This is a genomic window from Paenarthrobacter sp. NCHU4564, from assembly GCF_052156435.1.
GTDB lineage: Bacteria > Actinomycetota > Actinomycetes > Actinomycetales > Micrococcaceae > Arthrobacter.
In genome coordinates, this window is the sequence record NZ_JBQLIS010000001.1 from 343,990 (window position 1) to 399,303 (window position 55,314).

General features: G+C 64.5%; 57 protein-coding genes, 7 tRNA genes and 1 riboswitch (1 of these 65 only partly in view). Of the genes, 26 read left to right on the top strand and 38 right to left on the bottom strand.

All coding sequences use genetic code 11. The features are described 5' to 3' along the window. Window positions 1-15: 15 nt before the first annotated feature. From trpA to hisI, 7 genes are all read right to left on the bottom strand, one after another. Complete coding sequence (trpA, locus tag ACSVIE_RS01540) at window positions 16-828, bottom strand: tryptophan synthase subunit alpha (RefSeq protein ID WP_442422815.1); 813 nt, start codon at window positions 826-828, stop codon at window positions 16-18. Further along, a complete protein-coding gene (gene trpB / locus ACSVIE_RS01545) occupies window positions 828-2,204 on the bottom strand; it encodes a tryptophan synthase subunit beta (RefSeq protein WP_442422816.1) in 1,377 nt (458 codons plus the stop codon). Before trpB ends, trpA begins: the two co-directional genes overlap by 1 nt. A gap of 116 nt (window positions 2,205-2,320) precedes the next feature. After that, window positions 2,321-3,139 carry an indole-3-glycerol phosphate synthase TrpC gene (gene trpC / locus ACSVIE_RS01550; RefSeq protein WP_442422817.1) on the bottom strand — a complete coding sequence of 273 codons (819 nt, stop codon included), beginning with the start codon at window positions 3,137-3,139 and terminating at the stop codon, window positions 2,321-2,323. A 2-nt stretch (window positions 3,140-3,141) separates the two neighbouring features. Next, window positions 3,142-3,414 (bottom strand): HGxxPAAW family protein, encoded by a 273-nt coding sequence (locus ACSVIE_RS01555; RefSeq protein ID WP_426007179.1) that lies wholly within the window; start codon window positions 3,412-3,414, stop codon window positions 3,142-3,144. A 131-nt stretch (window positions 3,415-3,545) separates the two neighbouring features. After that, a complete protein-coding gene (locus tag ACSVIE_RS01560) occupies window positions 3,546-4,148 on the bottom strand; it encodes a Trp biosynthesis-associated membrane protein (protein WP_426007178.1) in 603 nt (200 codons plus the stop codon). Further along, on the bottom strand, window positions 4,148-5,728 hold the full coding sequence (locus ACSVIE_RS01565; protein WP_442422818.1) for an anthranilate synthase component I: 1,581 nt from the start codon (window positions 5,726-5,728) through the stop codon (window positions 4,148-4,150). Before ACSVIE_RS01565 ends, ACSVIE_RS01560 begins: the two co-directional genes overlap by 1 nt. 38 nt (window positions 5,729-5,766) lie before the next feature. Further along, on the bottom strand, window positions 5,767-6,204 hold the full coding sequence (gene hisI / locus ACSVIE_RS01570; RefSeq protein WP_442422819.1) for a phosphoribosyl-AMP cyclohydrolase: 438 nt from the start codon (window positions 6,202-6,204) through the stop codon (window positions 5,767-5,769). Between the two features lie 89 nt (window positions 6,205-6,293). Here hisI and ACSVIE_RS01575 point away from each other — a divergent pair, with 89 nt between their 5' ends. Beyond that, complete coding sequence (locus ACSVIE_RS01575; protein ID WP_442422902.1) at window positions 6,294-6,938, top strand: TIGR03085 family metal-binding protein; 645 nt, start codon at window positions 6,294-6,296, stop codon at window positions 6,936-6,938. Window positions 6,939-7,001: 63 nt separating this feature from the next. Here the strand turns inward: ACSVIE_RS01575 and hisF are convergent, their stop codons facing one another. The 16 genes from hisF to ACSVIE_RS01655 all read right to left on the bottom strand — a co-directional run bounded on the left by hisF (window position 7,002) and on the right by ACSVIE_RS01655 (window position 19,090). Beyond that, a complete protein-coding gene (hisF, locus tag ACSVIE_RS01580) occupies window positions 7,002-7,778 on the bottom strand; it encodes an imidazole glycerol phosphate synthase subunit HisF (RefSeq protein ID WP_426007173.1) in 777 nt (258 codons plus the stop codon). Window positions 7,779-7,820: 42 nt separating this feature from the next. Continuing rightward, the gene (gene hisG / locus ACSVIE_RS01585; RefSeq protein ID WP_426007172.1) at window positions 7,821-8,681 is read right to left on the bottom strand and encodes an ATP phosphoribosyltransferase; all 861 of its coding nucleotides are present in this window, start codon (window positions 8,679-8,681) and stop codon (window positions 7,821-7,823) included. A 125-nt stretch (window positions 8,682-8,806) separates the two neighbouring features. Further along, the gene (locus ACSVIE_RS01590; protein ID WP_018778638.1) at window positions 8,807-9,070 is read right to left on the bottom strand and encodes a phosphoribosyl-ATP diphosphatase; all 264 of its coding nucleotides are present in this window, start codon (window positions 9,068-9,070) and stop codon (window positions 8,807-8,809) included. A 109-nt stretch (window positions 9,071-9,179) separates the two neighbouring features. After that, complete coding sequence (gene ribH / locus ACSVIE_RS01595; protein ID WP_426007170.1) at window positions 9,180-9,665, bottom strand: 6,7-dimethyl-8-ribityllumazine synthase; 486 nt, start codon at window positions 9,663-9,665, stop codon at window positions 9,180-9,182. Window positions 9,666-9,685: 20 nt separating this feature from the next. Next, window positions 9,686-10,387 (bottom strand): GTP cyclohydrolase II, encoded by a 702-nt coding sequence (ribA, locus tag ACSVIE_RS01600; RefSeq protein ID WP_426007168.1) that lies wholly within the window; start codon window positions 10,385-10,387, stop codon window positions 9,686-9,688. Continuing rightward, window positions 10,384-11,079 (bottom strand): 3,4-dihydroxy-2-butanone-4-phosphate synthase, encoded by a 696-nt coding sequence (gene ribB, locus ACSVIE_RS01605; protein WP_426007166.1) that lies wholly within the window; start codon window positions 11,077-11,079, stop codon window positions 10,384-10,386. Before ribB ends, ribA begins: the two co-directional genes overlap by 4 nt. Further along, on the bottom strand, window positions 11,076-11,732 hold the full coding sequence (locus tag ACSVIE_RS01610) for a riboflavin synthase (protein ID WP_442422820.1): 657 nt from the start codon (window positions 11,730-11,732) through the stop codon (window positions 11,076-11,078). The genes ribB and ACSVIE_RS01610 overlap by 4 nt, the downstream gene beginning before the upstream one ends. Next, window positions 11,732-12,808, bottom strand: coding sequence for a bifunctional diaminohydroxyphosphoribosylaminopyrimidine deaminase/5-amino-6-(5-phosphoribosylamino)uracil reductase RibD (gene ribD, locus ACSVIE_RS01615; RefSeq protein ID WP_442422903.1), 1,077 nt, complete (start codon window positions 12,806-12,808; stop codon window positions 11,732-11,734). Before ribD ends, ACSVIE_RS01610 begins: the two co-directional genes overlap by 1 nt. Before the next feature lie 50 nt (window positions 12,809-12,858). Continuing rightward, window positions 12,859-13,551, bottom strand: coding sequence for a nicotinamide riboside transporter PnuC (pnuC, locus tag ACSVIE_RS01620; RefSeq protein WP_426007162.1), 693 nt, complete (start codon window positions 13,549-13,551; stop codon window positions 12,859-12,861). 88 nt (window positions 13,552-13,639) lie between these two features. Then, a riboswitch (FMN riboswitch) is annotated at window positions 13,640-13,790 on the bottom strand. 91 nt (window positions 13,791-13,881) lie between these two features. Next, window positions 13,882-14,565 (bottom strand): ribulose-phosphate 3-epimerase, encoded by a 684-nt coding sequence (gene rpe / locus ACSVIE_RS01625; RefSeq protein WP_442422821.1) that lies wholly within the window; start codon window positions 14,563-14,565, stop codon window positions 13,882-13,884. A gap of 63 nt (window positions 14,566-14,628) precedes the next feature. After that, entirely contained in the window at window positions 14,629-16,182 is a 1,554-nt protein-coding gene (locus ACSVIE_RS01630; RefSeq protein WP_442422822.1) for an RsmB/NOP family class I SAM-dependent RNA methyltransferase, read from the bottom strand. Then, on the bottom strand, window positions 16,179-17,099 hold the full coding sequence (gene fmt / locus ACSVIE_RS01635) for a methionyl-tRNA formyltransferase (protein WP_442422823.1): 921 nt from the start codon (window positions 17,097-17,099) through the stop codon (window positions 16,179-16,181). Before fmt ends, ACSVIE_RS01630 begins: the two co-directional genes overlap by 4 nt. Next, the gene (gene def / locus ACSVIE_RS01640) at window positions 17,096-17,668 is read right to left on the bottom strand and encodes a peptide deformylase (protein WP_442422824.1); all 573 of its coding nucleotides are present in this window, start codon (window positions 17,666-17,668) and stop codon (window positions 17,096-17,098) included. Before def ends, fmt begins: the two co-directional genes overlap by 4 nt. 50 nt (window positions 17,669-17,718) lie before the next feature. Then, window positions 17,719-18,621, bottom strand: a complete 903-nt coding sequence (locus ACSVIE_RS01645; RefSeq protein ID WP_426007152.1) for a cytochrome — start codon at window positions 18,619-18,621, stop codon at window positions 17,719-17,721. A gap of 48 nt (window positions 18,622-18,669) precedes the next feature. Continuing rightward, window positions 18,670-18,822, bottom strand: coding sequence for a hypothetical protein (locus ACSVIE_RS01650; RefSeq protein ID WP_442422825.1), 153 nt, complete (start codon window positions 18,820-18,822; stop codon window positions 18,670-18,672). A 196-nt stretch (window positions 18,823-19,018) separates the two neighbouring features. Beyond that, window positions 19,019-19,090 (bottom strand) — tRNA-Val (locus tag ACSVIE_RS01655). 259 nt (window positions 19,091-19,349) lie between these two features. On the opposite strand from ACSVIE_RS01655, the gene ACSVIE_RS01660 reads away from it, so the two are divergent. The 9 genes from ACSVIE_RS01660 to ACSVIE_RS01700 all read left to right on the top strand — a co-directional run bounded on the left by ACSVIE_RS01660 (window position 19,350) and on the right by ACSVIE_RS01700 (window position 23,317). Beyond that, window positions 19,350-19,422 (top strand) — tRNA-Gly (locus tag ACSVIE_RS01660). A gap of 46 nt (window positions 19,423-19,468) precedes the next feature. Continuing rightward, window positions 19,469-19,539: transfer RNA gene (locus ACSVIE_RS01665), tRNA-Cys, on the top strand. A 38-nt stretch (window positions 19,540-19,577) separates the two neighbouring features. Beyond that, window positions 19,578-19,652, top strand: a tRNA-Val gene (locus ACSVIE_RS01670). A gap of 56 nt (window positions 19,653-19,708) precedes the next feature. Continuing rightward, window positions 19,709-19,781, top strand: a tRNA-Gly gene (locus tag ACSVIE_RS01675). 18 nt (window positions 19,782-19,799) lie between these two features. Further along, window positions 19,800-19,874, top strand: a tRNA-Val gene (locus tag ACSVIE_RS01680). A gap of 56 nt (window positions 19,875-19,930) precedes the next feature. Next, a tRNA-Gly gene (locus ACSVIE_RS01685) sits at window positions 19,931-20,006 on the top strand. Window positions 20,007-20,190: 184 nt separating this feature from the next. Continuing rightward, on the top strand, window positions 20,191-21,645 hold the full coding sequence (locus tag ACSVIE_RS01690; RefSeq protein WP_426007148.1) for an amino acid permease: 1,455 nt from the start codon (window positions 20,191-20,193) through the stop codon (window positions 21,643-21,645). Window positions 21,646-21,729: 84 nt separating this feature from the next. Beyond that, entirely contained in the window at window positions 21,730-21,963 is a 234-nt protein-coding gene (locus ACSVIE_RS01695; protein ID WP_426007146.1) for an antitoxin, read from the top strand. Window positions 21,964-22,093: 130 nt separating this feature from the next. Continuing rightward, window positions 22,094-23,317, top strand: coding sequence for a benzoate/H(+) symporter BenE family transporter (locus tag ACSVIE_RS01700; RefSeq protein WP_426007144.1), 1,224 nt, complete (start codon window positions 22,094-22,096; stop codon window positions 23,315-23,317). A gap of 15 nt (window positions 23,318-23,332) precedes the next feature. On the opposite strand, the gene zapE is transcribed toward ACSVIE_RS01700, so the two are convergent. Beyond that, complete coding sequence (zapE, locus tag ACSVIE_RS01705; protein ID WP_426007142.1) at window positions 23,333-24,370, bottom strand: cell division protein ZapE; 1,038 nt, start codon at window positions 24,368-24,370, stop codon at window positions 23,333-23,335. 209 nt (window positions 24,371-24,579) lie between these two features. On the opposite strand from zapE, the gene ACSVIE_RS01710 reads away from it, so the two are divergent. From ACSVIE_RS01710 to ybaK, 3 genes are read left to right on the top strand one after another with little or no spacing between them, the layout of a single operon-like run. Then, window positions 24,580-25,506: a sulfurtransferase gene (locus ACSVIE_RS01710; RefSeq protein WP_426007140.1), complete on the top strand. Its 927-nt coding sequence runs from the start codon at window positions 24,580-24,582 to the stop codon at window positions 25,504-25,506. Window positions 25,507-25,542: 36 nt separating this feature from the next. After that, window positions 25,543-26,010: a SufE family protein gene (locus ACSVIE_RS01715; protein WP_426007138.1), complete on the top strand. Its 468-nt coding sequence runs from the start codon at window positions 25,543-25,545 to the stop codon at window positions 26,008-26,010. A gap of 48 nt (window positions 26,011-26,058) precedes the next feature. Continuing rightward, the gene (ybaK, locus tag ACSVIE_RS01720) at window positions 26,059-26,556 is read left to right on the top strand and encodes a Cys-tRNA(Pro) deacylase (RefSeq protein ID WP_426007136.1); all 498 of its coding nucleotides are present in this window, start codon (window positions 26,059-26,061) and stop codon (window positions 26,554-26,556) included. Window positions 26,557-26,559: 3 nt separating this feature from the next. On the opposite strand, the gene ACSVIE_RS01725 is transcribed toward ybaK, so the two are convergent. Continuing rightward, complete coding sequence (locus ACSVIE_RS01725; protein WP_442422826.1) at window positions 26,560-27,819, bottom strand: alpha/beta hydrolase family protein; 1,260 nt, start codon at window positions 27,817-27,819, stop codon at window positions 26,560-26,562. Window positions 27,820-27,941: 122 nt separating this feature from the next. Here ACSVIE_RS01725 and ACSVIE_RS01730 point away from each other — a divergent pair, with 122 nt between their 5' ends. The 9 genes from ACSVIE_RS01730 (at window position 27,942) to ACSVIE_RS01770 (ending at window position 38,004) form a co-directional block, all read left to right on the top strand. After that, a complete protein-coding gene (locus ACSVIE_RS01730; protein WP_426007132.1) occupies window positions 27,942-28,433 on the top strand; it encodes a hypothetical protein in 492 nt (163 codons plus the stop codon). A gap of 14 nt (window positions 28,434-28,447) precedes the next feature. After that, window positions 28,448-28,888 carry a peptide-methionine (R)-S-oxide reductase MsrB gene (msrB, locus tag ACSVIE_RS01735; protein WP_442422827.1) on the top strand — a complete coding sequence of 147 codons (441 nt, stop codon included), beginning with the start codon at window positions 28,448-28,450 and terminating at the stop codon, window positions 28,886-28,888. 182 nt (window positions 28,889-29,070) lie between these two features. After that, a complete protein-coding gene (locus ACSVIE_RS01740; RefSeq protein ID WP_442422828.1) occupies window positions 29,071-30,438 on the top strand; it encodes a DUF6421 family protein in 1,368 nt (455 codons plus the stop codon). Continuing rightward, window positions 30,438-31,166, top strand: a complete 729-nt coding sequence (locus ACSVIE_RS01745; protein ID WP_442422829.1) for an SDR family oxidoreductase — start codon at window positions 30,438-30,440, stop codon at window positions 31,164-31,166. The genes ACSVIE_RS01740 and ACSVIE_RS01745 overlap by 1 nt, the downstream gene beginning before the upstream one ends. Before the next feature lie 22 nt (window positions 31,167-31,188). Further along, window positions 31,189-32,289, top strand: a complete 1,101-nt coding sequence (locus ACSVIE_RS01750) for a threonine aldolase family protein (protein WP_442422830.1) — start codon at window positions 31,189-31,191, stop codon at window positions 32,287-32,289. 60 nt (window positions 32,290-32,349) lie between these two features. After that, window positions 32,350-33,012 carry a DUF3000 domain-containing protein gene (locus ACSVIE_RS01755; protein WP_426007122.1) on the top strand — a complete coding sequence of 221 codons (663 nt, stop codon included), beginning with the start codon at window positions 32,350-32,352 and terminating at the stop codon, window positions 33,010-33,012. Window positions 33,013-33,071: 59 nt separating this feature from the next. Continuing rightward, window positions 33,072-34,415, top strand: a complete 1,344-nt coding sequence (locus ACSVIE_RS01760) for an HRDC domain-containing protein (protein WP_442422831.1) — start codon at window positions 33,072-33,074, stop codon at window positions 34,413-34,415. Window positions 34,416-34,597: 182 nt separating this feature from the next. Then, window positions 34,598-35,863 (top strand): thiolase family protein, encoded by a 1,266-nt coding sequence (locus ACSVIE_RS01765; RefSeq protein WP_426007118.1) that lies wholly within the window; start codon window positions 34,598-34,600, stop codon window positions 35,861-35,863. Beyond that, the gene (locus ACSVIE_RS01770) at window positions 35,860-38,004 is read left to right on the top strand and encodes a 3-hydroxyacyl-CoA dehydrogenase NAD-binding domain-containing protein (RefSeq protein ID WP_442422832.1); all 2,145 of its coding nucleotides are present in this window, start codon (window positions 35,860-35,862) and stop codon (window positions 38,002-38,004) included. Before ACSVIE_RS01765 ends, ACSVIE_RS01770 begins: the two co-directional genes overlap by 4 nt. A 76-nt stretch (window positions 38,005-38,080) precedes the next feature. Here the strand turns inward: ACSVIE_RS01770 and ACSVIE_RS01775 are convergent, their stop codons facing one another. From ACSVIE_RS01775 to ACSVIE_RS01810, 8 genes are all read right to left on the bottom strand, one after another. Beyond that, window positions 38,081-39,058, bottom strand: coding sequence for an aldo/keto reductase (locus ACSVIE_RS01775; protein WP_426007114.1), 978 nt, complete (start codon window positions 39,056-39,058; stop codon window positions 38,081-38,083). 59 nt (window positions 39,059-39,117) lie between these two features. Continuing rightward, the gene (locus ACSVIE_RS01780; protein WP_426007112.1) at window positions 39,118-39,336 is read right to left on the bottom strand and encodes a hypothetical protein; all 219 of its coding nucleotides are present in this window, start codon (window positions 39,334-39,336) and stop codon (window positions 39,118-39,120) included. 32 nt (window positions 39,337-39,368) lie between these two features. Continuing rightward, complete coding sequence (locus ACSVIE_RS01785) at window positions 39,369-39,929, bottom strand: hypothetical protein (protein ID WP_442422833.1); 561 nt, start codon at window positions 39,927-39,929, stop codon at window positions 39,369-39,371. Beyond that, window positions 39,926-40,492, bottom strand: a complete 567-nt coding sequence (locus ACSVIE_RS01790; protein ID WP_442422834.1) for a DUF402 domain-containing protein — start codon at window positions 40,490-40,492, stop codon at window positions 39,926-39,928. Before ACSVIE_RS01790 ends, ACSVIE_RS01785 begins: the two co-directional genes overlap by 4 nt. Next, the gene (dxs, locus tag ACSVIE_RS01795) at window positions 40,489-42,462 is read right to left on the bottom strand and encodes a 1-deoxy-D-xylulose-5-phosphate synthase (RefSeq protein ID WP_426007109.1); all 1,974 of its coding nucleotides are present in this window, start codon (window positions 42,460-42,462) and stop codon (window positions 40,489-40,491) included. Before dxs ends, ACSVIE_RS01790 begins: the two co-directional genes overlap by 4 nt. Before the next feature lie 172 nt (window positions 42,463-42,634). Further along, window positions 42,635-45,442, bottom strand: coding sequence for an aconitate hydratase (locus ACSVIE_RS01800; RefSeq protein WP_426007108.1), 2,808 nt, complete (start codon window positions 45,440-45,442; stop codon window positions 42,635-42,637). Window positions 45,443-45,662: 220 nt separating this feature from the next. Further along, window positions 45,663-47,024: a class I SAM-dependent RNA methyltransferase gene (locus tag ACSVIE_RS01805; protein WP_442422835.1), complete on the bottom strand. Its 1,362-nt coding sequence runs from the start codon at window positions 47,022-47,024 to the stop codon at window positions 45,663-45,665. Then, window positions 47,021-48,997: an APC family permease gene (locus ACSVIE_RS01810; protein ID WP_426007106.1), complete on the bottom strand. Its 1,977-nt coding sequence runs from the start codon at window positions 48,995-48,997 to the stop codon at window positions 47,021-47,023. Before ACSVIE_RS01810 ends, ACSVIE_RS01805 begins: the two co-directional genes overlap by 4 nt. 114 nt (window positions 48,998-49,111) lie before the next feature. Between ACSVIE_RS01810 and ACSVIE_RS01815 the strand changes: the two genes are divergently transcribed. Next, window positions 49,112-49,783 (top strand): potassium channel family protein, encoded by a 672-nt coding sequence (locus ACSVIE_RS01815; RefSeq protein ID WP_442422836.1) that lies wholly within the window; start codon window positions 49,112-49,114, stop codon window positions 49,781-49,783. After that, complete coding sequence (locus ACSVIE_RS01820) at window positions 49,783-50,520, top strand: potassium channel family protein (protein ID WP_426007104.1); 738 nt, start codon at window positions 49,783-49,785, stop codon at window positions 50,518-50,520. Before ACSVIE_RS01815 ends, ACSVIE_RS01820 begins: the two co-directional genes overlap by 1 nt. Here ACSVIE_RS01820 and ACSVIE_RS01825 read toward each other — a convergent pair. The 4 genes from ACSVIE_RS01825 to dut form a co-directional block, all read right to left on the bottom strand. Then, a complete protein-coding gene (locus tag ACSVIE_RS01825; RefSeq protein WP_426007102.1) occupies window positions 50,487-51,272 on the bottom strand; it encodes a DUF3159 domain-containing protein in 786 nt (261 codons plus the stop codon). The genes ACSVIE_RS01820 and ACSVIE_RS01825 overlap by 34 nt on opposite strands. Then, window positions 51,269-51,646, bottom strand: a complete 378-nt coding sequence (locus tag ACSVIE_RS01830) for a hypothetical protein (RefSeq protein ID WP_426007101.1) — start codon at window positions 51,644-51,646, stop codon at window positions 51,269-51,271. The genes ACSVIE_RS01825 and ACSVIE_RS01830 overlap by 4 nt, the downstream gene beginning before the upstream one ends. Then, complete coding sequence (locus tag ACSVIE_RS01835) at window positions 51,639-52,406, bottom strand: DUF3710 domain-containing protein (RefSeq protein WP_426007100.1); 768 nt, start codon at window positions 52,404-52,406, stop codon at window positions 51,639-51,641. Before ACSVIE_RS01835 ends, ACSVIE_RS01830 begins: the two co-directional genes overlap by 8 nt. 108 nt (window positions 52,407-52,514) lie before the next feature. Beyond that, on the bottom strand, window positions 52,515-53,039 hold the full coding sequence (gene dut, locus ACSVIE_RS01840) for a dUTP diphosphatase (protein ID WP_426007099.1): 525 nt from the start codon (window positions 53,037-53,039) through the stop codon (window positions 52,515-52,517). Between the two features lie 73 nt (window positions 53,040-53,112). Between dut and ACSVIE_RS01845 the strand changes: the two genes are divergently transcribed. Further along, on the top strand, window positions 53,113-53,610 hold the full coding sequence (locus ACSVIE_RS01845) for a DUF3093 domain-containing protein (RefSeq protein WP_426007098.1): 498 nt from the start codon (window positions 53,113-53,115) through the stop codon (window positions 53,608-53,610). On the opposite strand, the gene ACSVIE_RS01850 is transcribed toward ACSVIE_RS01845, so the two are convergent. Continuing rightward, entirely contained in the window at window positions 53,607-53,906 is a 300-nt protein-coding gene (locus ACSVIE_RS01850) for a DUF4193 domain-containing protein (RefSeq protein ID WP_426007097.1), read from the bottom strand. The two genes, ACSVIE_RS01845 and ACSVIE_RS01850, sit on opposite strands and share 4 nt — an antisense overlap. A gap of 289 nt (window positions 53,907-54,195) precedes the next feature. On the opposite strand from ACSVIE_RS01850, the gene sepH reads away from it, so the two are divergent. Then, a protein-coding gene (sepH, locus tag ACSVIE_RS01855; protein WP_442422837.1) for a septation protein SepH crosses the window boundary here: on the top strand, window positions 54,196-55,314 show its 5' portion. The gene runs 255 nt beyond the window's last position; 1,119 of the gene's 1,374 nt are visible here — the first part of the coding sequence; it begins with the start codon at window positions 54,196-54,198; its stop codon lies beyond the right edge, outside the window.

The following is a 55,314-nucleotide window of genomic DNA, read 5'->3' on the forward strand; positions in this document are numbered from 1 at the left end:
TCGTTGCTTCCTTCTTTAGGCGTCTGCAGCGGCCCGGCCAAGACCGGCGCTGAGGTTCTTGGTGAGTTGCCCGACGGCGTCCACGCCACCGTCGCGCAGTGCCGCGACGAGTGCTGAACCCACAATGACTCCGTCAGCGTACGCAGCGATTTCGCGGACGTGGTCAGGACTGGAAACACCCAGGCCGACACACACGCGCTCGGCGCCGGCAGCGTGGGCGCGGGCCACGACGTCTTCGGCGCTGCTGCTCACGGACTGGCGGGCTCCTGTGACACCCATGATGGATACCCCGTACACAAAGCCACGGCTGGCCTTCACGGTCATGTCCAGCCGTTCAGGCGTGGAGGAGGGAGCCACCAGGAACACGCGGTCAAGTCCGTACTTGTCCGAGGCCTCGAACCATTCCGCGGCCTCGTCCGGGATCAGGTCCGGGGTGATGAGCCCTGCTCCCCCGGCTTCAGCCAGGCGGCGGGAGAAGTCGTCCACGCCCAGCCGCATCACCGGGTTCCAGTACGTCATCACCAGCACGGCAGCGTCAGTGACGGCCGTGATTCCGGCGACGACGTCGAAGACGTCCGCTACGCGGAATCCGTTGGCAATCGCCTCCGTGGTGGCCGCCTGGATCACGGGGCCATCCATGACGGGGTCGGAATACGGGATGCCGATCTCGATCAGGTCGGCACCATTGCGCGCCAGGGCAATGCCGGCGTCGATGCTCGCCTGCACGGTGGGGTAACCCGCGGGGAGGTATCCCACGAGGGCTGCCCGCCCCTCGGCCTTGGCGCGGTCGATGGCGGCTGCGGACTTGCTGGCAAAGTGTTCAGTCATCAGTTCTGGTCCTCATCTACGTCCACGGCGGGCCCGGCAACGCGCTCGGCAGGCCCTTTCGGCTTGCGGGTGGACAGGGTGGTTCCCTTCACGTGGCCTTCCTCGTCCAGCATGTTGAACCAGGCCGCCGCTGTCTCAACGTCCTTGTCTCCACGGCCGGAGAGGTTGACGATGATCGTGACGTCGGCGGGATTGTCCTTGCCTTCGGTGAGGCGTCGGCCCACCTTGATGGCGCCGGCGAGGGCGTGCGAGGACTCGATGGCCGGGATGATTCCCTCGGTACGGCAGAGGAGGCTGAAGGCATCCATGGCTTCGGTGTCCGTGATCGGCTCGTACGTAACGCGTCCGATGTCGGCAAGGTAGGAGTGCTCGGGGCCGACGCTGGGGTAGTCCAGCCCCGCGGAGATCGAGTGCGATTCAATGGTCTGTCCGTCCTCGTCCTGCATGAGGTACGAGCGGGCACCGTGGAGGACGCCGGGGCGGCCCAGGGAGATGGCAGCCGCGTGGCGGCCGGTCTCAAGCCCCTCGCCACCGGCTTCAAATCCATAGATCTTGACCGAAGCGTCGTCCAGGAAGCTGTGGAACAAGCCGATGGCGTTCGAGCCGCCGCCAATGCAGGCGCAGACGGCGTCGGGCAGCTTGCCTGTCTGCTCCAGGATCTGGGCACGGGCTTCCTCCCCGATCACCTCATGGAAGAAGCGGACCATGGCCGGGAACGGGTGCGCACCAGCAGCAGTGCCCAGGAGGTAGTGGGTGGTGTCAACGTTGGATACCCAGTCGCGCAAAGCATCATTGATGGCGTCCTTGAGCGTTTGCGAACCGTTGGTCACCGGCACGACGGTGGCGCCGAGCAGCTGCATCCGTGCAACGTTGAGTGCCTGGCGCCGGCAGTCCTCGGCACCCATGTACACCACGCACTCGAGGCCGAGCAGTGCTGCCGCCGTGGCACTTGCAACGCCGTGCTGGCCTGCACCGGTTTCGGCGATGACGCGGGTCTTGCCCATGCGCTTGGCGAGCAGTGCTTGGCCGAGGACGTTGTTGATCTTGTGCGAACCTGTGTGGTTCAGGTCCTCGCGCTTGAGGAAGATCCGTGCCCCGCCGGCATGCTCCGAGAAACGCTGGGCTTCAGTCAGGAGCGAGGGACGGCCGGAGTAGTTCTTGTTGAGATCCTTCAGCTGTGCCAGGAACTCCGGATCGGCCTTGGCCTTCTCGAACGTGTCCTGGACTTCGTCCAAGGCAGCGATCAGGGACTCGGGCATCCAGCGTCCGCCGTACTTGCCGAAGTAAGGCCCGGTAGCGTTGCGCAGCGAGGCTCCCCCTTGCAGGAATGCATCAGCGGCATTCTCGTTCGAGCTTGCTGTTGGCGCGTCCACCATCAGTCTCACCGTCCTGTTCGAGTTGGTTCAATGTTTAGTTCCACGTGCCACAAGGCAGCCGCAGGCGCACTGCGCCTGGGCTGCCTCGTGACGGTCGCCTTGCTGCAGGTCCTGTCTCAGTTCCTGGCGGCGATTGCGGCAGCTCCGGCTGCCTTGAATTCAGTAATCCGTTCACGCGGCGTGGAGTCGCTGACCAGCGCCTCCCCCACCAGGATGGCGTCGGCGCCGCTGGCTGCGTACTGGAAGACGTCGTCCGCGGTCCGCACGCCGGACTCGGCGACAACGACTGCCCCGGCCGGAATCAAACCGGCCAGCGAACCGAAAACGGAACGGTCGACGTCGAGCGTCTTCAGGTTGCGGACGTTGACACCGATAATCCTGGCGTTCGCGGCCGCAGCGCGCTCAACTTCCTCTTCCGTGTGCGTTTCCACCAGGACGCTCATGCCCAGGTCATGGCTGAGCGCACTGTAGTCCGCAAGCTGCGCATCGGAGAGTGCCGCGACGATCAGGAGGATCAGGTCGGCGCCGTGGGCACGGGCTTCCCATAGCTGGTACTCGTCAACGGTGAAATCCTTGCGGAGCAAGGGAACGTCGACGGCGGCGCGTACGGCATCGAGATCAGCCAGCGAACCGCCGAAACGGCGCTGCTCGGTGAGCACGCTGATGACGGAGGCTCCACCATCGGCGTACTGGGCTGCGAGGGAAGCGGGATCGGCGATCGGTGCCAGGTCTCCCTTTGACGGGCTGCGGCGTTTGATCTCCGCGATGACCTTCAGTTCCCCGCGGTCAGCCGAAGGACCACCCAGGGCAGTCCAGGCATCCCTCGCCGGGGCTGCCCCGGCAACGCGGTCCTTGAGCTCGGCGATGGACACGAGCCGGCGTCGGGAGTCCATCTCCTCCTTGACGCCGACGATGATGTCATCAAGAACGGTCACGGTTAGTGGCCGTTGTTCTGCAGCTTGCTGCCACCCACTCCGTAGCCGGCCTTGCGCATGGCCCAACCGACAATGAGGCCGATCACCATGACCACAGCACCGCCGATGAAGATCGGGGTGTTGGCGATGACGAACGCGATGGAGCAAATCAGCGCGCCAACGAGCATCACAATGACGCAGGTCCAGGCAGCCGGGCTGTTGCCGTGGCCGATGGCGTCGGCGTGGCTGGCCATCTTGGACTCTGCTTGGTTTGCGGACACAGTGGTTTTGCTCATGTGGAATCTCCTCAGGGTGAATACTGCTTACATTCTGCCATTTATTGACAGCGGCCGGGGACAACGCGCTTCTGACCTGCCCTGGGGGCGGCTATGTTGCGAAGCAGGTGTGTCCGGCCCTTCCGGATGGCTTAGGTGGGGTCCTCGCCGCGGGACAACCTGTCCCAGCTGTCGATCTCATCGACGGGCTCCGAAGTAGGCGCCGCACCGCGGCTTGACGCGTCGTATTTGGTCCGGGCTTTCCAGTAGCGGCCCGCAATCGGCAACAGCAGTCCGCACACGGCCAGCAGTGCTGCCGCCACGATCGCGAGCACCGGGAACGCCGTGGCGGCAACCTCCGCCTGTCCCCCGGAAACGCCGGTAGCAGCGGCGATCGAACCTTGTGCAGCCCCCAGTGGGTCGGCCAGTACCGTGACCGCCGCAAGAATGATCCCCGCACCGGAAAGCACCACGATGGCGGCAATGATCCAGCGGGCAATCTTTCCGGCAATGGATGCTGCCAACCCGCCTGCCAAGGCAACGATCGCCAGCGCGGTCACGGCCGTGGCCGCTTTGTTCCCGGGAACATCCAGAGTGCTCGAGGCAGTGGATGCGGGGTCTAAATGGACTTCGATCCAGGTTTGCGTTGTGGCCCCGAACACTGCGAAGGCCAGGATTGCCGTGGCCAGGACCAAGGTGGACTTGCGCGCCCACCCCGGTGTCGCCGTGGCGGTGCTCCGTGCTTCAGCGGGCATCAGGCGGGGGTCCCGCCGTCGACGGTTCCTGCATCCGGAACCGTTTCAGCGGAAATATTCTGGAGCGAACCTGCCGTATGGACAGCCCGCAGCGGGGCAGCGGCCTTGTTTACGGTCTCCAAGGCTTCCGACGGTTTGTGCGAGTCCGCCACGATGCCGCCACCGGCCTGGACGTAGGCGCGGCCTTCACGCAGCAGGGCGGAACGGATGGCGATGGCCATGTCCATGTCCCCCGCGAAATCCAGGTATCCCACGACGCCGCCGTAGATGCCCCGGCGGTGGGGTTCGAGCTCGTCCAGCAAGCGCAACGCCCGCGGCTTCGGAGCGCCGGACAAGGTGCCGGCGGGGAAGGTGGCCTTGAGGACATCGTAGGCTTTCGCATCCGGGGCGAGTTCCCCCACCACGGTGGACACCAGGTGCATGATGTGGCTGAAACGCTCAACCTCCATGAACTGGGTGACATCCACGGTTCCGGCGACGCAGACCTTGGAGAGGTCGTTGCGGGACAGGTCCACCAGCATGAGGTGCTCAGCACGTTCCTTCTGGTCGGCCAGCAGCTCAGCGGCCAAGGCCTTGTCCGCTTCAACGGTCTTGCCGCGGGGGCGCGAGCCGGCGATCGGATGGGTGATGACCTCGCCACCGGTGACCGTTACCAGGGCCTCGGGCGACGAACCCACAATCGAGTACTCCCGTCCGTCGGCATCCTCCAGGCTGAAGATGTACATGTAGGGGCTGGGGTTGGTGTTCCGCAGAACGCGGTACACATCCAGCGGATCGGCGGCGCACTCCATCTCGAAGCGGCGGGAAATCACCACCTGGAAGACTTCGCCGTCAACGATCGCTTCCTTGCCGCGGTCGATGGCAGCCAGGTACTTGTCCTCGTCCCAACGTTCCTGGACGCTGGAGGCGAAATCAAGCGCAGCGGTTTCCAGCACGGACACCGGCTGGGCCACCGGCGTGCTGATTTGCTCCAGGAGGTTCTTGACCCGGGCCACGGCATCGTGCCAGGCCTCGTCCACGCGCTCGGAACTGTTGTCGAAGTTAATGGCATTCGCGATCAGCAGGACCGTACCGTCCACGTTGTCATGGACGGCCATGTCGGTGACCAGGTTCAGCGCCATTTCGGGAAGCTGGAGATCATCTTCGGGCGGCGTGGTCAGCCGTTCCCAGTGGCGGACTGCTTCCCAGCCGAGGAAGCCGACCAGGCCGGACGTGAATGGCGGCAGGCCCTCAAAGCGCTTCGTTTCCAGCGCCGCGATGGTGTCACGGACGGCGTCCACGGGGGTGCCCTCCACCGGCACGCCCACGGGCGGCTGGCCGATCCAGTGTGCCTGGCCGTCCTTGGTGGTCAGCGTGGCACGGGACTTCGCGCCGATAAAGGAATAGCGCGACCATGACCCGCCCACTGCCGCGGACTCCATGAGGAACGTTCCGGGCTGGCCCTGTGCCAGCTTGCGGTACAACCCGATAGGGGTCTCGGCGTCGGCCAGGACTTTGAGTCGGACTGGGATGACACGGCTGTGGACGGCGAGTTCGCGGAACTCTTCCAGGCCCGGGCTGATGATTCCAAGGTCCTGCATGGCTATTCTTTTCCGCCTTTGGTTTTGGTGGTGCGTCTTTACAGAGACTGTGTGGTTTCCTGGTCCGGGCTGCCGGTGACGACCGTGAAGCCGCGTCCGTCAAAGCATGTCCGGGTGCCGGTGTGGCAGGCTGCACCCACCTGGTCAACACGGACCAGCAGGGCGTCGCCGTCGCAATCGAGGGCAACGGACTTCACGAACTGAACGTGTCCTGAAGTGTCGCCCTTGCGCCAGTATTCCTGCCGGGACCGGGAATAGAACGTGACGCGTCCGGTTGTCATGGTGCGGTGCAGGGCCTCGTCATCCATCCAGCCGAGCATGAGGACCTCGTGGGTGTCATGCTGTTGGATGATGGCAGCCACGAGCCCGGCAGCATCACGCTTGAGGGCGCCGGCGATCTCCTGCGGCAAGGGACCCGAGGGGTCGATGGATGGCTCCACGGCAGGAGTTGGGCTGGGGGCAGACTGCTCAGACATCAGATCAAGTCTAGTGCCTCCGCAGGGACCGATTTTCTGCGGCGGTTCCTCTGCGCAACAACGCTGCGATCGTGCTAGTTTCACAAGTGATGCATTTCGTCGATCCTTCCCGAGAAGTACTGGCCGAAACTTTGCTTGCGGCCGGACCTGACTCCCCCACGCTCTGTGAAGGGTGGCTGACCCGGGACCTCGCAGCGCATCTGTACCTGCGCGAGAGAAAAGCCGCGGTAGGCATCGGACTGCTGATCCCCAGCCTTGGCAAAGCCTCGGACAAGGCGACGGCCAAGCTTGCGGCAAAGTTGAAGACGGGTGACGACTACGCCAACCTCGTGAAGACCTTCCGCGCAGGCCCCCCGGCCTTCTCGCCTTTGAAGATCAAGGCACTGGACGAAACGTCGAACCTCATCGAGTACTTCGTGCACACAGAAGACATCCGTCGCGCAGGCGACCGTTGGGCGCCACGGGCTTTGGACGAGGCCTATTCGGATGCCCTTTGGGACGACCTCATCAAGCGCGCCGCCTTCCTGTACCGCGGCGTGGATCTCGGGATCGTCCTCGTCCGGCCCACCGGTCCGCGCCATGTGGCCAAGCGGGCGCCTGTGTCGGTGGCGATCGTGGGCGAGCCAGGCGAACTCGTCATGCACGCCCACGGCCGGACCAGCCAGGCCCTGGTCACCTTCGAAGGCCAACCGGACGCCGTTGCCCTGCTCCAGTCGGCGGACATCGGCCTCTGACACACTGCGGCTTAACAGGAAAGGGCCACCCCGCGGGGTGGCCCTTTCCTGTTAAGTGCTTCCTTACCGGACTTCGAAGCCGGCCGTGCGGATCGCCGTTTTAACCTGGGCAATCATGTCGTCCGGCCCGAAATGGAAAACGGAGGCGGCCAGGACGGCATCGGCGCCGGCCTCGATGGCGGGCGGGAAGTGTGCCGGTTCCCCTGCGCCACCGGAAGCGATGATGGGAATCGTGACGGCGGAGCGGACCAGCCGGATCAATTCAAGATCGAAGCCGTCCTTGGTGCCGTCGGCGTCGATGGAGTTCAGGAGGATTTCCCCCACTCCCCTGTCGGCGGCTTCTTTCGCCCAGGCCACGGCGTCGATGCCGGTTCCCTTGCGGCCGCCGTGGGTGGTCACTTCAAAGCCCGACGGCGTCGGCGCGTCACCTTCACGGATGCGCCGCGCATCTACGGACAGCACCAGGACCTGTGAACCGAAATGGCGGGTGATCTCATCGATGACCCCGGGCCTGGCCACGGCCGCAGTGTTGATGGACGCTTTGTCCGCACCGAAGCGAAGCAGCTTGTCCACCTCCGCGACTCCCCGCACACCCCCACCGACCGTCAACGGAATGAAGACTTCCTCGGCGGTCCGGCGAACGACGTCGAACGTGGTCTCCCGGTTGCCCGACGACGCCGTGACGTCCAGGAACGTCAGTTCGTCCGCGCCGCCGTTGTCATAGCGGTGGGCAAGTTCGACCGGGTCGCCCGCATCCCGGAGGCCTTCAAAGTTCACGCCTTTGACCACGCGTCCGGCGTCAACATCCAGGCAGGGGATGACGCGTACGGCTACAGCCATGTGTTGCTCCTCAGTTGTGCTGTGCTCTGGTGCTTTGCCGGGTCAGATACGGCAGGCGTGGATGCTGCTGACCAGGATCGCACGTGCGCCGAGGTCGTAGAGTTCATCCATGATCCGGTTGGTTTCCTTCTTGGGAACCATGGACCGCACGGCAACCCATTCGGAGTCGCGCAGCGGCGAGACCGTGGGAGATTCGAGTCCGGGCGTGAGCGCCGCGGCATCCTCCACCAGGTCCTTCCGGATGTCGTAGTCCATGAGGACGTACTGGCGTGCCACCAGGACGCCCTGCAGGCGGCGGATCAGCACCTCGATTTCCTTCGCGGTGCCATTCGCGGCCCCGCCCTCCCCACTGCGGCGGATGAGTACGGCCTCGGACTTCAGGATCGGATCCCCGAAGATCTCCATGCCGGCTGCCTTGAGGGTGTTGCCGGTTTCCACGACGTCGGCGATCGCATCGGCAACGCCAAGCCGGACCGACGACTCTACGGCGCCGTCCAGGCGGACCACTTTGGCGTTGACGCCCCGGTCTGCAAGGTAGTCGCGGAGGAGCCCGTCATAGCTGGTGGCGAGCCGCTTGCCTTCCAGCTGCTCGACGCCGGTGAAGTCGCCCACCGGACCGGCGAAACGGAACGTGGAGGCCGCGAAACCGAGGGGCAGGAGCTCTTCGGCTTCCACTTGCGCGTCAAGCAGGAGGTCGCGGCCGGTAATGCCGACGTCCAAGGTCCCCTGACCTACGTAGACGGCAATGTCACGGGGCCGCAGGAAGAAGAATTCAATGTCGTTGTCCGGATCGACCATGACCAGTTCGCGGGAGTCGCGGCGCTGGCGGTAGCCGGCCTCGGACAGCATGGCCGAGGCGGCTTCGGAGAGGGATCCCTTGTTGGGAACTGCTACACGGAGCATGGGAAGGCTTTCTGTTGGGTGTGGAAGAGGAACAGGCACTGGCCACGCAGCTGCCCGGCGCGGATCCAGGATCGGGACATCCCTGGCATGGGAGCCATCTCCTTGGAGAGCGCGGAGCGGCGTGGCTAGAGATGCTTGTAAACGTCTTCCAGGCTGAGGCCCTTGGCGAGCATCAGGACCTGCAGGTGGTACAGCAGCTGGGAGATTTCCTCGGCTGCGGCCTCGTCGGATTCGTATTCCGCTGCCATCCAGACCTCGGCGGCTTCTTCAACGACTTTCTTGCCGATGCCATGGATTCCGGAGTCCAGTTCGGCAACCGTACGCGAACCTGCCGGGCGGGTCGCTGCTTTCTCACTCAGTTCTGCGAACAGCGTCTCGAAATTCTTCACGCCCTCCAGAGTACTTGCTTCGGGGCCGCCGCCGCGTTCCGGTCCGTTGCATGACAAAGGGGATGTGAGTGAACACACACCCACATCCCCTTCCAGCTGGCGATCCGGCCTAGCTGAACTGCTTGAGGGTCAGGGCTGTCGCAAGGGCAGCCGTGACGGCCTCATGGCCCTTGTCCTCGGTGGAACCGGGAAGACCGGCGCGGTCCAGGCCTTGCTGCTCGGTGTCGCAGGTCAGCACGCCAAAGCCCACCGGAACTCCGGTGCTGACACTGACATCGGTGAGTCCCGACGTCGCAGCCTGGCACACGTAATCGAAGTGCGGCGTGCCGCCGCGGATGACCACGCCCAAAGCCACGACGGCGTCAAAGTGCGGTGCGAGCCTGGCGGCGGCTACCGGGAGCTCAAAGCTGCCGGGTACCCGGATCACCGATGGTTCGGCAATGCCGGCTTCCTTGGCTGCCCGCAGGGCACCGTCAAGGAGTCCGTCCATGATTTGTGTGTGCCAGCTGGCCGCAACGATCGCGAGCTTCAGCTGGGACGTTTCCTCGGGGTTGAGGGTGGTGAGGTCGATGGTAGGGGCGCCGTGTCCGCTCATGGTGTACTGGGGGTTTCCGATCAGTCGTGGTCGTTGTCAAAAGTTGTTGCCGGCTTCTTGCCGTTGCTGACCGGCTCAACAGTGAGTGCCAGCAAGTGGTCCATCCGGTCCTTCTTGGTTTGCAGGTAGCGGAGGTTCTGTTCGCGGGAGGGAACCTCGGTGGGAACCATCTCCACCACGGTGACGCCTGCCTGGGCAAGGCGGTTCTGCTTGTCGGGGTTGTTGCTCAGCAACCTGACTTCGCTCAGGCCCATCTCCGCCAGGATCTGGCCGGCGGCTTTGTAGGACCGCGCGTCCACCGGCAGTCCCAGCTGTTCGTTGGCCTCCACGGTGTCAAAGCCGGCTTCCTGGAGCGCATAGGCCTTGATCTTGTTCGCCAGACCGATCCCCCTCCCCTCCTGCCCCCGCAGGTACAGCAGCGTGCCGCCTTCGGCCTGAATGAGCTCGAGGGCGTAGGCAAGCTGTTCCCCGCAGTCGCAGCGGTAGGACCCGAAGACGTCACCGGTCAGGCACTCCGAATGCAGGCGCACCAGTGGTGCCTGCCCGTTCCTGGGCGGGTTCGGGGAACTGACTGCCAGGTGTTCGTGCCCGGTTTCATGATCCGTCCATGCCTGAGCCACGAAGTCGCCAAAGGCCGTGGGCAGTTGCACGATAGGCCCACCGCTCACAGGATGCGGCGCAGCTCCCATGGCGTCGCTGCTGCGTGTTGTCGATGTGGTCATCGCTTCTCCTCGTCTGCCAGTGAAACATGTGCCGCTCCGGACTCTACCGCCTCGACGTAGGACACGAGGTCCTCGATCGAGATGAGGGGACATCCGTGTCCAGCGGCAAAGTCACGCAGGCTGTCCAGCCGCATCATTTCACCGTCGTCATGGACCAACTCGGCGATCACGCCCACCGGGGCAAGCCCGGCCAAGCGGCAGAGGTCCACGGCTGCTTCCGTGTGGCCCGGGCGCTCACGCACTCCTCCCTTAACGGCCCGCAAGGGAAAAATATGCCCCGGGCGGGTCAATTCTTCCGGTGTGCTTCGCGGATCGGCCAGGATCCTTGCCGTCAGGGCCCGGTCCGTGGCCGAGATCCCGGTGCTGACACCGTGTGCGGCATCGCAGGAGACCGTATACGCGGTCCCCTTGGCGTCCTGGTTCACCTCCACCATGGGCGGCAGGTCAAGTGCGTCCGCGCGTTCGCCGTCGAGGGGGACGCAGATGACGCCCGAAGAGTACCGGATGGTCCAGCCCATGAGTGCGGGAGTGGCATGTTCAGCCGCGAAAATGATGTCGCCCTCGTTCTCGCGGTCCTCGTTGTCCACCACGATCACGGCCTGCCCTGCGGCCATCGCCGCGATGGCGGTTTCCACCGGGTCCAGCCCGTGGCGGCGAACCGTTGCCGGCGTTGTGGTTACCGGGGTGTTCATCGGGCGGCCCCCGGTCCTGCCGGAGCCGTACCTGATGCTGGCTGCGGGGCGAAGGCCAGCAGCCGCTCGGTGTACTTCGCGAGCACGTCGACTTCCAGGTTCACCCGGCCACCCACCGGCTTGGCACCAAGCCCGGTCTCTTCGAGGGTGGTGGGGATAAGTCCAACCTCGAACCACGGTGCCGATTCCGAGGCTGGACTGACAGCGGTGACCGTGAGGGACACGCCGTCGACGGCGATCGAGCCCTTCTCGGCGATGTACCGGGCCAGCGTGGCGGGAACTCCGAACCGGAGGCGGTCCCAGTTTCCCTGGGCCTCCCGCTCCAGCAACTCGCCGACACCATCAACGTGGCCCTGTACAACATGCCCATCGAGGCGCCCGCCGGCCGGCACACACCGTTCAAGGTTGACGGTGTCCCCGGGAGCAAGTTCCCCGATCGTTGTCCGGGCCAGGGTCTCCCCCATGACATCGACGCTGAAATCCTGCCCGTCGATCTGCGTCGCCGTCAGGCACACGCCGTTGACGGCTATCGATCCACCCAGGGGCAGCCCTTCGGTGGTGGTGGGCGCCTTGAGCCGGAGCGTGGCGCTGGCGTCGCCGTCGTGCTCGATACCCAGAACAGTGCCCTGTTCGGCAACAATTCCCGTAAACATCAGTGTCCTCCTGTGGCGAATTCCGCGGCTTCACTGCGCGGAACCAAAGTCGTGGTTTTTGTGGCGGCTGTGCGTGTGGGGCGAAGATGCAGCCGGAGGTCATTGCCCAACGTCCGTACGGCCCCGCCGCCGGCGTCGTCCCAGGACCAGTGCTGCGCGTCGGCCAGCGTGGTGATGCCAAGGTCGTTCAGGGCCGGTGTTCCCGACCCGAGCAACGTGGGCGCCTGGTAGACGATCAGTTCGTCCACCAGCCCGGCGGCCAGGAAGGTACTCAGGATGCTGGATCCGCCTTCCACCATCACATGCCGCACGCCACGGTCGAAGAGTTCCCCCAACGCCTCCCGCGGATCCCGTGTTGTCAGTTGGACAAACCGGCCATCCGTGCCACGGACCGCTGCATCCTTCGGCACTTCACGCAAGCCCATGACGGCGCGGAGCGGCTGCCGCCCGGCAAGCTTCCCGTCAGGAGCCCGGGCAGTGAGGCGCGGATTATCGACCAGTACCGTACCGGTACCCACCAAAATGGCGTCGATGAGTCCACGCAGTCCGTGGTTGTCCGCCAGGGACTCAGGGCTGGAAATCCACTGGCTGGTGCCGTCCACGGCCGCAATCCGGCTGTCCAGCGTCTGGGCGATATGCAAGGTGACGAAGGGACGCTTGGCAGCTACGGCGTCGAACCAGTCCCGGTTCAGATCCAGCGCTCGCTCCACAGCCAATCCGGCAAGTACCTCAACGCCCGCCGCCTGCAGCGTCCGGGCTCCCCCCGCGGCCGGGTCATGGGGATCGTCGATTGCATAAACCACCCTGGCGATGCCGGCATCAATGATTGCCTGGGCACAGGGACCGGTCCGGCCCACATGGTTGCACGGTTCCAGGGTCACCACCATGGTGGTTCCCTCCAGCTTCACACCGCGGCGGCGGGCCTCAAGGATGGCATCCGCTTCCGCATGGGCGGTACCGGCACCACGGTGGTATCCGACGGCGAGCTGCTCACCGTCGGGGCTCAGGACAACCGCCCCCACCAGCGGGTTGGCACCTCGGGGTCCGGCCAATGCCGCAGCCAGGGCCGCCTCCATGGCATCGGACTCTGCGCGTGTGTATTCCGGGAGCACCGGCGCCCCGCCGGTCACGGAGCCGCTCCCACGGCCGAAGGGCCAACCGGCGCGGGCTGGCGCTCGCGCCGTTGCGCACGCATCCAGACGAAGAAGCCGGCAAGGGTAAAGACACCATAGAACAGGTACATGAACGCACTGGCGTAGTAGCCGGCGCTGAACAACAACGGCACGCCTACGATGTCCACCGCAACCCAAATGAGCCAGAATTCCGTCCAGCCACGGGCCATGCCGTAAGTCGCCAGCAGGGAACCCATGAAAGTCCATGCATCTGCCCACACCGGCGGATAGGAGCCGAGGGCATCGAAGAGCGGTGTCAGTGCCGCAGTGCCTGCAATCATGGCACCCGCCAGGACCAGCCGGGTGCTCTTCCCAGCCCAGGTGGGAACGACGGCAGGACCTTGGGTGCCTGCCTGGCGGCCCTGCTTCCAGCGGTACCAGCCGTAGACAGCGACCGCGATGAACATGATCTGCCGGGCGGCCTGTCCCCAAAGGGTTGCGGGAGCGGCCGCGCCGAACACGTTGCCCAGGAACACCGTGAGCAACAGAACATTGCCAAGGATGCCTACCGGCCAAGCCCAGACTTTGCGGCGCATTCCGCCGAGGGCGCTGGCGAGCCCAAAAATGTTGCCAAGCACTTCGCGTAGAACAAGCGCAGATCCACCTACGGGAATCTGTGCTTCGAAGAGCCATCGCAGAAAATCCATGCCGTTCCTTCCCAGTCAGCCGCGATGGCTCCGGGGGTGTACGACAGTTCGCTGCCGTGCGTCGCACAAGGACGCACACAGCATGACTGTACGTGCTTCTCCCATCCAGACTTTAACTGTCGGTACCGGAATTCCACCGGTTCAACCGCTCGCCTTCTGGATCCGGATGGACACTGAGGGCTTGCGGGTCGCGGACTATGACCGCCGGTTCGGACTTACACCGACCCCGGAGCACGTATGTGTGATTGCTATTGTGCCACAACCGCACGGAGCGGCCGGCTATTCCCGGCCATCTTCGTAACATGCAGTGGCACCGGCTCCTACGCGCACTTACGCCGCCGGGCCGCCACCGGCCAGGGCCCGTGTTCCGGCCGCGCGCAGCCGGTCGATGGCCTGTGCAGGATCGTCGTGTCCGTACACGGCGGAACCGGCAACGAAAACGTTGGCCCCGGCTTCGGCGGCGCGCAGGATCGTGTCCTCGGTGATGCCTCCGTCCACTTGGAGCGCCACCTTCAGGCCGGAGCCCTCAATGGCGGCGCGTGCACGGCGGATTTTCGGCAGGGTGATATCCAGGAACGACTGCCCTCCGAAGCCGGGTTCCACGGTCATTATCAGCAGCATGTCCAACTCCGGCAGCATGTCCAGGTATGGTTCCACCGCCGTGGCCGGTCGCAATGCCATGCCGGCCTTTGCCCCGCGGGCCCGCAGTTCCCTGGCGAGCTTCACGGGGGCGATCGCGGCCTCGGCGTGGAAGGTAACGGACGCGACGCCCGCTTCGGCGTAGGCCGGGGCCCATCGGTCGGCGTCGGAAATCATCAAGTGGGCATCCAGCGGAACCGGGCTGACCGCCTGGATCCTCTGCACCACCGGCAGGCCAAGGATCAGGTTGGGCACAAAGTGGTTGTCCATGACGTCCACATGCACGGCGTCAGCGTTGCTGATCCTCTTCAGCTCGGCTTCGAGGTTGACGAAGTCTGCTGAGAGGATGCTCGGATTGATACAGCACTGGGACAAGGCAGGTCCTTCAGGTCGGTGGCAGCAGGATGGATTGCGGAAATTCAGCCGCGGAACGCGTGGCTAAGGCTTCTTGCGGATCAACGCCATGAACATGGCATCAGTGTGGTGGATGTGGGGCCACAGCTGAGCGGTCTGCCCGTGCCCCGCGCCAAGGCCGGAGGCAAGGCTGACGTCATCCAATGCCTTGCCGGCGTCAAGGAGCTCAAGGTCCCCGCGTTTACCCACCACATCTGCAACCACAGCGGTGGTTTCAGCCGGGTGCGGCGAACACGTCACGTAGGCCACCACGCCACCGGGCTTCACTGCATCGATGGCGGAGACCAGCAGTTCCCGCTGCAGCGGACCGAGATCAGCGATGTCCTTGGGGGCGCGCCGCCACCGCGATTCCGGGCGACGCCGCAGCGCCCCCAAACCACTGCATGGCACGTCTACCAGGACGCGGTCGAAGGTTTCCCTGCGTTCGGAACCCACCTCACGGCCGTCACCGGTACGCACGCTCCAAGCGTCCCCGGGCACGGCCGACAATGCCTGCTGCACCAGCTTCGCCCGATGCGGTGCGGGCTCGTTGGCCAGGAGCGTGGCTCCGTCGCGGTGTGCAAGTGCCGCCAGCAGGGCCGCTTTCCCGCCAGGACCGGCGCAGAGGTCCAGCCACTTTTCCCCCTCTGGCGAAGCAGTTTCCACTGCTACGGCTGCCACCGCACGGGCGACCAACTGGGAACCCACGTCCTGGATGCGCGTGGTGCCCTTGCGGACAGATTCCAGACGGCCAAGGTCGCCGCCTGCGGACAAGGCAGAGTCCTCCACCAACTCCCCTGCCGCAGCACCGTGCTCCAGGGCTTCTTCCAGGCTTCCCAACCCGGGCAAGGCCACAAGGTTCACTACCGGCGCCGCGTTGTCGGCTTCCAGGAGCTCTTCAATTTCCGAGGCGGGCCTGCCGTGGTTGACCAACGACTGGCGCAGGGCCCGGACGATCCACTCCGGGTGTGCGTGGCGGAGCGAGGCGATCCGGGTTGCATCGGTTTCCTGGTCCAGGAGGACGTCCAGCCACTCGTCCATGCTGTGTGCCGTGACCTTCCTCAGGACGGCATTGATCAACGACGACGGGCCGGCGCCGATGACTGCCCGGGCCAGGCCGACAGTCTGGTCCAGCGCGGCGTGGGCCGGAACGCGCATGGACAGCAATTGGTGGGCGCCTATCCGCAGGGCGTCCAGGATGGCCGGGTCCAACTGTTCCAAGGGACGGTCAACACAGCGGGAAAGAATGGCGTCGTAAGTGCCCTGTCCGCGCAGCGCACCGTAGCTGAGCTCGGTGGCGAAACCTGCATCCCGGCGATCAAGCCGGTGCTCCCTGATCCGTGCCGGCAGGACCAGGTTGGCGTAAGCGTCCTCGGACGCCACGGCGCGGAGGACTTCGTAAGCTACGAGCCGGGCAGGATCGGCCTTGCGGGTACGTTGGCCGGGGGTCGTGCTGGAATACCCCTTCTGGGGTCCACGGTTCCGCTCCCTGCCCTGCGCGTTGCGCCGGCTTTCCCCGCGGGGACCGCGGTTGCTGCCCCGCCCGCCACCGTCCCGGTTCCCGTTGGAGTTGGGGCCGCGCCGGCCGGAGTCGCTCATTCGAATACCACGCTTTCGGGTGTTGCCAAACCGCGGGCCCAATCGGCCGACGGCATCATTTTCTTGCCTGCGGGCTGGATCCTGCCCAGTCGCACGGCATGGGAACCGGTGCCCACCAGGACAGCTTTGCCTTGCACCGTGACGTGGCCGGGCTCCAGGTCGGTGACGTCCGGGTGGAGTTCCACGGGTTCAAGCTTGACCCGTTGACCATCCAAGGTGGTCCAGGCGCCGGGTTCGGGAGTGACACCCCGGGAGCGCCGGGCCAGGGCCAGGGCGGGCTGCTTCCAGTCCAGGCGCCCGTCCTCGAGCGTCAGCTTGGGAGCCAGGGAGACATCGCCCTGCTGCGGTTGGGGTGCTGCACGCCCGGCCTCGATGGCCGAAAGTGTTTGGCTCAGGAGGACGGACCCGCTGAGGGAGAGCCGCTCGAGCAGGTCGCCCGCGGTATCGGAACCGCGGACCGTTTCAGTCACTGTCCCAAAGACAGGACCGGTATCCAGGCCTTCCTCGAGCTGGAAGGTGGCGGCCCCGGTGACATCGTCCCCGGCAATGATCGCCCGTTGGACAGGAGCCGCACCCCGCCATGCGGGCAGCAGGGAAAAGTGGAGGTTGACCCAGCCATGGCGGGGAACATCAAGGGCGGCCCTCGGGACAATTCCGCCGTACGCGACAATGGCAGCGACGTCCGGGGCGACCGCCTCAATCGCGGCGGTTGCTGCAGCGTCCACCCTGGCAGCCTTGATGGTGGGGATGCCCAGTTCCGCCGCGCGGGCAGCAACTGGCGACGGCGTCAGGACACGCTTGCGCCCAAGGGGGGCATCCGGTCTGGTGAGGACGGACGCAACGTCAAAACCGGCTTCCACCAGCGCGTTGAGTGACGGCACGGCCACGGCCGGCGTGCCGGCAAAAAGCACCTTCACGCGGTAGCCCCGAAGCTGCCGCCACCAAAGCTCGAGCCGACTGTCCCGGCACGCTTGGACGTGGTCTGTTCGGTCACCGCATGGTAGTTGGCGTTCCGGATCGCACGTAGGGCCGCCTTGCGGTCTTCGCCCTCCAACCGGTCAGTGAAAAGGATGCCGTCCAGGTGGTCCGTCTCGTGCTGGAAAACCCGTGCAAGCATGCCCTCCGCGTCGACTGACACAGGGTTGCCTTCCACGTCCACCCCCGTAACCCGCGTTGCACGATGCCGGCGGACAGGGAATCCAAGCCCGGGAATGGACAGGCAACCTTCAACCTCGTCGTCCTGGAAGTCATCACTGTTTTCCAGGACCGGGTTGATGATGTGTCCGTCCACGCCACCGATCCGATAGGTAAAGATGCGCTTGCTGATGCCCACCTGGGGGGCAGCAAGGCCGGCGCCCTCAACGTCCTCCATGGTTTCCATCATGTCGGCAACCAGCTTGGCGAGCTCCGGACCGAATTCGGTCACGGGATCCGCGACGGTGCGCAACACCGGATCCCCGATGATTCGGATACTCAAAATTGCCATCTGGTCTCAGTCCTCACGATCGTCAAAGCCGGCCCGGGCCATGAAGGGGCCTACGCCAGTTTAGTGGAGGCAAAAGACCCGGCGCCCTGAAGGGCAATGGCAGGCTCGGGTGTGTACATGGGCGGCGCCACCGGCAGCAGCGCCTGACCCGCCGCCGTGACATCGGCAGACATCTCCCAGACGCGCCGGAGCGCACAAAACTTCCACCAGTGGTGTTTCAGGACATCAGGATTGGCCCGGTGGGGACGGACTTCGGTTTCGCCGATGGCCACTGCCAGCAGCATGGGGTCCTCCCCGTACTTCCAGGACTCCCATTCCCCGGCGACGGGGTCCACCAGGCTTTCTTCGGCCTTCATGCCAGCCACCAACTGCATGACTACTTTGTTGTCCAGCGCCTTGACCGTGCCATCACGGGTGGTCCCCTTGGTCTTGTAATCGATCAAGCAGATGCGGCCGTTGATGCGGGCCACCAGATCAAGGGTGCCCGCGTAACCCACCGAGGTGTTCCACACCGTGATTTCCGGTGCGAGGGGTTCCACCCTGTAGGTGTCCCACCATTCATCAAAGCGTGCAGCGAACGCTTGCTCGCCGTGGGACGCCAGGTCGTCCCGGCATTCCTGCATGCGGTGCGGCCTGCCCAGGGCACGAAGTGCTACCTGTTCGCAGTAGTTGTGGACGCGGTCTCCGCGGGCCGCCGCCTCGTCCCGGTACTGCTCAGCCGCTTTGGAGGCTTTGTTGACCGCCTGGCGGATCCTGGCCGGGCTGCCGAGAAGGGTCGGAAGCTCAGGATCGGCGGCCAGGCTGCTTGCACCCATGTACGAAAACCAACCATCGAGCGCGTGTGCCTGCTGCCCGATGACTGTTGTGATGGATGGTACGGAGAACTGGTCCGAGGTGGACCGGGCATACATCCGGCCGTACTCGGTGGCGTGGGCAAGCAGTGGAGCAGTCATATAAAAACTTTGGCACAGAGGACCGACAGAATTCGCCCCGGCGTTCCGTCAGGCCCCGCCGGAACCCCCTGGCGGATCATGGAGCGCGGGTTCCTCGGCGGCAGGATTAAGCAAGCGGGCGAGACGGTCCTGCGTCATCCGTGCGAGTTTTCCCGCCAGGACGGGCACCGTCCGGGCCAGTTCCTGCAGGGACTCAGGCAACGCCTGCTCCCCACCCCCGTTGGTACCGGCAGGAGCCGCGGGCAAAGGGGGCAGGAGCGGTAACGGCCTCGTATCGGGTAGTTCTTCCACGTCAGCCCTGTGCCATGGAGTGGAAGTTCGTGACGAAAAAACGCCGTACCGCCAAACAGAAAAACCCCGCCGGGACTGTGTAACCAGTTCCGGCGGGGTTTTACGGTGGGCGATACTGGGTTCGAACCAGTGACCTCTTCGGTGTGAACGAAGCGCGCTACCACTGCGCCAATCGCCCGTGTCATCCCGCGCTGTGCGCCGTCTGCATAAAGAAGACTAGCCCACGCCGTCGTGAATGCAAAACGGGCGGCCACGCCCGAATAACAAGAATGGAATTACACGGTCGTCAGAAGCCAGAACCCGCGTCATTGCTGGGATCCGGACTCATACGCCCTCCGGGGAATCTCACCGATTTGGAGTTTCCCGGAACCTCCTATAGAGTTTTTACTCGTCGGAAAGCGACGGAATGCCTGAATGGCGCTCCGGAGCACGGCACTGCGGACGTAGCTCAGCTGGTAGAGCACCACCTTGCCAAGGTGGATGTCGCGAGTTCGAATCTCGTCGTCCGCTCGCAAGGCACTGTCACAGCATGAATTCCCCGGAATCCTGCTAACACGGTGGGTTGGCCGAGAGGCGAGGCAGCGGCCTGCAAAGCCGTATACACGGGTTCGAATCCCGTACCCACCTCGGTGAAAACCATGCTTTCCGGTTTCGATTGGATGCATGGGCGATTGGCGCAGCGGTAGCGCGCTTCCCTGACACGGAAGAGGTCACTGGTTCGATCCCAGTATCGCCCACCAAAACAAGGAAACTTGTTTGTTGTTGAAGGCCCGGCCCAGCCAGGCAAACAACATCTGCGGACGTAGCTCAGCTGGTAGAGCACCACCTTGCCAAGGTGGATGTCGCGAGTTCGAATCTCGTCGTCCGCTCTCCTCCACGAGGACCCCGGGCGATTGGCGCAGCGGTAGCGCGCTTCCCTGACACGGAAGAGGTCACTGGTTCGATCCCAGTATCGCCCACCAGAACAAGGCAACTTGTTTGTTGTTGAAGGCCCGGCCCAGCCAGGCAAACAACATGTGCGGACGTAGCTCAGCTGGTAGAGCACCACCTTGCCAAGGTGGATGTCGCGAGTTCGAATCTCGTCGTCCGCTCCAACTAAGAAAGCAGCTCTTCGGAGCTGCTTTTTTTATGCCCGTTTGCCGACTGAACCAACCGCGGTTCGATTCATTATGGGATGTGACCAATAACCGTTGGAAGAAGTCGCTTTATCTAATGTGATTCGACTCGCATAATGTACTGCGAGCTCATCACCGTTCCACGCCAATGGCAGGAGTACCCATGAATCAACAGACTGCTTCCCAGTCGGTCATGAGGCGGAAGCCCATCGACGACATTGAGGAAGAAAACAAGCACAGTGGCCTTTTCAAAAGCCTTGGCCTCTGGCAACTCACGGCCATCGGCGTCGGCGGAATCATCGGCGTCGGAATCTTTTCGCTCGCCGGCCTGGTAGCGCACGGCGACGAAACCAACCCCGGTGTTGGACCGGCGGTCCTGGTGTCATTCCTGATCGCCGGCCTGGCCTCGGGCGCGGCCGCGCTTTCCTACGCTGAATTCGCCGGAATGATCCCGCGGGCAGGCTCGGCCTACACCTACGGCTATGTGGCCCTGGGGGAAATCATCGGCTGGTTCATCGGCTGGGATCTGCTGCTGGAGTACATTGCGATCGTAGCTGTGGTGGCGATTGGTATTTCCGGATACTTCGACGCCTTCCTGTCCGGCATCGGCATCAACATGCCCACGTGGATGACCTCCACGGCCGACGAGGGCAAGGGCGGCATCATCAACCTTCCTGCCATTTTGGTCTGTCTCCTGGTGACCTGGATCCTGAGCCGCGGAACCAAAGCGTTCGGGCGGTTCGAGCTCGTCGCAGTAGCCATCAAGGTAATCCTGATTCTGTTCATCATCGGCCTGGGCGTTTTCTACATCAATGCCGAGAACTTCAATCCGTTCATGCCCAGTGGCTTCGGTCCGGTCCTCGCAGGTGCGGCCACGGTCTTCTTCGCAGTCTTTGGATACGACGCCATGAGCACAGCGGCGGAGGAAGCCAAGGACGGCAAGAAGCACATGCCCAAGGCGATCATCCTGTCGCTCATCATCGCCATGCTGCTGTACGTGGCAGCAACCTTGGTCCTGACGGGCATGCAGAACTACAAGGACATCGATCCCGCGGCCGGCTTTGCCTCGGCATTCACCGGGGTTGGCTTGCCTGTGATCGCAACCATCATTTCCGTCTTTGCCGTGCTGTCCATCCTGACCGTCATGCTCACCTTCCTCCTCGGCGTAACCCGCGTATGGTTCTCCATGAGCCGTGACGGCCTCCTTCCCGGCTGGTTTGCCAAGACCGACCGCCACGGAACACCGCAGCGCGTCACCTGGATCGCCGGTGTCGCCTCGGCCTTCCTGGCCGGTGTCTTCCCCATCAAGGAAGTGGCTGACCTCACCAACATCGGTATCCTTGCCGCTTTCGTCGTGGTGTGCATCTCGGTCATCATCTTCCGTTACACCAAGCCCGACGCACCCCGCACTTTCCGCCTGCCGCTGATGCCCGTGGTTCCGGCCTTCGGTGTCCTGGCCTCGGCCTTCCTCATGGTGCAGCTGCACTGGGAAACCTGGGCGCGCTTTGGCGTTTGGCTGGTCATCGGCCTGGTTATCTACTTCTTCTATGGGCGCAAGCACTCCTTGATGAATCCGAACAGCCCACGCCATCTGGAATCCGCTAAGCCCTTGGCGTAGTGCACTTTAATTCCTTGGCTGGCCACCCTTCCGGTGCTAGGGTCGAACGCGGAGGAGCGAACTGGCTCCGCGAAGGGAAGGGAGGTGCCCGTGGGATTAATTGACGACCTGAAGGGCAAGGCTCAGGGTCTCATTCAGGGCAACGAAGACGCCATCAGGAATGGCATCGAGAAGGCCGGAAACTTCGTCGACGAGAAGACCGGCGGCAAGTTCGCCGGACAGGTTGACGCAGTACAGAATGCCGCTTCCAACTTCGTGTCCAAGAACGACGGCGAAGCCGGACAGGCTCCCGCCGCGGATGAGCCAAAGCAGCCGTAGCTGCCTGGGCCGCCGTACCAGATACGTCAAGGGGGCACCGGTCCCGCCGAGAGGCGACACCGGTGCCCTTGGCGTTTAACGGGCCGGCCGGTGCCAACGGGACGCTGCCCTGTCAGGTACGTTGGAGGTTATGCCTTCCGCCTCGTCGACTGAACAGAACCAGGCCAACCAGAGGACGCCGGGCCCACCGATCGCCGCCGGGATCGTCACTGCACTGGTCGGCTTCACCTCATCCTTTGCCGTGGTGCTGGCAGGCTTGCAGGCTGTTGGGGCCAACCAGGCACAGGCGTCCAGCGGTCTGCTTGCCCTGACGCTGACGTTCGGCCTGGGCATCCTGTGGCTGGCATGGCGGTCGCGGATGCCGGTAACCCTTGCGTGGTCAACACCCGGCGCTGCGCTCCTCGCCTCAGCGGGAACCGTCGACGGCGGGTGGCCCGCTGCGGTCGGTGCTTTCGTGGTAGTGGGCCTCCTCATTGTCCTGACGGGTTTGCTGCCGGCCCTTGGACGGCTCATGGCCTTGATTCCCACGTCGCTGGCCCAGGCGATGCTGGCCGGCGTCCTGCTCCCCCTCTGCCTGGCACCCTTCGAATCCCTCGGCACAGCGCCGCTACTGGTGGGCCCGGTAGTCGTGTGTTGGCTGGTCCTGATGAAATGCGCACCGCGTTGGGCCGTTCCCGGCGCACTGGTGGTGGCATTGGCCGTGATCGGGATCCACATCGCGGCCAACGGCACCCGCCTCACCGGAGACAGCCTGCTGCCCCGCCTTGAATGGACCAGTCCTGTGTTCACGGTGGAGGCCACCGTGGGAATCGCGCTCCCGCTGTTCATCGTGACCATGGCTTCGCAGAACATCCCCGGGGTAGCGGTCCTCAAATCCTTCGGGTACACCACGCCCTGGCGTTCTTCGATGCTCGTCACGGGCGCGGGAACCCTCGCCGGGGCGCCTTTCGGAGGCCACGCCATCAACCTGGCGGCACTGAGTGCTGCCCTGGCCGCGGGCGAAGAAGCCGGCAAAGACCACGGGCGCCGCTGGATTGCCGCGTTCGTTTCCGGTCTTGCCTATCTGGTCCTCGCGGCGTTTTCAGCCGCCTTGGTCACCTTGGTGGCGGCAGCACCACCGGGCTTGCTCGAAGCTGTTGCAGGACTGGCGCTGCTGGGAACCCTGGCATCCTCGATTTCCTCGGCACTGGCTGTTGCCGAAGACCGGATTCCGGCCTGCATGACGTTTCTGCTCGCGGCTTCAGGGGTGACCTTCGCTGGCATCGGCGCAGCGTTCTGGGCCCTGGCCGGTGGGATCCTGGTCCGCTGGATCCTCAAGGACAGGGAACCACTGACCCGATCCGCGGCCCGCTGAACCCGGCCGCGGTTTTCAGGACGGTTCGTGGTTCTGGCCCTCGCGAGCCAGGGCAGTCAACCTGGAAACGGCCCGGAAGTACTTCTTCATGTAGCCGCCGGCCATCATCTCATCGGTAAAAAGCTTGTCGAAGGGTACGCCGCTGGCCAGGATCGGCACGTCCTTGTCATAAAGCCGGTCGGCCAGGACCACGAACCGCAGGGCAACAGCCTGTTCCGTGATGGTCTCCACATCCCGCCACACAACAGCTTCGATACCTGAGATGAGCTGGCGGTAGCGGCTGGGGTGCACCCCGGCCAGGTGGTCCACCAAGGTGCGGAAGTCATCCACGGCCACCGTCTTGCCCGCGAATTCCGTGTTCATGCGGTGCTTGAGGTCTGCGGTCTTCAGCGGCGCAGGTGCCGCGGGCAGGCCGCGGTGCCGGAAGTCCTCGCCATCAATGCGGACAACATCGAATTGGTCCGCGAGCACCTGGATTTCCCGCTGGAAGTCAACGGCCGCGAAGCGGCCCTCCCCCAAGGAACCCGGCAGGGTGTTGGACGTGGCAGCCAACTTGACGCCGGCGTCGGCGAGTTCCCGCATGAGCCGGGACATCAGCACGGTATCGCCTGGATCGTCGAGTTCGAACTCGTCGATGCAGACCAGTTTGTAGCCGCTGAGCGCCTCGACTGTCTTGCGGAAAGACAGGGCCCCCACCAGGTTGGTGTATTCGACGAAGGTGCCGAAAGCCTTGGGGCCCGGGGATCGGTGCCACAGCGAAGCCAGGAGGTGGGTCTTGCCGACGCCGAAGCCGCCATCCAGGTAGATACCGGCCCTGGTGGCGGGCTTCTTTGCGAAGAATTTCCTGAACAGTCCCCCGCCATCGTCAGCACCCACGGAGTCGGCGAACCCGGACAGGAGCTTCACGGCGTTGGCTTGGCTGGGCTGGGCGGGATCGGGCCGGTAGCTGTCGAACGAGACCTCGCCGAAGCGTGGTGACGGATAGAACCCCTTGAGGAGTTCCTCGACGGAGACTGCCGGCGTGCGGGCAGCCAGTTGTTCGATCTGTACCACGGTGGTCCATTCTTCCGGTAGTGGGTCCCCAGCAAGAATACCGGCATCACGTGGCCGGGAAGCGGCCACGTGACCAAGGCCATGTTTCACCATATGACCGGCCGGGAAGCATCGGATGCTGCCCATGGTTACTGTTGGAAACACGCCGGCCCGCCGAGTGGAAGCTTCCGGGGTCTGGCTCCGTCCGTTGTCAGTGAAAGGCCATCACCATGTCCTACCCCGTTGAACAAAACGAAAAGTTCGCGTCCTACGCGCACCCCGAACGACTTGTGTCCACCGAATGGCTTGCCGCAGCACTTGCAGACGGCGCTCTTGCCGACGGCAAGCTGGTGGTCGTCGAGTCCGACGAGGACGTCCTCCTCTACGAGACCGGGCATATCCCGGGTGCCGTGAAGATCGACTGGCACACGGACCTGAACGATGAAGTCACGCGCGACTACGTCGACGGTGCCGGTTTCGCCGCACTCGCCGCCGCAAAGGGAATTTCCCGCGACAGCACCGTGGTCATCTACGGCGACAAGTCCAACTGGTGGGCCGCCTACGCCCTGTGGGTCTTCACCCTCTTCGGCCACGAGGACGTCCGGCTGCTGGACGGTGGCCGCGACAAGTGGATTGCCGAGGGCCGCGAACTCACCACCGACGTTCCCCAGCCGGCTGTGGGCAACTACCCCGAGGTAGAGCGCAACGACGCCCCCATCCGCGCCTTCAAGGAAGATGTGCTGGCCCACCTGGGCAACCCGCTCATCGACGTCCGCTCGCCGGAGGAATACACGGGCCAGCGCACGCACATGCCTGCCTACCCGGAGGAAGGGGCCCTGCGTGGCGGCCACATCCCCACCGCGGCGTCGGTTCCGTGGGCACGTGCTGCCGCCGAAGACGGTACCTACCGCTCCCGCGAAGAGCTCGAAGCCCTTTACCTGGGCGAGGCGGGACTGACGGAAGGCGACGACGTGGTGGCCTACTGCCGTATCGGCGAGCGTTCCAGCCACACCTGGTTCGCCCTCAAGTACCTGCTGGGCTTCGACTCGGTCCGCAACTACGACGGTTCCTGGACTGAATGGGGCAACGCCGTCCGCGTCCCCATCGTCAAGGGTGCCGAGCGGGGTTCCGTGCCGGCTGAGCTGGTTCGTAACTAGCGTGAATTCTGCGCCGTTGTGCGTAAGCTGGAAGTGATGAGTACGAATACCTTGCCCGCCGCACTGGCGGAAATAGTGGATGACTTCCAGGCACTGACGGAGCCGGAGCGCCTGCAGTTGCTGCTCGAGTTTTCCCGGGGACTGCCGGAACTTCCCGAACGCCTCCAGGATCACCCTGAGCTGCTGGAGCAGGTCGTCGAATGCCAGTCGCCCTTGTTCCTGACGATCGAGTCCGAGAAGAACACAGCCAACCCGGACGCCGGGCGCGCCTACCGTTTGTTCTTCAAGGCGCCACCGGAAGCTCCCACCACCCGTGGATTCGCAGGGGTGCTGCATGAGGGCCTTGACGGCTTGACGGCGCAGGAAATCCTGTCTGTTCCGGACGACATGCCTGAGCTCCTGGGCTTGACCCGGGCCATCACCCCGTTGCGCATGCGCGGGATGACGGCAATGCTTGGACGGATCAAACGGAAAGTAGCGGCTGCCAGCCGCTTGGAAAACTAAAGCCCCGGCCCCCGGGCAGGGCGGTGAAGGCAGGACAGCTTCGGCACCATGGCGAAGAAAACAGCGTCACAGGGAACGCCGGCTACAGCAGCACTGACTGCAGCCGGCGTTCCTTTCGTGCTGCACCCCTATGTTCACGATCCTTCGGCAGCCAGTTACGGCATGGAGGCAGCTGATGCCCTGGGCGTGGACCCCTCCAGGGTCTTCAAGACCCTGATGGTGGAGGTCGAGGGCCGCCTGGCCGTGGGGATCGTTCCCGTTGCCGGCACGCTGGACCTGAAGGCGGTAGCCGCTGCCCTCGGTTCGAAGAAGGCCTCGATGGCGGATCCGAAGGCAGCCGAACGCAGGACCGGCTATGTGCTGGGCGGAATCTCCCCCTTGGGCCAACGACAATCCTCCCCCACGGTTTTGGATGCCACCGCACTGGAGTTCGACACCATCCTGGTCTCCGGCGGCCGGCGCGGGCTCGACATCGAACTCGCACCCGCGGACCTGGTCAGGCTGACCAGCGCCGTGACGGCACCGATCGGCAGTGCCAGGAACTAGGCATCAGGCAGGCTGGCCGGCGCTTCCGGGATTGTTTCGCGGCGCCAACATCCGCTGCAGCCAGGACCGGACCAAACGTTCCCACTTCTCCGGGTCCACATTCCACTCCTTCGTGTGGCGCGCTCCATGGAAGGGTTCGAAAGTCACCATCTCCGGGTTCTTCCCGGCCAGGCTCGCAGACGGTTCAAAGGGCACGTAGTCGTCGTCCACGCTATGGATGACCAGGGTGGGGGTGCGGAGTTCGACTGCCCTGGCTTCCCAGTCCATCGCCTTCAGGTCCACCGGTGCCGATAGTCCCGTCAGCCTGCGCCCCAGCGGATGGGTCAGCATGAGTTGTCCGTACCGGCCCACGTTATAGGGAATCCGGTTCATTTGGGCGTGGTGCGCCATCACATTGACCCAGTTGATCACCGGCGCGTCCAGCACCATGGCCCGGATGAGGTGCCGGTACTTGGAAAGGTCGGCGGTCTGCAGCGCGATCGCGCCGCCCATCGACCAGCCGAAGAGCACTATCTCGCGGGCACCGTGCGCCACGGCGTACTCCATGGCGGCCTCTACGTCCCGCCATTCGGTTGAGCCCAGTCCGTAACGGCCGTCCAGGGCCGATGGTGCCAGCCCGTCATTGCGGTAGGAAATCAGCAGGCTGTCCATGCCCAGTTCCTTGGCCGTCCGGACTGCCCGCAGCCCTTCCAGCCGCGTAGCTCCACGGCCGTGCACCATGATGGCCCATACCGCTGCGGATGCGGCAGCGTAGGCCCGGACCAGCCAGGCAGGTGCGGTACCGCCGTCGACCTTGATTTCGACGTCGTCAGCGGCCACTCCCAGCGCGGCAGGGTCCGGGTAGGTGGCACCGCTCCACCAACCTCGGCGGGCGTCGGCCAAGTTGCCGCTGTACACCTCTTCCACTTCGCGAAGCACGGTCTGCTCTGCCGGGGAATAGGACACAATCCGGCCGATCCGGGCATGTCCCGCACCACCGGCAAAGAACAGGCTGAAGACCCCGTCCACGGTGGTATCAGGGGTTGCTGCGAGGATGACCTGCCGGCCGGTGTCCGACTGGATCACGGCCAGGACTTCCTGGTCCGCGGGCCGCGCCGCGGGCGTGATGACCCGCCGGGCGAAGTAGACGGCGAGCGCGGACGAACCTGCTCCAACGAGACCCGCCAGGGTACCACCGGTCACCATGCCTGCAAGGGCCCATTTGGTTCGTACGGACAGTTTGCCTGTTGCAGCTTCACCGGCTGCCGGGGAGTTGGTTGCCATGGTTCCATTCTGTCCGCTCCTGCTCCATGGATCCTGAACGTGGCCACCGCGTGCCGGAATGGACCCGGAAATCACCCGGCGAAAGCCTGTGTGGCCGTGTGGTGCGGGACTACGCTGTAGCCATGAGTGATCCGATCGTCATCCTGACCGAAGAGCCCTTGGGGCCTGAAGACCGAGTCAACATCGCCAAACTGGTGGATGGGGGTGACGCCCCCTTGGTAGTTCTGGTTCCAGCCAACACCGAGCGGCATTTACTGGTCGATTTCCTGGAGAACCTGTCGTTGCTGGATGTCGCCAAGGCGTTCAGGGAACTTGGTGCGCATTCGCCGGATCCGGAGGTGGAACGGGCGGAGGCTGCCGAGGCTTTGGCTGCCTCCCTGGCAGCGTTGGAGGGGCTGGGTGGCGGGGTCACCGGTGAAATCGTCGACGGCGGTGCTGTCGCGGGTTTGGTGGCGAAGGTACGGGCGGTGGATGCGGCCCAGGCGGTGGTGGTGACGCGTCCGCACGCGATTGCCGACACGTTCCACACGGACTGGGCCAACAAGGCCCAGGACCAGCTGGGTCTTCCCGTCCTGCACTTGTATGCGGGGTCGGGATTTATCGGCGACTCCTGAGCGTTGCAGTAGTCATGAGCATTCCTGACAACACCAGCAGCACGTCCAGCCTTTCCGTCGTGAAGTCCGATGCCCAGTGGCGCGAGGAGCTGACGCCCGACGAGTACCGGGTTTTGCGCCAGGCCGGTACCGAACGGCCGTACACGGGCGAGTACTGGGACACCCATACCGAGGGCGTCTACCAGTGCCGTGCCTGTGGCAGCGAATTGTTCACCAGCCAGGAAAAGTTTGATTCGCACTGCGGGTGGCCTTCGTTCTGGGCTCCCCTTGCCGAGGGCAAGGTGCGTTACCTGCACGACCGCACACTGGGTATGAACCGTGTGGAGGTGCGCTGCGGCAACTGCGACTCGCATCTGGGGCATGTCTTTGAAGGCGAGGGGTATGACACGCCCACGGACCAGCGCTATTGCATCAACTCCATCTCCCTCCGCTTGGTGGATAAGAGCGCGGACTGATCCAGTGGTGGGCAGCCTTGAGGGGTTGCCCACCCGGTTCGTGCCGGGTGCTGGAGCTTGAGGTGTTACTGCGAGCACTTTCCCCAAGAGTTACTTACGCTCACCTAGGTTTTGAATTAGCGATGCTTCTTCCGTTGCTACGCTCACCTCAGAGGTGAAAGACCTTCTGAAAGGACGAGCACATGACCATCACCACCACCGCTGCCTTCCCGCGTGTCACTGCAGACAACGCCGACTGGTCAGCACTCAAAGCAGCAGCCACCGCCCTCCAGGCGCACCAGGAGCAGGACGGCTCCGTGGCCGACCACGCTCTGCACACTGAAGCTTCCGCACTGGTGGCCACCATCTGTGATTCCATCACGGCGCTGGCACCCTCCTTCCCGCACGATGCCCGCTACCTGGAACTTTTGGTCGCGGACTTCGCACGCTGGGAGCAGAATGGCTTTGGCGTCCCCGACTTCCTCGACTCCCTCCAGGCTTTCCAGCCCCAGGAGCAGCGCGTGGATGGCCTCCAGCACCTGGTGGTCTTCCCCATGTACACCCAGAACGGCAGCAGCAAGCGCCTGGTCGAAGCTGTCCTGATCGAGGTCATCTGGCCCGAGTTCATCGGTGGCCTGGAAGCCGGGGCCTACTCCAACAAGCTGTTTGTGCCCATCCGTTTCGTGGATTTCACCCCGGGCTACGACACCAACTCCGCTGTGCTGTTCCCGGAAACCGTCGCCGTGCGCGAAACCCCGTCCTTCTCCTGGGGCGCCATTTTCGCCGACCGTGAAGCCGCACGGTTCCGCCGCGTGCTGGACGCTGCCGCATCCACCACCTCCCTTGAACTGCCGGCTGATGCTGCCGAGCTCCTCCAGGACCAGGAACTGACGCAGCGTACGTTTGTCATGTGGGACCTGATCCACGACCGCACGCACATGCGCGGCGACCTGCCGTTCGATCCCTTCATGATCAAGCAGCGCATGCCCTACTTCCTTTACTCCCTGGAAGAGCTGCGGTGCGACCTCACCGCCTTCCGCGAATCCGTGCGGATCGAGAAGGACGAAGAGGCCGATCCCGATGCCCGCAAGCATGCAAAGCTGGTCCAGTACGCAGTGATCTTCGACCGCATCTTCCGCTTTGCCATCACCGGCAGCCGGGTCCGGAACTACGATGGCCTGGGCGGGCAGCTGCTGTTCGCCTGGATGCACCAGCACCATGTCCTGCACTGGACGGACAGCAAGCTCAGCATCGACTGGGATGAGGCCGCAGACGTCGTAGTGGAACTCGGTGCCCGCATCGAAGAGCTCTACTGGCGCTCCATTGACCGCCCCAAGACAGCCCACTGGCTTGCGGCCTATGAACTCATCTCCGGCACCGTGACTCCCCACCCTGCCTCTGTATGGGCCAAGGGCCCGGACGCTCTGCCGCTCGACGGTGCTCCGCGCGGGCTCACGGACCAGGTTCTTGACGACGAATTCCCCCTGTCCATGTTCTACGAAGCCCTGGAGAAGAAAATGCGTCCCGTGATTGAATCCACCACCGGCATTACGGGAGCGACGGCCGCCTGATGATGCCTTTGAATGTCCTTGTGACCGGCGGCAGCAGCGCCTCGGGTATCGCCACGGCGCGGGCTTTGGGGGCCGCCGGTCACAGGGTGTTCACGGTTGGTTCCGATGACGTGAGGATCAAGGCGGCAGCGGACGAGACCGGATACGGCGTTACGCCACTGGTTTGCGACCTCGCGGATCCGGACGCCGTCCGGGAACTTGCCGGGACCGTCCGTGGCCTGGGGGTGGAACGGGTGGACGGAGTCATCCACCTCGTCGGCGGCTGGCGGGGAGCTCCGGGAATCGAGGAACAGTCCGACGACGACTGGGACGCGCTGGTTCAGGGCGCGGTGACGACACTGCGCAACGTTTCCCGGGTGTTCTACCGCCAACTTGCCGATTCACCGCAGGGTCGCCTCGCCGTCGTATCCTCCACGAGCGTTGAGGCTCCCGCGGCCGACTCAGCGAACTACGCTGCCGCCAAAGCGGCGGCGGAAGCCTGGACAATGGCCGTCGCCGACGGCTTCCGGCGGGAACAGGCCGGCAACAAGGAAAGCCCAACTCCCCAGCACAGCGCGGCCGTCGTCTTCGTGGTCTCCTCGCTGGTTGACGCCGGCATGCGCCGGAGGCAGCCTGAACGCCGGTTCCCCGGCTCCACCGACGTCGAGGAACTGGCCGCGGCCGCCGTCGGGCTTTTCGACCAACCGGCCGCAAACCTCAACGGCCGCCGCATCCTGCTGGCCAAATAGACTTGAAAGCGTGAATGAACAAGTGACCACAACAACCGAGGCCATCCACACTGCCGATACCGCCCAGGGCCGGGGCCCGCTCCACGATCCAGCGGTCCGCGGCTTCGCATCGGACAACTACTCGGGCGTACATCCCGAGATCCTGTCCGCCCTGGCCACCGCAAACGGCGGTCATCAGGTTTCCTACGGGGAGGACGTGTATACGGCCCGCCTCCAGGAGATCCTGGAGCAGCAGTTCGGTTCCGGCATAGAGTGCTTCCCCGTCTTCAACGGCACCGGTGCCAACGTGCTGTCCCTGCAGGCCCTCCTCCCCCGCTGGGGTGCGGTCATCTGCGCGTCGACGGCCCACATCAACATGGACGAAAACGGCGCACCGGAACGCGTCGGCGGCATCAAGCTCCTCCAGGTTCCCACTGAAGACGGCAAGCTGACGCCCGGACTCATCGACCGTGAAGCCTGGGGATGGGGAGATGAACACCGCGCCCAACCGTTGGTGGTCTCCATTACCCAGACCACGGAACTGGGAACCTGCTACACCCCTTCAGAGGTGCGCGCCATCGCCGACCACGCCCATGCCAAGGGCATGAAGCTGCACATGGACGGCGCCCGCCTGGCCAATGCCGCCGCCCACCTCGGTGTTCCCCTCAGGGCCTTCACCCGGGACGCCGGCGTGGACATCCTGTCCTTCGGCGGGACCAAGAACGGACTGCTCTTCGGCGAGGTGGTGGTCGCCCTCAACCCGGAAGCCGCCGACGGACTGAAGTACCTCCGTAAAATGAACATGCAGCTGGCATCGAAGATGCGCTTCATTTCGGCCCAGTTCATCGCGCTGCTGGAGGACGGACTGTGGCTCCGGTCCGCCACCCATGCCAATTCCATGGCGACGCGCCTCCGCCGCGCCGTGGAGCAGATCGACGGCGTCCAGCCCACCCAGGAAACGCAGTCCAACGGTGTCTTCGCCATCCTTCCGGCCGGCGTGGCTGACCGGCTCCGGTCCAGCTTCGCGTTCTATGACTGGGACGCCGCCCGCGGCGAAGTGCGGTGGATGTGTTCCTTCGACACCACCGAAGAGGACATTGACGCTTTCGTTTCCGCCATCAAGCGGGAGCTTGCCACCACATAACGGGTGGCTTCCGGGGCGGCGAGCCTGCACACAATCGCCGCCCCGGAAGAATAATCTGCGATGGTGAACGACCTCGCCCAGGTCCCCGCGGATTTCCTGTACGCCTTGGGGACACTACGAAAAGCACAATGCCGCAGTGAACTGCGGCTCGACGAAATACCCGCCCCGGCCCGGCTCGCACCCTATGCAGTGGCCCTCGGCGCCGAAGTCTTCCGCCCCACGGCTTCAACACGCCAGGTACCGGTACACGGCCCCGCTGCGAAGGCCTTCGCCAAGAGCCACGCCCCGGCTCCCGGCGACCAGGACGACGACGACGAACTCGCCACCGGGCGCTTCATCCTGCTCCATGACCCGGAAGGATCCGCAGTCTGGGAAGGGGAATTCAGGATCGTCACCTACATCCGCGCCCAAATGGACGCCGAGATGGGCAACGATGAAATGCTCGGTTCCGTAGCCTGGACCTGGCTCGTGGAGGCGCTGGAAAACCACGCGGCCGTCTATCGCGCCGCCGGCGGAACAGCCACCAGGGTCCTTTCTGAAAGCTTCGGCACGCTGTCCGAACGCCCCGACACCATCGACATCGAACTGCGCGCGTCATGGACCCCTGCCACTGCCGATATCCAGGCCCACCTCGAAGCGTGGTCGGACATGGTCTGCACGTTCGCCGGGCTGCCACCCCTGCCGCCGGGGGTTACGGGACTGCCGAACAGGAGGCTCACGTGAAGTCATCCAATACGCCCCGCTCCAACCCCTCCAGCGGACCTCGGTAAGCTTAAGCCACCATGACCCCTGAAAACCTGGAAAAAACCACAGCCGGCGATCCGGTTGCTGATCCCGATCAACACATCAACGTGGAGGGCTTCGACAGCCCCGTCCCTGCCGTCATTGATCTCGATACGCCCCGCGAGGGCGTGCCCTTGGTGATCGATACCCTCACCGGCCTTGAACGCTGCGCCGCAGCCATCGCCGCGGGCACAGGCCCGGCCGGCGTGGATGCGGAGCGGGCATCCGGCTTCCGTTACGGACAGCGCGCGTTCCTGGTGCAGATCCGCCGCGAAGGCGCCGGTACTTGGCTGATCGACCCCGAACCCTTCGAAAACCTGAACATCATCCAGGATGCCCTTCGCGGTGTTGAATGGATCCTCCACGCCGCAACCCAGGACCTGCCCTGCTTGTCCGAGCTTGGTATGTGGCCTGACAAGCTGTTCGACACCGAACTCGCGGCCCGCCTCGCCGGCCTCCCCCGGGTGGGCCTTGCCGCCGTCATCGAACAGCTCCTTGGCTTTGGACTGGCCAAGGAACACTCGGCCGCGGACTGGTCAACCAGGCCCTTGCCGGAACCATGGCTGCGCTACGCCGCGCTCGACGTCGAGGTTCTCGCCGAACTCCGTGAAGAGCTGATTGAGTTGCTTGAAGCGGACGGCAAGCTCGAATTCGCCGAGCAGGAGTTCGCCGGAATCCTTGCTGCCGGAATAGCACCGCCCCGGGTGGATCCCTGGCGCAAGACCTCCGGCCTGCACCAGATCCGCGACCGCCGCCAATTGGCCGCAGTCCGGGAGCTGTGGCTTGAACGGGACCAGCTCGCCCGGAAGCGGGACGTCGCGCCCGGGCGCCTGATTCCTGACTCGGCACTCGTAGCTGCAGCCAAGGCCCTTCCCACGACCGTTCCACAGCTCCTGGCCACCAAGGGCTTCCATGGACGCTCCGCCCAGAGGGAAGCGCCCAGGTGGGTACGGTGCATCACCGCAGCACGGACCCTGACGGAGCTTCCGCCCCTCCACCTGCCTACCAACGCACCTCCCCCACCGCGGGTCTGGGTGGACCGCGATCCCGAGGCCGCTGCCCGGTTGGCTACCGCACGCCCTGCGTTGCAGGAGAAAGCCGACGAGCTCAAACTCCCGGTCGAAAACCTTCTGACGCCCGACTATCTTCGCCGGGTCATGTGGCGCCCGCCCTCGGAGATCTCGCTGGAGTCCATCTCCGCCGAACTCAGGGAACTCGGCGCCAGGGAATGGCAGATTGCCTTTGCCGCTCCACTCCTAGTGGAAGCCTGCCTCAACCCGCAGCCCCTTCCACCCAAGGAATCCAAAGCCAAAGAGGACCAGGGGTCCGCGGAAGGCAAATAAATGCCAGGCCCGCCACCCGAAGCAATGCTTCAGGTGGCGGGCTTTTGCGTCACGAAGACATCCGGCGGCGCCGCGGACGATCCGGGCGCTTGCAACTCAAAGTTACCCGTGAGTAACATAGCAGCAATGCCAGCCGGTGTTCCCCTGGGACACCGGCACCATGTCTCAACGAGGAGTAGCACATGAGTCCCTCACGCAGCGCCCAGCGGACCATCCGCGACGTCGTGTTCGTCGATGGCGTCCGTACCCCCTTCGGCAAAGCCGGTGAAAAAGGCATCTACGCCGGAACCCGGGCCGACGACCTCGTGGTCAAGTGCATCCGGGAACTGATGCGTCGCAACCCGTCGCTCCCCGCCGACCGCATCGACGACGTCGCCATAGCCGCCACCACCCAGACCGGCGACCAGGGCCTCACCATCGGGCGTACCGCCGCACTTCTGGCCGGGCTCCCCCGCTCGGTGCCCGGCTTCGCGATCGACCGCATGTGCGCCGGTGCCATGACAGCAGTAACGACGACGGCGAGCGGCATCGGCTTCGGCGCCTACGATGTGGTTATCGCCGGGGGCGTGGAACACATGGGCAACCATCCCATGGGCGACGGCGCCGACCCCAACCCCCGCTTCATGTCCGAACGGCTGGTGGATCCGGCCGCCCTGAATATGGGGAACACGGCCGAAAACCTCCATGACCGCTTCCCCGCCATCACCAAGGACCGCGCCGACGCCTACGCAGCTTCGTCGCAGGCCAAGCTCGCGGCAGCCTATTCGCGTGGACAAATCCAACAGGACCTGGTGCCCGTGGCCGCACGCAAGCCTGGCCAGGGATGGACAGTGCACAGCGTCGACGAGCCTCCCCGCCCCGGCACCACCGTTGAAGATCTGGCCGGCCTCCGCACGCCCTTCAGGGCCCACGGCCGGGTCACCGCCGGAAACGCCGCAGGCCTGAACGACGGCGCCACCGCTGCCGTCCTGGCATCGGCCGATGCAGCGGCCGAGTTGGGCCTGCCGGTCCGGATGCGCCTGGTGTCCTACGCTTTTGCCGGCGTGGAACCTGAGGTCATGGGCATCGGCCCGGTGCCCGCCACCGAAAAGGCCCTCAAGCAGGCCGGACTGACCATCGACGACATCGATCTCTTTGAAATCAACGAGGCCTTCGCCGTCCAGGTACTTGGCTTCCTGGACCACTTCGGCATTCGGGACGACGATCCCCGCGTCAACCGCTATGGCGGGGCGATCGCCGTCGGACATCCTCTTGCCTCCTCCGGCGTGAGGCTGATGACGCAACTGGCCCGCCAGTTCCAAGAAGACCCAACCGCCAGGTACGGCATCACCACCATGTGTATCGGGCTGGGCATGGGCGCCACCGTGGTCTGGGAAAACCCCCACCACCCGGACTATGGGGCTGCAGATGCCTCCGCCGACCAAACCACTGAAGGAGCCGCAGCATGAGCGCCAACGACTTCCACCACCTGGCCTCCCTCTTTCCGGACGAAGTGGTGACCCACTCGCTCGTGCAGGACGTCGAGCTCCCGGGCGGCGCCGGAACCTTCGCCTTGATAACCCTCGACAACGGGCTTGACCACACCAAACCCACCACGCTGGGACCCAACACCCTGGTGGAACTGGGTACTGTCCTTGACGGACTGAAGGAAAGGGCGGCACGCGGAGAGATCGTCGGTGTCGGTGTCACCGGCAAGCCGTACTTCCTCGTGGCAGGCGCCGACCTGTCCGCAGTCAAGACGCTGAAGGAACGCACGCATGGACTGTGGATGGCCCAGCTGGGCCATTCCGTCTACGCCACGCTGGCCAACCTCGGTGTCCCGAGTTTCGCGTTCATCAACGGACTCGCGCTGGGAGGGGGCCTGGAGATCGCATTGCAGTCCACCTACCGGACAGTCTCCACAGGTGCCGGTGCCCTGGCCCTGCCTGAGGCGTTCCTGGGGCTCATTCCGGGCTGGGGCGGCGTCTATATCCTTCCCCGCCTGATCGGTCCCGCGAACGCCGTGAAGGTGATGATCGAGAACCCCCTCAGCAACAGCCGCACCCTCACCGGTCCCCAGGCGTTTGAACTCGGCATGGCAGACGCCCTGTTTGAACCGGCCGACTTCCTGGAACAGTCGCTGGCCTGGGCGGCGGACGTCATCACGGGCAAGACCCGCCCTGAACGCAGGAACGCCGTTGACCCGTTGGACGACACCGTGGCGGTCGAATGGGCCTCAGCCGTTTCCGCGGGCCGTGCCTTCGTGGAAAGCAAAACCGCCAACGCCGCACCAGCGCCCGGAAAGGTCCTGGACGTCATGGAAGCCAACCGCACCATGGGTCAGGCCGAAGCCGCAGCCCTCGAATGCGAAACACTGGCAGTGCTGATGCAGACGGACGAGTTCCGGTCGACGGTCTATGCGTTCCTGGACCTTGTCCAAAAACGTTCAAAGCGCCCGGCCGGCGCGCCTGACCGCACGTTGGCCAGGCCCGTCACCAAGGTGGGCGTCGTTGGCGCGGGACTGATGGCCAGCCAACTCGCACTCTTGTTTGCCCGCCAACTCAAGGTGCCTGTGGTCATGACGGACATCGACCAAACCAGGGTGGACAAGGGTGTTGGCTACGTTCACGCCGAGGTGGATAAGCTGCTGGCCAAAAAGCGCATCACTCCCGACGCCGCCAACAGGACCAAGGCCCTGGTGACCGGCTCGGTCAGCAAGGAGCCCTTCTCGGATGCCGACTTTGTCATTGAGGCGGTCTTCGAAGAACTCAACGTCAAAAAGCAGGTCTTCGCGGAACTGGAAGCCATCGTCTCTGCCGAATGCATCCTCGCCACCAATACCTCGTCCCTCTCCGTGACTGCCATGGCCGAAGACCTGCGCCATCCGGAACGACTCGTGGGCTTCCACTTCTTCAACCCTGTGGCAGTCATGCCCCTGCTGGAAATCGTCCGTGCCCCCGGAACCGACGATGCCGTGCTGGCCACGGCCTTTGAGCTCGCCAGGAGCCTCAAGAAAACCGCGGTCCTGGTCAAGGATGCTGCCGCGTTCGTGGTCAACAGGATCCTGCTGCGACTCATGGGTGAAGTCATTGCGGCCTTCGACGAAGGGACCCCCGCTGAGGTGGCGGACAATGCCCTGCGTCCCATGGGCCTGCCGATGTCGCCCTTCACCTTGAGTGCGATGGTCGGCCTGCCGGTGGCCCAGCATGTCCAGGAATCCCTGCACCAAGCCTTCGGCGACCGGTTCCCGGTGTCCAGCAACCTGCAAAAATTGATCGACAACGGTGTGCAGTCACTCTGGGCTCCCGGTCCTGACGGGCAGCAGACCATCCCTGCGGAGACCTTGTCCATCATGTCCTTTGGCGACACCCCGTCCACCGCGGAGGAAGTCCTGCGACGCACGCAGGACGCTTTGGCCGAGGAAATTGGGCTGATGCTCAGCGAGGGTGTTGTAGCCGGCCCTGAAGACATCGACCTGTGCATGATCATGGGCGCCGGCTGGCCCATGTTCCTGGGCGGCATCACGCCGTACCTGGACCGGGCAGGCGCCTCCGAGCGCGTCAACGGCAAGCGCTTCCTGGCCCCGGGTGTTGCTTCGGCACCACAGTAAGCGAGAGGCCCGTGCGCGGAGGAAGTCCGCGCACGGGCCGTCGTGCCTGGTGCCTGGTGCCTGGTGGAGAAGGAAACTAGAACAGGGCGACCTTGGCCGCCTTCGGGAAGATCCCGTCCAGTTCATCGCGGTCGGCCTGGGTGGGAACCCAGCACACAGCTTCTGCGTTCTCCCGGATCTGCCCGGGACTCGTTGCCCCGGCAATGACACTGCTGACGCCCGGCTGGGCGGCAAGCCAGGAGAACGCCAACTGCAGTTCCGTGATGCCGCGTTCCTTGGCGAACTGTCCGAACTTGCCCAACTGCGCCCAGTCGGCATCATCCACCAGATGGGTGCGTGTATGGCTCAATCGGGTGCCTTCCGGAGCATGGCCCGCGGAATACTTGCCCGTGAGGAGGCCATTGGCCAGGGGGAAGTACGGCAGCACGCCCAGGGAGAACGCCCCGGCAGCCGGAATCACTTCGAGTTCGGCCCGGCGGTCCAGCAGGTTGTAGTGGTTCTGGGTCGAGACGAACCGCGCACCACCCAACTGCCTGGCCACGTACTCCGCTTCCGCGATCTGCCATCCTGCAAAATTCGAGTGTCCGATGTACCGGACTTTTCCGCTGCGCACCAGGTCGTCGAGGGCCGCCAGGGTCTCATCGATCGGCGTCAGGGGGTCCGGGGTGTGGAACTGGTAGAGATCAATCCATTCGGTGTCCAGGCGGCGCAGCGACGCTTCCACGGATTGGATGATGTAACGGCGGGAGCCGCGCGCCCCAAAATCCTTGCCGTTGGCACCATGCATATCCATACCGAACTTCGTACCGATCACCACGTCATCGCGCCTGCCATGAAGCGCCTTGCCCAGCATGATCTCGCTCAGCCCAGGCTCACGGCCATAGACATCGGCGACATCGAAGAAGGTCACACCGGCATCGATCGCGGCATGGACCACGGCATCGGTTGCCTCCTGGGTTTCGGTCGGCGTGTTGGCCCGGCCAAGGTTGTTGCAGCCCAGCCCGACAGCTGAGACCGTGAGGCCTGAGTGGCCAAGGCGTCGATATTCAGTCATGCAGCCAGCCTACAGCGCACTCAACGGTCGATAGTCACCCAGGGCAACGAACTGCGGCCTCACCGGGGCAGGTAGGAAATCCCGGACTCTTCCATGGCGTCCTCCAGCTGCGCTATGGCCACCGGCCCCAGTCCGTGAAGCCTGGATGCCTTGAGCTCACCGAACTCGGCCAACTGCTCCAGAGTCTCTATTCCTTCGTGTGCGAGGGCGCGTCTGGCCGGCGCGGCGAGTCCCTTGGGAAGCGGTGTGTGCCCGGGCCAATTGCTCTTGGAAGACATGGCAGTTCCCTCCTGGCTGCGTAAGGTGGTACTTAGAGAGTAAAGCCCCCACCCTGCCGGGGCGAGTGTTTGACCTTGAAGGCGTCCGGATCGGACGCCGGGGCAGCAGCGATCGTGAGCTTGGTAAAGTCCAGGTCCTCAGCGCGCGCACAGACCTTGATCGCGTTGACGGCCTTGTTCACGTCCGGGCACAGACAGAAGATATTCAAGCGTGAATTCCCCATGCCGGAACCCTCCACGACACCCAGTCCGCGCCACGCAAGCTCCGCTGTGATGACCTCCTTGGCCTTCTGTTCCAAGTGCCGGTCCCGTTCCGTGCCGTCCTTGCTCTTCAGCGCGAACTGGGCGACCACCCTGAACTGTTCGGAGTCTGGAATGACCGTGTAGCCGTCTTCCTCGCACTGGGCTTCGAAGGCAGCAAGGAGGCCCGCGGCAGAGGTGCCTTCCTCCACGGCAGCGGCGTCAGTGGTGCTTTGGTGCCCCACCACACCGTAATTGATGACGAAATGCTGGTCTGCGTCGTCGAACCAGGCTTCCCGGAAGTGGAGGACCCCCTCCCCATCCCGTTTGTACATACGGATGATCCCGCTCATGTCCGTCCTTTCCTCAGCCATTCGGCGCTGGTGCTGGTCCCGGAAACGTCAAAGGGCGCTGCCTTGGCCTGGACAGCGTCCAGGAGGCCGGCACACTCTGCCCGCATGCTGCGCACCATATCGTCCGGATACGCCATGGTGCGGGAGTGCTCTTCAAATTCGTCTTCGTCGTCAACAAATACGCCGTGGGTTGTGGAACGGATGACGTCCAGGTCCATGTCGATCATGTGGAACTCCGTGACTCCTGGACGGACGCTGTTCCAGCCATGTGCCGTGGCGAGGTCTACGTAGATCCGGTAGTCGCCCGGGTAGGAGTCATCGTAGAACGTGGCCACGAACTCCCCCTGCCGGGGTACCAGCAGGACGCAGTCCGACGCCGTATAAAAAGCGGCACCCGGACGGGAACAGAACTCTCCTGCGCCCTGGAAGATCCACCAACCGTGGATATCCTCACCAAGGTAGCGCCCGGGGACTACCCAGTGCGCCCTGCCATCCCACTTCCGGTTCCGGGCCACCACAAGGTCGCCGGGCTGCAGAACGCCCGGTGCGCGGTCGGCCGTCACAACGTAGGCAGACTGCCGGTGGTGGGATGCTCCTGCCCGGGGAGGGGCCTGGCAAAGGGCACCTTCGTTCCCAAAACCTGGGCTACGACGTCGTGTGCAATCTTCTGGGCTGTCAGCCCTACGCGCTCCAGAACCTGGCTCCGGGAGCCATGGACGAGGAACTCAACCGGCAAACCGACTTCGTTGAGGGCGGTGTCCACACCTGCAGCCCGCATTTCCTGGCGGATCCGGGACCCGACGCCGCCGGCCCGGACGCCATCCTCGATGCAGATCACCAGGCGATGCCGTGCGGCCAGCGCAACAATGGATTTCCTGACGGGCAGGACCCAGCGCGGATCCACCACGGTGGAACTGATCCCCTGGGCGCCGAGCCTGTCCGCGACGTCCAGCGCCAGCTCGGACATGGCGCCCACGCTGACGATCAGGACATCATTCTCGGTGGAACCTTCCGGACGGCGCGCCAGGACATCCACGCCGTCGTGGAGGCGTTCGAGGGCTTCAATCTCGGTACCGACACTGCCCTTGGAGAACCGGACCACGGTGGGGGCATCGTTGATGGCGACAGCCTCCCGCAGTTCCTCCCGCAGGCGCGTGGCGTCACGGGGCGCAGCCAGGTGCAGGCCGGGAACGATCTGGACCATGGCCATGTCCCACATGCCATGGTGGCTGGGACCGTCCGGACCCGTAACACCGGCCCGGTCGAGAACAATGGTGACGCCCGCCTTGTGCAGGGCAACGTCCATGAGGAGCTGGTCGAAGGCGCGGTTAAGGAATGTCGCATAGACCGCGACCACCGGATGCAGGCCGCCGTAGGCCATGCCCGCTGCCGAGGTGAGCGCATGCTGCTCGGCGATGCCGACGTCAATAACCCGTTCGGGGTGGCGTTCGGCGAATTTGTGGAGGCCGACAGGAATCAACATGGCGCCGGTGATCCCCACGATGTCGGTCCGTTCATCGGCGATGTCGGCGATTTCCTCGGCAAAGACAGACGTCCAGGAGCGGGCTCCGGGCATTTCCGTGGGCTCGCCGGTTTCCGGATCGATGATTCCCACGGCATGGAACTGGTCGGCTTCGTTGGCCAGCGCGGGTGCGTAACCGTGACCCTTCTCCGTCATGGCATGCACGATCACGGGGCCGCCGTAGGCCTTGGCGGTACTCAGGGCGTGTTCCATGGCCTGCAGGTTATGCCCGTCCACGGGGCCGATGTACTTCATGCCCAGGTCTTCGAACATGCCTTGGGGCGCCCACCAGTCCTTGATGCCCTTCTTCATGGCGTGAAGGCTCTTGTAGGTGAATTGGCCCGCGGGACCGCCGTTCTGGAGCTTCTTCTTCCACCAGTCGAGCATGCCCTCATACGCTGGTGCGGTCCGGAGGGAATCAATGGTGGGACGCAGGGACGCAAGATAGTCTGCAAGGCCTCCCACGGTAGGGGCGTAGGAACGGCCGTTGTCGTTGACCACGATCACCACACGGCGCTTCTTGTCCGCTGCGATGTTGTTGATCGCTTCCCAGGTCATGCCGCCGGTGAGGGCGCCGTCGCCGACAACCGCGACGACGAAGCGGTCGCCTTCGCCGGTGAGCTGCCTGGCCCGGGAGATCCCGTCAGCCCACGACAGTGACGACGATGCGTGGGAACTCTCCACGATGTCGTGGACGGACTCGCCACGGTCAGGGTAACCGGAGAGGCCGCCCTGCTGGCGCAGCGTCGCGAAGTCCTGGCGCCCTGTCAGGAGCTTGTGGACGTAGGACTGGTGCCCGGTATCGAAGACGACACTGTCGCGGGGCGAGTCAAAGATCCTGTGCACGGCAAGGGTAAGTTCCACGACGCCGAGGTTGGGCCCAAGGTGTCCACCCGTGGCGGCCACGTTGGTGATCAGGAAGTTCCTGATTTCCCCGGCCAGTGTTTCCAACTGTTCGTCAGTCAGTGTGGCCAGGTCCTGTGGATCCTTGATGGTTTCCAAGAGTCCCAACGGCGCTCCTTACGGTGGTGGACGTGCTTGTTAACTTTAGCGCGTTGGCCGGGCGCGCGTTTCCGGGGCGACGTGGCCGTGAAAGCGTGCAGCCCCGGCCGGTCGTGTGACCAGCCGGGGCTGCAGGGGTGGTCTCAGGCCACCTTCAGCTCATCCAGGGAGCCAGGTCCCCTTAGGCGGAGATCTGACGCAGGACGTACTGCAGGATGCCACCGTTGCGGTAGTAGTCCGCTTCACCCGGGGTATCGATGCGCAGAACGGCGTCGAAGGACTTGGCCGTTCCGTCCTCGGCAGTTGCCGTGACCTTCAGGGTCTTGGGCGTGGTGCCGTTGTTCAGCTCGGTGACGCCCTCCACGGAGAAGGTCTCCGTGCCGGTCAGGCCGAGGGTAGCTGCCGATTCGCCCGCCGGGAACTGCAGCGGAAGGACGCCCATGCCGATCAGGTTGGAGCGGTGGATGCGCTCGTAGCTTTCGGCGATGACGGCCTTGACGCCCAGGAGTGCGGTGCCCTTGGCAGCCCAGTCACGCGAAGAACCGGAGCCGTATTCCTTGCCCGCCAGGACGACCAACGGGGTTCCGGCAGCCTGGTAGTTCTGGGCTGCGTCGTAAACGTAGGCCTGGGGTCCGCCTTCCTGGGTGAAGTCGCGGGTGAAGCCACCCTCAACGCCGTCCAGGAGCTGGTTCTTGATACGGATGTTGGCGAACGTACCGCGGATCATGACTTCGTGGTTGCCGCGGCGCGAGCCGTAGGAGTTGAAGTCCTTGCGCTCCACGCCGTTGGCCAGCAGGTACTGGCCGGCCGGGGTGTCCGACTTGAAGGAGCCTGCCGGTGAGATGTGGTCCGTGGTCACGGAATCGCCCAGCTTGAGGAGCACGCGTGCGCCCTGGATGTCCTTGACGGGATCCGGCTGGGCCTTCATGCCCTCGAAGTATGGCGGCTTCCGGACGTAGGTGGAGTCCTGGTCCCAAGCGAAGGTGTCGCCGGCCGGGGTGTCCAGTGCCTGCCAGCGCTCGTCGCCGTCAAAGACGCCTTCGTAGCCCTTGGCGAACATTCCTTCGTCAATCGAGGAGTCGATGACTTCCTGGACCTCGGTGGGGTTGGGCCAGATGTCCTTGAGGAAGACCTCGTTGCCCTCGGAGTCGGTGCCCAGGGCATCGGTGTCGAAGTCGAAGTCCATGGAACCGGCCAGGGCGTAGGCGATGACCAACGGCGGGGATGCCAGGTAGTTCATCTTGACGTCCGGGTTGATGCGGCCTTCAAAGTTGCGGTTGCCCGAAAGCACGGCGGTGACGGAGAGGTCGTTGGCCTGGATGGCCTCGGAGATCTCCTGCTCCAGCGGACCGGAGTTGCCGATACACGTTGCACAGCCATAGCCGACGATGTAGAAGCCGAGCTTCTCCAGGTACGGGGTCAGGCCGGACTTTTCGTAGTAGTCGGTGACGACCTTGGAGCCCGGGGCAACGGAGGTCTTGACCCACGGCTTGGACGTCAGGCCCTTGTTGACGGCGTTGCGTGCCAGCAGGGCTGCGGCCAGCATCACCGAGGGGTTGGACGTGTTGGTGCACGAGGTGATCGACGCAATGGACACCGCGCCGTGATCGAGTTCGAACTCGCGGCCATCGGCGGTCTTGACGTGGACCGGCGCGGACGGACGTCCGTGCGAACCGTTGGCTGCCGACGCAACACGGGCGGTTTCCGTGATGTGCGAATCCGCGTGCGTGAAGGACGGGGCGTCGGAGGCCGGGAAGGACTCGTCGAGGGCCTCGTCCACGCTGCCGTCTTCGATGGCGACGTAGTTGTGGATGTCCTTGCGGAACTGCTCCTTGGCGTCGGTGAGCTCGATGCGGTCCTGGGGACGCTTCGGACCGGAAATGGACGGCACCACGGTGGAGAGGTCCAGTTCCAGGAACTCGGAGAAGCGCAGTTCACGGGAAGGATCGTGCCAGAGGCCCTGCTCCTTGGAGTAGGCCTCGACCAGGGCAAGGTTCTCTTCGGAACGGCCGGTCAGGCGCAGGTAGTCAAGGGTGACGTCGTCGATCGGGAACATGGCGGCCGTGGAGCCGAACTCGGGGCTCATGTTGCCGATGGTGGCGCGGTTGGCCAGCGGCACAGCCGCTACGCCCTCGCCGTAGAATTCCACGAACTTGCCCACGACACCGTGCTTGCGCAGCATTTCAGTGATGGTCAGCACGACGTCCGTTGCGGTGGCACCGGCAGGGATGCTGCCGCTGAGCTTGAAGCCCACGACGCGCGGAATCAGCATGGAGACCGGCTGGCCGAGCATGGCGGCCTCGGCTTCGATGCCGCCGACGCCCCAGCCGAGCACGCCCAGGCCGTTGACCATGGTGGTGTGGGAGTCGGTACCAACACAGGTGTCCGGGTAGGCGCGCAGCACACCGTCAACCTCGCGGGTCATGACGGTGCGGGCCAGGTATTCGATGTTGACCTGGTGGACGATGCCGGTTCCCGGGGGAACTACCTTGAAGTCGTCGAATGCGGTCTGGCCCCAGCGCAGGAACTGGTAACGCTCACCGTTGCGCTGGTATTCGATCTCCATGTTGCGTTCCAGGGCGCCGGCGTTGCCGAAGGCGTCGATCTGGACGGAGTGGTCGATGACCATTTCGGCAGGTGCCAGCGGATTGACGCGCTTGGGGTCGCCGCCGAGTTCCTTGACGGCCTCGCGCATGGTGGCAAGGTCCACGACGCAGGGCACACCGGTGAAGTCCTGCATGATGACGCGTGCCGGGGTGAACTGGATTTCGGTATCGGGCTCCGCATTGGGGTCCCAACCGGCCAGGGCGCGGACGTGGTCAGCCGTAATATTGGCACCATCTTCGGTCCGCAGGAGGTTTTCAAGCAATACCTTGAGGCTGAACGGAAGGCTGTCTGCGCCTTCAACGGAGTTCAACCGGAAAATTTCATAATCGGTGCCGGCTACATTCAGTACGCCTTTGGAACCGAAGCTGTCCACAGTGCTCATGGCAGGACTCCTCTCGCAACAGTTTCATCTTTGTCGCGTGGTTGGCCGCTAGCCAGTTAGGCGCACCTTACTTAGCCGGGCGGCACTCTTTGTTGGTCATCCCGGCACACAGCAACATGATCGCGGAGCGGGACTACTACGCCCATCGTAGTGGCATCGGTCACTTTTCGGCCTCCTGCCCCGCAGTCCGTGGCGTGCAGGGCAGGACGGGCACTCTCCCCTAACGTCCGGGAACCAGGAGACCTACGGTTTCCAGGTGGTGGGTATGCGGGTAGAGATCAAAGGCCCGCAGGGACTCCAGGCGCCAGCCCCCGTTGTGGAAGTAGCCCAGATCACGTGCAAAAGATGCCGGGTCGCACGACACATACGCGATCGCGCGGGGACCGGAAGCCATCAGCTGCTTCACCACGGCCTTGCCCGCACCGGCTCGCGGCGGATCCAGCACCAGGGAATCGAAGGCACGCGGGCGCTGGTGCAACACGCGCTCCACCCGCCCCTGGACGATCTCGACGTGGGCTTGCCCGTGGAGGTTTTTCCGCGCGTCGCGGCTGGTGCCGGGAGCACCCTCCACCGACAACACCGAGCCGGTGACTCCCACGGCATCCGCCAGCGGAGCGGTGAACAGCCCGGCACCGGCGTAGAGGTCGGCCACCGAGGAGCTCGGATGCAGGTAGCCACCGCCGGCCAGATACCCGGTCACCGCCCCGACCAGGGTGTCCGGTGCATCCTTGTGGATCTGCCAGAACCCTTCACCGGTGACCCTGTAGTCATGCCCTGCGGCGGTCTCCTGCACCCAGGTCCGCCCCCGCAGCTGCAGCACCTGGCCTGTGCCGGGATCGAAGCTCGCCACTGACACATCGTGGGGAAGGTGCGAGAGGATACTGTGCAGCCTCTTGGGCGTGGTCCCTTCTTCCGGTGCAAGCAGGATCAACGGCCGCGAACCATTGGCGGGGACTGCTACTTCCACGCGGGCAATTCCGCTGAGATTGACGTCCCAGAGGGCCAAGTGATTGATACCTGCAAGGGCAAGCGGCATCTCCTTGATGGGAACCACCACATCGGAGCGGTGGGCATGCATCCCGAGCCGCCCGCCCGGCGCCACCGCAAAGCCCGCGCGCGTACGCCAACCGAGCCCGCCGTCGTCGTCGGATCCCACCGGTTCCACGACGGTGGCGAGGTCGAGGCCGGCCAGGCGTTTCAGCTGTTCGGCAAGGACTTCGGCCTTCAGGGCCCGCTGCCGGTCCAGCGTGATGTGTCCGAGTTCCGCGCCGCCCACCGGAGGTGTGCCCCGGCGCCATGATGCGGGTGAATCGGCGGGCTTCCAAAAGTGCGGTACGCGGTCGGGCGAGGCTTCCAGGACCTCGACGACGTCGGCACGCCAGAAGCGCGACGACTCACCGGCGTCCGTCAGACGGACGCGGACCTTCTCCCCCGGGATGCCGTGCCGGACGAAGATGACGCGGCCTTCGTGGCGCGCCACGAAGTGGCCGCCGTGGGCGACGGGCCCGACGTCCACCACGAGTTCACTGCCCGTAGCGTCAGGAGCCACGGGCCCGGTGGCGGAAATGCTGTTGGAAGTCATTGTGTATCCTGCAGTGCCTTTGCTTCTTCGGACGATTTGAGCTGCCACGGAACGCTGGCAACCATCACGCCTGGCTCAAAGTGGAGCCTCGTTTTAATGCGGAGTGCTGTCTGGTTGTGGACCAACTGCTCCCACCACTTGCCCACGACGTATTCGGGGATGTACACCACGATCAGGTCGCGGGGTGAGTCGCGCCGCATGTTCTTGATGTATTCCATGATGGGCGTCACCGTCTCACGGTAAGGGCTGGCCAGAACCGTCAACGGTACAGGAATTTCCAGCTTCTCCCAGTCCCGGACCGTGTGCTCCGTCTCCTCCGGGTTGATGTCCACGGTGATGGCATCCAGGCGTGATGGACGGGAGGCCCGCGCATAGGCCAGTGCCCGGAGCACGGGTTTGCGGACGTGTGAGACCAGGAGGACTGCGTGGACGCGGGTGGGAAGGGCCCGGGGCGAGGAGTCCTCATCCACGGCGAGCTCCTTGGCCACGTTGTCGTAGTGCGCGCGGATGCTCCACATGATCAGGAAGAGCACCAACATGGCCAGGAGGGCGATCCAGGCGCCCTGTTCGAACTTGGTGATGAGCACGATCACCAGCACCAGCGCGGTCATGCCGAAGCCCACCATGTTGATGGTGCGGGACTTGATGATCCGGCGGCGTGCAGCCTTTTCCCGGGCGAGTTTCAGTTCCCTTCCCCAGTGCCGGATCATTCCGAGTTGGCTTGCCGTAAAGGAGATGAAGACGCCGACGATGTAGAGCTGGATCAGCTTGGTGACATCCGCGTCGAAGGACAGGATGAGGACCAGGGCTCCAGCTGCCAGTGCCAGCACACCGTTGCTGAAGGCCAGCCGGTCACCCCTGGTCCGCAACTGGCGGGGAAGGTACCCGTCCTGCGCCAGGATGGACCCCAGGACCGGGAAGCCGTTGAAAGCGGTGTTGGACGCGAAGACGAGGATGGTGCCCGTCGCCGCCACCACTATGTAGAACGGGATGGAACCGGCGCCGAAGATGGTGTCCGCAATCTGGCTGATGGCCGGGTTCTGGATGTAGTCCTCCGGCAGCGGCTTTCCGTCCACCAGGAATTCGGTGGCGGGATCAAGCACAATGTGGACTTTGGTGGCATTGGCAAGGTAGAGGATGCCGGCCAGCATGGACGCGGCAATGACACCCAGCAGGAGCAAGGTGGTGGCAGCGTTCTTGCTCTTGGGCTTGCGGAAGTTCGGCACGCCGTTGCTGATGGCTTCGACACCCGTCAACGCGGCGGCGCCCGACGAGAACGCGCGGAGCAGGAGGAACGCTCCGGCCAGGCCCACCAGCCCTTCGTCAAAGCCTTCCTCCGGCACGATGGTGAAGTTCGCCGACGCCGCCTCACCCAGTTGCCCGGTGGCCGCCTGGTAGATGCCCACCGCGGTCATGCCCAGGATGGAGGCCATGAAAATGTAGGTGGGGACAGCGAAGAGCGTGCCTGCTTCCTTGACCCCGCGCAGGTTCACAAGTGCCAGGATGACCACGCCGATTGTGGCAATGAGTGCCTGCTGCCCGTGGAGGGAAGGCACAGCGGTGGTGAGGTAGGTGGCTGCGGAAGACATGGACACGGCGACCGTCAGCACGTAGTCCACCAGGAGGGCCGAAGCAACCGTCAGGCCGGCGTACTTTCCGAGGTTGACACTGGCGATCTCATAGTCCCCGCCGCCCGAAGGGTACGCGTGGACGTTCTGGCGGTAAGAGGCCACCACTGTGAGCAAGACCACCATGACGGCAATACCGACCCACGGAGAGAAGGCCACGGCGCTGACCCCGGCCAGCGCGAGCGTCAGGAGGATTTCATCCGGAGCATAGGCGACGGACGACAACGCGTCGGAGGCGAAGATCGGCAGTGCGATGCGCTTGGGCAGGAGGGTATGGGACAGCCGGTCGTTCCGGAACGGCCGGCCCACCAAAACCCGCTTGGCGGCATTCAGAATTGTCAGCACTCCGCAAAGCTACTCTGAATCCCCGGGGATGTCATGACGGCAGTCCGCGCGCTCACCACCGGCCACAGGTAAAGTCTTACGCAGCGGGATCGACAACATACATAAGGAGACACGGTGGCCCACTTCGTGATCATGGGTTGCGGCCGTGTTGGCGCAACCCTTGCACACACCCTGGAAGACGCCGGCCACTCCGTGGCCATTATCGACCAGGATGAACGGGCCTTCCGCCGGTTGCGCCACACCTTCACGGGACGCAAAGTCACGGGCATCGGCTTCGACCGGGAGACCCTGAAGCAGGCGGGCGTCGAGGAAGCCTACGCTTTCGCCGCGGTGTCCAGCGGTGACAACTCCAACATCCTGGCCACCCGAGTGGCCCGCGAGACCTTCCATGTGGCCCACGTCGTTGCCCGCATCTACGACCCCGGACGGGCGGAGATCTACCAGCGGCTGGGGATCCCCACGGTTGCCGCCGTTCGGTGGAGCGCGGATCAAGTGCTGCGCCGCATCCTTCCCGAGCAGCATCTGGCCGGCGACTACCGGGAACCCTCCGGCCGGTTGGTCCTGGCCGAAGTGGAACTCCACGAAGGATGGATCGGCCACCTCCTCAGCTCCGTTGAGGCAGCTGCCGGCATCAGGATAGCGTTCCTGACGCGCTTCGGTGAAGGGGTCCTCCCCCACCCCGGAACCGCGTACCAGGAAGGCGACACGGTCCACGCCATGCTGAGCCTGGACCGGACGGCCGAAATCAGCCGTATCCTCGCCAAAGCACCCGCCAAGGAGATGTAGTGAAAGTCGTCATTGTTGGCGCGGGCAGCGTTGGCTCGTCCATTGCCAGGGAACTCCTGGCCCATAACCACCAGATCCTGCTCATTGACTTGAAACCGGAAGTCATTGGCCGCAGCGGCCTCCGTGGCGCCAGGTGGCTGGTGGGCGATGCCTGCGAACTCAGCACCCTGCAGGACGCCAACCTGGAGGATGCCGACGTCGTGGTTTCCGCCACGGGTGACGACAAAGTCAACCTGGTGGTCTCGCTCCTGGCCAAGACGGAATTCGGTGTGGGCCGCACGGTGGGCCGGGTCAACAACCCCAAGAACGACTGGATGTTCAACGACTCATGGGGCGTCGACGTCGCGGTGAACACCCCGCAGTTGATGACGGCACTCGTGGAGGAAGCCGTCGAAATCGGCGATATCGTGCGCCTGTTGACGCTCCAGACCGGTGTAGCGTCGATCGTCGAATTCACCGTGCCCCATGATTCGCACGTGATTGGTCAGGTGGTGGGCGACATCGACTGGCCCGAGGACGCGACGCTGGTGGCCATCCTCCGCGATCAGGCACCCATCACTCCCAGCCGGGATGACGTGCTCGACGGCGGCGACGAACTGTTCTTCGTCACGACCATTGCGGCCGAAGACGGCCTGCGTGCACTGCTCTCACCGGCTTCCATGGAGGGCCATGGACCGCGCGAGAGCGCGGGTGACCTGAGTGATCAGGGCGTCGACGACGACGGTTTCGACGGCTGAGGTGCAGGCTTGGTGACAAGCCAGGCAACCCACAGGCCCAGGATATAGAGCGGCGCGCCCATCAGGAGGCGGGTGGTGGCAAGCGCCGTCAATCCTGCTTCCCCCATGAAGTAAAGCGGCACCTGCACCAGAAGGCGCAAGGCAAGGACGCCGACAACGATCCAGGTTCCCAGCTTGTAGGCACGCAGCCGCTCAGGGTCTTTGCGCCACTCCAGCCCCTCGTTGCGCACGAATCCGAACAGGAGGCCGGCCAGCGGCCACTTCAAGGCAATGGACAGAACCATGCCCGCGATGTAGGCGATGTTGGTGAAGAACCCCAGGACGTAGAAATCCTCGGCTTTGCCCGTGGTGTTGGCCAGCCACGCGGAGATGCCCACTCCAACCACACCGGCCAGCGCCTGGGTCAGGGGCCGCTTCTGTATGAGTCGCACCACGGTGAAAATGGCCGCTGCCGCGAGGGCAGCCACAAGCGATACTGTGAGGTCCCTGCCGATGGTGAATGCCACCAGGAATACCAGGCCGGGAAGAATGCTTTCCGCAATGCCCTGGACGCCGCCGGCGGTCTTGAGCATGTCCACATGCCCGGCGCTGTTGCGGTGCAGGCCCGCTTTTTCGGCATAGCCGGCCGCAAGGTCTGCCAGGGCCGGACCGTTGTCCCCCCGTGGAACGCCCCGGTTGGCGTTCTCCTGGTTTGTGTCTTCCGGTGCAGGCTGACCTGCGTCCTTGGGGTTGGGTCCACCGGACACTGTCATGAATGCTCCTGACGGGAAAGAATTTCGTAACGGGGATTGAACATGGCCGGCAGTCCCTCCAAGCGTGTGACCATGCCGTTGAGGCTCAACTGGACCCCCGCTTCAATGCCGGGAACGCGGTTCCGGCCCAGCCAGATGACCCGCAACCGGGCGGGGTGTCCTTTGGCCGCCGTACCGGCAGGTGCCGGCCTGACGTTGTGCTGCAGATCATCGACGACGATCGCCGAAAAGAAGGGTTGGCCGCTGGGTGGCTGGTGGGTCACCGACTCGATGAAACCGGTGCATGACGCGCGTCCACGGGCGGGAAGATCGGACACCCGCGTGTTATGGGCACCGCCGCCGCCGGGCCGGCGACCCAAGGGACTGTCAGCCAATCTGGGTAATCTCCGGGCCACGCTCCGGCTGTTTCAAGGGGACCTCATCCTGCGGCGGGGCGGACTGCTGCGCCCCGCCCTGCCCTGGAACCGCTGCATCCTTGGGCAGCCGCAACTGCAGGAGTTCGCGCGGAGGCATGGGGTTGTCGCCCCGTACCACCACCACCCTGCGGAAGAGCTCCTCCAGACCGGCTGCTGCCTCCCGGTCCAGGGCCGCTTGTCCCCCAAGGACGCCGCGGAGGAACCACCGGGGACCGTCGACTCCCATGAAGCGCGCCGCCCGGAAACCACGGCTGCCGTCGGATGCTTCAGCCGGGAGCTTGGCCACCAGTTCCGTTCCGAAAGGACCGGAGATTTCCTCGGTTTCGCCGCCCTGGCTGGCCACCGACTGGCCGATCTGCTCCCTGATTTCCTCCCAGAGCCCTTCGGAGCGCGGTGCCGCGAACGCCTGGAGCTGCAGGCTGGAGCCGGCAAGGTCCAAGGTGACGGCAACAACCCGTTGGGTGGCTTCTTCAACTTCGAGCCTCAACTGCAGGCCTTCCGCGGGTGCAATCAGCAGGGCGCCGAGGTCCACGTAGCCGTCACGGTCTTCGATTTCGTCGATGTCCCAAGGACCCTTGGCCAGCCGGAGGTCGCCCTTGGCGGGAGACCCGTCCTCGCCGGAGGGGATTGCGTCCGAGGCTTCAACAACGTCCTGCCCGGAAGCAGCAGACGATTCCGCTTGCCCGGCCTTGGACTTTTTACCGCGCCCAAAAAACATTGGGTTGTCTCCTTAGTAGTGGTCTATCCCCAAGTAAACCGCAACCACGGCGTAGTGCTGCAATGCACCGGACGGGGGCGACCCTGCAGTTCCGTGGTCCGTGGATTGTCAGGCGACCGGCGGGTTGAATCCTCCGGTGGAGCCGAAACCGCCCGAGCCGCGCACGGAGTCGGACAGTTGGTCAACAGCGACGAAGCGCGCATACTCCACGCGCTGAATCACCATTTGGGCAATTCTATCGCCGCGCTTGAGCTCGATGGGGTGCTTTTGGTCCGTATTCAGCAGGGTCACTGCGATCTCGCCCCGGTATCCCGCGTCCACGGTGCCGGGGGCGTTCACCACCGTCAGGCCGAACTTGGTTGCCAGCCCGGAACGGGGGTGGATCAGGGCAACGAATCCATCCGGCAGCGCTACTGAAACGCCGGTGGGCACGAGCTTCCTCTCGCCGGGGGCCAGGTAAACATCCTCCCTGGCACGCAGGTCCGCACCGGCGTCTCCGGGGTGGGCATACGAGGGTGCTTCCAACCCGGGGTCAAGCATCTTCAGTTGGACCTCCAGGGTGGGGCTCCCGTAGGCGGCGGCGCCGCCGGCTGCGCCGGCGTCCTGACTGAATACTGCGGTCTCGTTAGTCACAGTTGTCCATTCTACGGGGCGCCTCCCGGGTGGCCGGAAGGCTTGGGCCTCCGCGTACGGATAAGCTGGATCCATGCCTTCGCCAGACCAGTCCCCATCCCTGCCTGCCCGGAACAACCCCTCCGCCAATGAGGTACTGTTCACGGAAAAACTGTGGCCGACCCCATGGGTCTGGATCGTGGTGGTGGGACTTTCGGGTGCCGGGATCCTGATGTTCTCCCCGATCAGTCCGGCAGCGGGAATCATTGCAGCGCTGGTCCTCCTGGCTATCATGGCCACCCTGCTGGTGCTTTCAACGCCGACCATCACGGTCACCCGGGATACCCTGCGGGTGGGGCGGGCCACCATCGACCGCAGGTTCGTGGGTTCCGTTGAGGCGTTCAGGAAGGACGAGGCGACAGCGGAGCGTGGTCCCCGCCTCAACGGGTTGGCGTACATGTGCTTCCGCGGCTGGATCGACGCGGTCGTGAAGATCGAGATCACGGACCCGGCGGACAAAACACCGTATTGGCTGACGTCGTCCCGCAAACCCGACGAACTCGTGGCCGCATTGGCTTCCGGCCGCGCCTAGCCCTCACATTCCGTGCAGTACAGGTGGCCGTCCCGTTCCGTGGCTATCTGTGAGCGGTGCTTTACCAGGAAGCAGTTGAAACAGGTGAACTCGTCAGCCTGGGGCGGCATGACCTGGATCAACAGTTCTTCTCCGGAAAGGTCCGCTCCGGGCAGCTCAAAACCGTCGGCCAGGTCGGTCTCATCCACATCCACCGCCGAAGACTGCTTCCCCGACTGGCGCGTCTTGAGCTCCTCGATGGAGTCCTCGCTGACGTCCTCCTCGGTCTTTCGAGGGGCATCGTAATCCGTGGCCATGGTCCTTCTTCGTCCTCTGCGCTTGCTCCGGATGGGGCTCCGGCTTCTGCGTGATCGTGCAGAAGCCGGTGTATGGGTGTAACGCCGGGCGCCGGAAATTTGTGCCCGGTACCGGCCAGATTGTCCTCTCTTGAACCAGCGATGTCCATAGCCGCAACAGCGGCCGCTCCCAGGTGCTTTCCCGGCATTTTCAGCGGAATATCACGGCACGCCCTTTCTCCTAGTAGGAAAAGGGCAGCGCGGGTGGCAGAGTTTCGAATGTCAGTTGTGCCATGTGGTGGAGGGTGTTATGCAGGATCTACGGCTGGTTGGCGTCCACGACGACGGCGGGCATCTGCTCTTGAGCGGGCCTGGCGGTGCGATGTTCCAGCTACCGATCGACGAAGCCCTGCGTGCTGCTGCCAGCCGGACGCCCGCCCAGGTGGCCGCCCGTGCCCGGATCACCCCCGTGGCCATGTCCCCCCGGGATATCCAGGCAAGGATCCGCAGCGGTGCCACGGCAGCGGAGGTAGCCGAACTTTCCGGCATCCCCCTGTCCAATGTGCAGCGCTACGAAGGTCCGGTCCTGGCCGAGCGTGAATACGTCGCGCAACAGGCACGCAATGTGGAAGTGGCAGCACCTGCTCCCGGCCAGGACGCCTATCGCTCCGCTTTCGGCGACAACCCTGCGACGCTTGGCGATATGGTCGCCCACCGGCTCTCCGCCCATGGCGTTGACCCGTCCACCGTGGAGTGGGATTCGTGGCGCCGTTCGGACGGTTCCTGGACCGTCGTCGCGCGTTTTGAGGTGGCGGCTGCCGCTCACGGCAGCATCGGCGAGGAACCGCCGGCCATGTGGACTTTCAGTCCCCAGCGGAAGTCGCTGCAGAATGCCAACCGATGGGCGCAGCAACTCAGTGAGCTTGAACCCCTGGACGGTCCTGTGCCGGCCCGTCGTCTGGCTGCGGTATCGGACAGGCCTTTCGACTTCGAAACGGACGCTGAGACGGCCGCGCGGACTTCCAGGGAATCGGACAACCTGTTGGAAATGCTGCGGTCGCGCCGCGGCCAGCGCCTCGGCGTGGACGAAGAAGGTGACGACGCCCTGGCGGTGCTGCTCAGCAACGTCCCCGCAGCCCACCCGCGCCCGGGCGACGACGCCCAGCACGCAGCCGGCATCCCGGACGGCGAGGAAGCGGCCAACACTGCTCCCCCTGAGCCGGAGGCACCGCGCAAGGACGCCCGGCCGTCCATGCTGTCCCGCCTCACCTTGGCGCCGCGGCACGTCGAGCAGGATGACGACGGCGACGACGCCCTCAGGCTGCACGAGGGCGTCAGCACCGAAACCCGCGAGATAACGGTTGTTGCCAGCCCCCTGCGGCCGGTTACGACGCTTGCCGGGCGGAAGCCCGAAGATGCTGTGACAACA

Excerpts from the sequence above, each read along its gene's own strand:
- ACSVIE_RS01775 (WP_426007114.1), bottom strand. The coding sequence starts at position 39,058 with ATGACTGAATATCGACGCCTTGGCCACTCAGGCCTCACGGTCTCAGCT.
- ACSVIE_RS01560 (WP_426007178.1), bottom strand. The coding sequence starts at position 4,148 with ATGCCCGCTGAAGCACGGAGCACCGCCACGGCGACACCGGGGTGGGCG.
- hisI (WP_442422819.1), bottom strand. The coding sequence starts at position 6,204 with ATGTCTGAGCAGTCTGCCCCCAGCCCAACTCCTGCCGTGGAGCCATCC.
- ACSVIE_RS01835 (WP_426007100.1), bottom strand. The coding sequence starts at position 52,406 with ATGTTTTTTGGGCGCGGTAAAAAGTCCAAGGCCGGGCAAGCGGAATCG.
- trpB (WP_442422816.1), bottom strand. The coding sequence starts at position 2,204 with ATGGTGGACGCGCCAACAGCAAGCTCGAACGAGAATGCCGCTGATGCA.
- ACSVIE_RS01785 (WP_442422833.1), bottom strand. The coding sequence starts at position 39,929 with ATGAGCGGGATCATCCGTATGTACAAACGGGATGGGGAGGGGGTCCTC.
- ACSVIE_RS01630 (WP_442422822.1), bottom strand. The coding sequence starts at position 16,182 with ATGAGCGACTCCGGCCGGCGCGGCCCCAACTCCAACGGGAACCGGGAC.
- ACSVIE_RS01690 (WP_426007148.1), top strand. The coding sequence starts at position 20,191 with ATGAATCAACAGACTGCTTCCCAGTCGGTCATGAGGCGGAAGCCCATC.
- ACSVIE_RS01755 (WP_426007122.1), top strand. The coding sequence starts at position 32,350 with ATGGTGAACGACCTCGCCCAGGTCCCCGCGGATTTCCTGTACGCCTTG.
- ACSVIE_RS01645 (WP_426007152.1), bottom strand. The coding sequence starts at position 18,621 with ATGACTGCTCCACTGCTTGCCCACGCCACCGAGTACGGCCGGATGTAT.
- trpA (WP_442422815.1), bottom strand. The coding sequence starts at position 828 with ATGACTGAACACTTTGCCAGCAAGTCCGCAGCCGCCATCGACCGCGCC.
- ACSVIE_RS01765 (WP_426007118.1), top strand. The coding sequence starts at position 34,598 with ATGAGTCCCTCACGCAGCGCCCAGCGGACCATCCGCGACGTCGTGTTC.
- ribB (WP_426007166.1), bottom strand. The coding sequence starts at position 11,079 with ATGAACACCCCGGTAACCACAACGCCGGCAACGGTTCGCCGCCACGGG.
- ACSVIE_RS01730 (WP_426007132.1), top strand. The coding sequence starts at position 27,942 with ATGAGTGATCCGATCGTCATCCTGACCGAAGAGCCCTTGGGGCCTGAA.
- ACSVIE_RS01850 (WP_426007097.1), bottom strand. The coding sequence starts at position 53,906 with ATGGCCACGGATTACGATGCCCCTCGAAAGACCGAGGAGGACGTCAGC.
- msrB (WP_442422827.1), top strand. The coding sequence starts at position 28,448 with ATGAGCATTCCTGACAACACCAGCAGCACGTCCAGCCTTTCCGTCGTG.
- ACSVIE_RS01845 (WP_426007098.1), top strand. The coding sequence starts at position 53,113 with ATGCCTTCGCCAGACCAGTCCCCATCCCTGCCTGCCCGGAACAACCCC.
- ACSVIE_RS01710 (WP_426007140.1), top strand. The coding sequence starts at position 24,580 with ATGTCCTACCCCGTTGAACAAAACGAAAAGTTCGCGTCCTACGCGCAC.
- hisG (WP_426007172.1), bottom strand. The coding sequence starts at position 8,681 with ATGCTCCGTGTAGCAGTTCCCAACAAGGGATCCCTCTCCGAAGCCGCC.
- ACSVIE_RS01800 (WP_426007108.1), bottom strand. The coding sequence starts at position 45,442 with ATGAGCACTGTGGACAGCTTCGGTTCCAAAGGCGTACTGAATGTAGCC.
- ACSVIE_RS01715 (WP_426007138.1), top strand. The coding sequence starts at position 25,543 with ATGAGTACGAATACCTTGCCCGCCGCACTGGCGGAAATAGTGGATGAC.
- def (WP_442422824.1), bottom strand. The coding sequence starts at position 17,668 with ATGGCAATTTTGAGTATCCGAATCATCGGGGATCCGGTGTTGCGCACC.
- ACSVIE_RS01565 (WP_442422818.1), bottom strand. The coding sequence starts at position 5,728 with ATGCAGGACCTTGGAATCATCAGCCCGGGCCTGGAAGAGTTCCGCGAA.
- ACSVIE_RS01745 (WP_442422829.1), top strand. The coding sequence starts at position 30,438 with ATGATGCCTTTGAATGTCCTTGTGACCGGCGGCAGCAGCGCCTCGGGT.
- ACSVIE_RS01610 (WP_442422820.1), bottom strand. The coding sequence starts at position 11,732 with ATGTTTACGGGAATTGTTGCCGAACAGGGCACTGTTCTGGGTATCGAG.
- ACSVIE_RS01555 (WP_426007179.1), bottom strand. The coding sequence starts at position 3,414 with ATGAGCAAAACCACTGTGTCCGCAAACCAAGCAGAGTCCAAGATGGCC.
- ACSVIE_RS01825 (WP_426007102.1), bottom strand. The coding sequence starts at position 51,272 with ATGACAGTGTCCGGTGGACCCAACCCCAAGGACGCAGGTCAGCCTGCA.
- ACSVIE_RS01725 (WP_442422826.1), bottom strand. The coding sequence starts at position 27,819 with ATGGCAACCAACTCCCCGGCAGCCGGTGAAGCTGCAACAGGCAAACTG.
- ACSVIE_RS01780 (WP_426007112.1), bottom strand. The coding sequence starts at position 39,336 with ATGTCTTCCAAGAGCAATTGGCCCGGGCACACACCGCTTCCCAAGGGA.
- ACSVIE_RS01805 (WP_442422835.1), bottom strand. The coding sequence starts at position 47,024 with ATGACTTCCAACAGCATTTCCGCCACCGGGCCCGTGGCTCCTGACGCT.
- hisF (WP_426007173.1), bottom strand. The coding sequence starts at position 7,778 with ATGGCTGTAGCCGTACGCGTCATCCCCTGCCTGGATGTTGACGCCGGA.
- ACSVIE_RS01575 (WP_442422902.1), top strand. The coding sequence starts at position 6,294 with ATGCATTTCGTCGATCCTTCCCGAGAAGTACTGGCCGAAACTTTGCTT.
- ACSVIE_RS01760 (WP_442422831.1), top strand. The coding sequence starts at position 33,072 with ATGACCCCTGAAAACCTGGAAAAAACCACAGCCGGCGATCCGGTTGCT.
- ribA (WP_426007168.1), bottom strand. The coding sequence starts at position 10,387 with ATGACCACATCGACAACACGCAGCAGCGACGCCATGGGAGCTGCGCCG.
- ybaK (WP_426007136.1), top strand. The coding sequence starts at position 26,059 with ATGGCGAAGAAAACAGCGTCACAGGGAACGCCGGCTACAGCAGCACTG.
- ACSVIE_RS01740 (WP_442422828.1), top strand. The coding sequence starts at position 29,071 with ATGACCATCACCACCACCGCTGCCTTCCCGCGTGTCACTGCAGACAAC.
- ACSVIE_RS01770 (WP_442422832.1), top strand. The coding sequence starts at position 35,860 with ATGAGCGCCAACGACTTCCACCACCTGGCCTCCCTCTTTCCGGACGAA.
- ribD (WP_442422903.1), bottom strand. The coding sequence starts at position 12,808 with ATGGAGGCGGCCCTGGCTGCGGCATTGGCCGGACCCCGAGGTGCCAAC.
- ribH (WP_426007170.1), bottom strand. The coding sequence starts at position 9,665 with ATGAGCGGACACGGCGCCCCTACCATCGACCTCACCACCCTCAACCCC.
- ACSVIE_RS01700 (WP_426007144.1), top strand. The coding sequence starts at position 22,094 with ATGCCTTCCGCCTCGTCGACTGAACAGAACCAGGCCAACCAGAGGACG.
- pnuC (WP_426007162.1), bottom strand. The coding sequence starts at position 13,551 with ATGGATTTTCTGCGATGGCTCTTCGAAGCACAGATTCCCGTAGGTGGA.